The following is a 57,671-nucleotide window of genomic DNA, read 5'->3' on the forward strand; positions in this document are numbered from 1 at the left end:
TCAGCTATGTGTTTTGATGCAAAGTGAAAAGCCTTTACGCGCAAAGCAAAACTATGTGTCTATGTGTTAAAAACGAATTACGTCATATAATTAAAAATAAAAACTATGAAAAAAATTGTAATGCTGTGCTGTACTTTTCTGCTGATGGGAAATGCAATGGCGCAGGAAATTCCGTTAGTTTCCAATATTTTGTCGAGGAACAATATTACGTTAAACGGAAAATGGAGTTATATTGTAGATCCGCTTGAGAATGGGTATTATGATTATCGTTTAATGCCTTTCAAAAACAACGGATTTTTCGAAAATAAAAAATGGAACACCACAGATTTAACCGAATATAATTTCGCGACTTCTGCCACAATGGACATTCCGTCTGACTGGAATTCGAAAGACCAAAGACTGTTTTTTTACGAAGGAACGGTTTGGTTTCAGAAAGACTTTAATTATAAAAAAGATTCTAAAACCAAAGGGATTCTGCATTTTGGAGCAGTCAATTACGATGCGAAAGTCTATGTAAACGGAAAAATGGCAGGAACGCACGTTGGAGGTTACACGCCTTTCAATTTTGATGTAACCGATTTATTAGTCGACGGAAATAATTTCGTAGTCGTAAAAGTCGACAACAAACGCCACAAAGACAATGTGCCAACAGTAAACATGGATTGGTGGAACTATGGCGGAATCACAAGAGACATAACGCTGGCTTCTGTTCCAAACACATATATCGAAGATTATCTGGTTCAATTAGACAAAAAAGAAAAAGGAAAAATTACAGGTTTTATAAAACTAAACAGCGAAACTGCCAATCAATCCGTTTCAGTTTCTATTCCCGAATTGAAAATCAAAAAGAATGTTACGACGGACGCTAAAGGAATAGCATATTTCGAAATAAAAGCCAATCCCGTTTTATGGACGCCTGAAAAACCAAAGTTATACGATGTATTAATCAGCAAAGCAGACGAAAATATTGCCGATCAAATTGGTTTTAGAACTATTGAAACCAAAGGAAAAGAAATTCTTTTAAACGGAAAAAAAGTCTTTTTACGCGGAATCAGCATTCACGAAGAAGCGCCTTTCAGATCGGGAAGAGCATGGTCTGAAGACGATGCTAAAACCTTATTGAACTGGGCGAAAGAATTAGGCTGTAATTATGTTCGTCTGGCGCATTATCCGCACAACGAAAACATGGTAAAAGAAGCCGAAAAAATGGGAATCATGATCTGGTCTGAAGTTCCCGTTTATTGGACGATTTCGTGGACCAATCCAGATACGTATGCGAATGCAGAACGCCAATTGCACGATATGATTTACCGAGATAAAAACCGTTGTGGAATTGTAATTTGGTCAATTGCCAACGAAACACCTCATAGCGACGAAAGAGATATTTTCCTGAGCAAACTGGCAAAATACGCGCGTACGCAGGACAATACCCGTTTGATTAGTATGGCGATGGAAGTAACCAAAAGTCCGAACAATGTGAATACCCTTCACGACAATATGAATGAGTTTGTAGATATTGTAAGTTTCAACCAATATTTGGGCTGGTACAGAGGAACGAACGAATCGTGTAAAGACATGCAATGGGTGATTCCGTATAACAAACCCGTTATCATCAGCGAGTTTGGAGGCGAGGCTTTACAAGGTCGTCACGGCGATAAAAAAGAACGCTGGAACGAAGAATATCAGGAAGAATTATACATTCAAAACACGCAGATGTTCAATAGAATTGAAGGTTTAGCCGGAGTTTCTCCGTGGATTTTGGTCGATTTCAGATCACCAAGAAGACAATTGCCGGACATTCAGGATTTCTTTAACCGTAAAGGTTTAATCTCCGATCAGGGAATTAAAAAGAAGGCTTTTTATGTGATGAAAGATTGGTATAAGCAGAAAGAAGAGGAATATAAATAAGAGTTTTAGATAAAGTGAAAAACCTTCAAAGTCAAGTTTTGATTTTGGAGGTTTTTTATTGAATGCTTAATCATTCCTAAAATTTAAACAATTCAATATATTCTATTTGGAGAGCATCACAAACTTTTTCAAGGGTAGAAAGCGTTGCATTTACATTTCCTTTTTCCAATCTGGACATATTACTTTTCTCAAAATTGCATTTGGATGCCAATTCTTGTTGGGAAATTTTTTTTTGATTTCTGATTTCTACAATTCTCTTTCCCACTTTCTGTTGTATGGTTTCGCTCATTTCGAATTATCTTTTATGATAATTCAAAATTTGTTATATATTTGCAATTATAGGTTATCATATATGATAACTAATGAAAATGATTAAAATTAAACTCATGGAAACACAACAAAAAGCCGTAACAGAATTATTAGAAATAATGAATAAAGGAAACTATTTTAATAAGCTCAAACCTAATAATGATTCTTTTTCCGCAACTCTGAATGTATCTTGTTACAATGAATTAAATATTATGATTATTGCTTTATTAAAAGCAAGTGTTACTATGCTCCAAAGCGAAGATTCTACCAAACCTTTCTCTGATGCCATGATTTTAGTTGAAATGGCGTTGCAACTTTTGCCGAATGATGAAATGGAGTTGTTGGATGAGGTTTTTAGAATTGGGCTTGATATTGAAAAATAAGACCTCCATATTACTTTTGAGCTTGAGAATTTTAAAGAGATAGTTAGTTAATTAGATATAAAATAACCTCTAAAAATATGATTTTAGAGGTTATCTAGCTGTATATTTTATTTAAGAATTATAAAATAAGTTTCAATGAAATTATGTGTTTAATTAATTTCGTATTCTGAGTATGGTTTATTTATAGATATCTAAAATTCCAAATTTCATCAGTTATTTCTTGTAATGTATCTTCTCGATGCTCTAAAAATTCAAATGGATCGATAGAATTAATATTGTTTAATTCTGGCAAATAAAAATTATTAAATAAGAATTGAATTTTTTCTGATGTACTTAATTTAATAAATTCCAAATGGTTATTACGATGAATCAACACGTGATTTGCTACCGAATAGAGGCGAGGATAATAAAAAGGATCTTGATTAAATTCATGAAAATCTTTTTCATCAAATATTGAAACTAATATATAAGATCTTTGCTTTCTACTTCTTAATAAAATTTGAAAATCTTCATCATTATCTCTTGTAAAATGATAAATTATCCTTGCGAAATAATAATGATAGTATCCCCAATTATTCATCAAATGAAATTTAGTCAAAGATGGAATATTATTAATTTTTAGCTCTTCAATCTTATTATTTAATATATTGTGCAAACTGTCTATTTCTAAATTTCTTACATCTTTAATTAATTCGTAAAAATAATTTCGTATGGTACTTTGAGTAATTGTTCTGTTTTGTAATAATCTAATGTTTGTATATATATCAATAAATTTTCCAATAATCTTAATTTTTCCATCAATTGTTATGTCGTCATCAGATTTCGAAATTGGAGATAGAAATAAAGGATACGAAAGAGAATCCGCAATTGTGTAAAAATTATTTATATAAAGATTTTCAAAGTAATAATTATTATGGTTTTTATAACTAAATATTTTTAAGTATTGAGTTGAAAAGAAATCAAAATCTGAACGAATAAAATAATAAAAGTCGCCGGACTTTTTTAAATATAATCTATTAGAGTTGTTTTTTACCCAAGAATGAAATTGTGAGCCAATTTGCTCAAAATCTTCGTTTTCAGCACCTTTTATATTTGCTCTTTTAGTTTCAGCATATTTAGCTCTTAACCAATTCTTAAAAAAATCTAGATCACTATCGATCCCTATAATCGCCTTTATATCAAAAATCCTCTCTTTCCAAAACTTATTCATTTCCTCGCTCTTATCATCATCTTCTATCATTGATAATAAAAATCCTTTTAATATTTCTGTTGGATTTAGACTCATACCCCTATCATTCATTGTTTCAAATATAGTGTATGCGCTTTCCATGCTAAAAGCTTTTATTTCTACTAGGACCACATTTTTTAATAGCCATTCGATAAAAATTTCTAGTTTTTCAGAATTTTTTAAATCTTCAGGAAATAACTTAGTAATATCTTCATATCTCTGAATTATATTAGGTATTGATTCATCTTTTAATTTTTTTGTATCAATATTTTCTAACTCTTCTATTTCATAATAATCTTCATCGTGATGTCTTATAAGATGATCGATTACTTGAATTCTTGATTCGACATTTAGTACTAGTGTTTTTTTTCCACCTGTTTTGACAAATAGATATTTTTCTAGATCTAATCTAGAATTTTCGTCTAATATTTTTATTTGAAGATGAGACAGATAAATTAGTAATAGAGTAAATGAAGTTAATCTCTGTTGCCCATCAACTATAGATAATTCTTTGCTGTCATCACATAAAACTATAGGCCCCATGTAATAACTACCATAATCTCTGTAAGACTCAATAGTATCTTCTTCTTTGTAGTATTTGTCAAAATTTGTTGCTAAATCACTAATTAACGCTTCAATATGTTTTCTTTGCCAACGATATTCGCGTTGAAAAGCATCAATTCTAAATCTATTATCTACTAAAATTTGAGATAAACTTCTGTCTTTTGCTTCTAAGAATTTCATTTTTATATAAGTTCTTTAATTAGTATATTTTGAATTTGGTAAGCATATTTATAAATACCTAAATTAGCTGATATAGGGTGAAGTTCTCCATGGAATAATTTACATCTCAATTCATATAATATTTCAATTATGACTTTACTAACAAGTTCATAATTATTTATAAAATATAAATTTTTATTTTTATTTATTTCGATTGATGAACTTGGTGGAACGTATGCTCCTTGAGGAGTAACGGACGGATTTAAGATAATTATTTCAGGTTTTTTTGGATTCATTTCAGCGAAACAAGCATCTAAATATTGTTTTTTGTCATTTGGAATACTAATATAATCAGGATTTTCATGAAATTCTTTTAAAGACCAATTAAATAGATCTACATAGTGTATAGTATTTGCACCTCTTCTAGAAATAATTTGACAAATCCACCTTTTAGAAGTTCTTGGCTGAGTACTTCTAAACTCTACTTTATAATCATAATGCCCAAAAGGGATTACATGTGATGGGGTGTTATTTCTGCTTAAATTGGTATTATGAAATGAAATTCGTTCTTCTTCATTAGGGATTGGATGTCTTTCTAATTCGAAATGAAGCTTACTTAAGAGAATTTTAAATTCATGCGATTGTTCATCAGTTGATCTAAGTAAAGAAATTATTTTATCTCTATATCTATTAGAATTATCTTTTACATAATCAATAATTTCTCTATCTCGAGTTCTTGGGATCGTTTCGTCATAAAAATTATCCATATACCATGCATTATATGGTATCCAAGCTTTAACAAACATTGTATAATAATCTAATTCAGACTTGTTAATCCACTCCTGCAAATAAATATTAGCCATTTTGTAACTTTTTATTAATAAACTCCATTGCTTTTTTCTCGTTATCCTCAATTGCAATTTCTACAGCTCGTTTTGCCACATCTAATAAATGCTCGCTATGTTTTTTTAGGGAGAAACTTTCTTTTACTAAGGTTTCTATTCGTCGTTGTATTTTGTAGTCAATAATGGGAACAATAACATTATTTATTTCACCTACTCTCCAGTGCAAAATAATGGAACCCCCAGCATCTCTTTCAGCTTGCATTTGTACTAAATCTGAATTTAAAACTAGAGTTAAATATTCAGGAACAACTTGCTTTTCGTTTTTAACATTTAAGTTTAATATTGCACCTGAAGTTACACCTTCAAAATCTTCTTGTAATTGGAAAGCCATTCCAACAGTTCCATCTTTGGAAAATAAAATTGATCCTTTTTTTGGTTTAAGGTCATTAATTTTTTCATGATTATCTTTTATAAAATCAAAATTTAATTTTTTGTTGGGTTCAGATAAACCAAATTTATTAAAATCTGCAACTCGCATAAATGGCAAACCTACGTTGCCATCTGAATAATATTTTGAACCAGGCTCAATAGATTTTACTATAGTTGCAATATTTTTTAAGATATCATATTTTTGAGTTTTTATTTTTTTTACTATTTTCTCATATTTTTTTTGATAATACTCAGCGTCTAATCTTCCAGTAATGCCAAAACTTTCTTTGAAACTTTTTATGTTGTAATTTAAAATATCCTCAGAATTCGAATTTGTTAAATGTTCATCCAGACCAATTTCATGTAGTAATTCCTTTTCGGCTTGTTTATATAAAATTTGCGATTTTCTTTTTATACTGATTGAAAGTTTATAAATTTCCTCTATTTTATTTTCAATTAAAGAGCTGTATTTAGGAAGTTTTAGATCTTTTATCGATGGTAATGTTAAGTGTGGCTGTCCAGTTTGGCTGGCAGTTCTCCAAAGTAAATCTTGTCCATAGTCAGAATGCAAAAATACCCATAAAAAGTACTTATTATATTTGACTAAATTATTAGTTCTTAGTAAAATTATATCTCTGCTTAATGCATAATTTTTATATTCGTCAGTAATTAATCCAACTTTAGCTAAAGTATTACCTCCTTTAGCAATAATTAAATCTCCTGGATAACCGATTGCTATTGTCGATTTATTAGAGTCAAGTAATTTTTGAGGTAAAAAAGTTGTATTGTCAGTAATAGTAACCAACCCGTTTTTTATTTCGTTAACTCTTAAAAAAGGTATTCCTTCCCTACTGAAGTTATAAAATTCAACAATTGATGGATAAAATGCGCTACAATCAATTTTTACTTCGATATCTGGCAAAGTGATTTCTCCGATTTTTTTTATTCTCTTTGAAAGACTTAAATATTTTTTCATATAATATTCAGAATCAATTCTATTTTTTATATGATCAATTTCAGAATATTTAATGATTGAAATTTCAAGCCGTTCCAACAAATCCAAATATTTGGTTTCGTCGAAACGGCTAATTACTTTCCCACAAATGAAAGTTTTTCTTTTTTAGCAAATTCTAAGAATGCTTCGGCTATGCCATCTTTAGTAAGTCCGTCGTGGTTGTACAAATCGTGCTTTACATATTTGTGTTTGTGTTTATCTAATGCATCAACACCAAATTCGTCCTTTACATATATTTTGTCACCGCTATTGTCTTTACTTGGCTCCTGCATGGTGGCAAAAAATATGGGATAGTCTTTTGATTTGGGACATAATTGATCGTCCCATTTTTGAACTAAGAGAACCGATGTTTTAGTCCCTGTATGCGGTTTAAAAAAATTACCGTGAAAGCCAACTACCGCCAATATGCGACAGTGTTCAGCTATGAAGTCACGGATATTTTTGTCACTACTATTATTAAAACGCCCTTGCGGTAATACAATTGCCATTCTTCCACCTGCTTTTAAAAAATCAAGGTTGCGTTCGATAAAGAGAATATCTCTTCCAACAGAGGTTTGATATTTACCAGTAGACTTTTTACCTAATTCATATTTTGCAAGTATTCTACTTTCTTTAATATCTCCAGCGAACGGTGGGTTAGCCATAAGTATATCAAACTCAAAATCACGATTAATATAGCTCTCATTTTCTTTAGTTTCTATTTTGATTTTACGGATTTTCTTTATGTTTTTCCATCCAGTACCATATGTGTCAATCCATTCTTCATCTTTTGTTTTTTCGCTCCAACGTTCATAGTCTAAAGTATTCAAATGTAAAACATTCGTTTGTCCATCACCAGCTATTAGATTTAGACATCTGGCAACACGTACTGCCTTTTCATCAAAGTCAATAGCAAATACATTATTTTGAACATAATCAAGAACTCTTGGAATTGGTGGCTTTGTAGTCATCATTTCATCATCGGCAATTCCTTCTTCTTTGTGTATTTGATTTTTAACGTAGAAGAAGGCATGTACAGGGAAACCACAACTTCCGGCAGCTGTGTCTATAACCGTTTCGTGTTCCTGTGGATTTAGCATTCGGACGCACATATCAATACCATAGCGAGGGGTAAAATATTGTCCTTTCTCACCTTTGCTGCTTTTATTTATTAAATATTCAAAGGCCTCGTCAACTACGTCAAGATTACTGTTAAACAGCTTTACTTTTTCTAGAGAGCTAACACAGATTGCTAAGTGTGAAGGCGTAAGCATAAGTTTGGATTCAGCTGGAAATACACCTTCCCATTTTTTATTAGCTTTATTAAATAAGTCTTGTATTTTTTCTTTTAATTCTATTTCAGTGTCACCATTATTTCTAAATCCTAAATGGCGTTTGCTATTACGGCCACTTTCCATTTCGTCATATAATTTGGTGAATATTAATTTAAAAAGTTCTTCGAAAACATCTACTCCCGCATTAGCAAGTACCTCATCCTCCATTTCGAGAATCAAATCTTTTAATGATTTTTTCTCGGTTACCAGTTTGTCCTTTTTAATTAAATCTGCTAAGGTCCACGGTTCGTTTAAAATATCGGATAGTTTTTCAGATGCTTTTGGAATGGCAGGTATATCTTCAAAATAATTGGGATCTTTTCTATGATAGTAAGAAATACTGTCACCATTACTCCAAATTCCGATTGTTGCGCCAGTAGCATTACAATAAGAATGTAATTGTTCCTTCCCGTCTTTAAGTTTTGGTTTTTTAACTTCTATAATAATATTTACGGCTCTAGAATCCGCTTTATCAAAAATAACTATATCGGCACGTTTTTTTTCTCTACCAAAACTAACTGCATATTCCAATTCCATTTTTTCAAAAGAATAACCATAATCCTCATTTAAAACCATTAAATATAATTGACGTATAGCTTCTTCAGGAACGAGTTTAATTTTTTTTCTCCTAACTAGACAATCAATATATGGGATTTCGATGCCTTTTTTATCAGCCTCCGTGAAAATAGATTCTTCTAGTTTTAAAATTTTATTTACAGAGAATTGAGTTAATTTATAATTAGAATCTCGAAGAATATCAGTTAATTTCATTAGTAATTTTATAGAATTAAAGTTTTTCAAACCTACCAAAAATAAACCATTATAACAATAATGTTTTGACTTGTTTTAAATTGTAAATATTACCAGAAAGTAAACAACTTTTAAAAACTGTTTAGTCAAAATATTATTATGTTAGTATATTAAAAAAGAAAGAATGTTTTTAGTTTCCGTATACGATGGTTCCGCTGAAAATTTTTCAAATAAACTGTAGATAAAGCATTTTTATCACATTATTAAAAATAGAGGTTTTAGAAAAAGTGTACTTCGATTCAAGATGTCCAGAAACCAACAGCAAGCAAAATGTAGTTTGTTTATGAAAGATTTGTACGCGAAGGAACAAAAAATATAAACAAGACTTTCTTAGAAACCTCATTTCCTAACCCGAGGCATCTCCATTAACACAAAAAAAAAAAAAGAAGTACTAAAAGCCGAAAGACTTTTTGTACCCAACCAAATGCACAATCTGGCTCGAAGTATATTCCTAACTGTCCAAAAAATCAATAAAGTAAAACCTCCAAAGGCAGTTTAGATTTTAGAGGTTTTTTTATGTTTTTTCCTTAATTTTAAAATCGAAAAAAAGCAGTTTATGACTTTAAATCTACAGCCCGTTTTAGAAAACGATCTTTGTATTCTATCTCCTTTAGAAGAAAAAGATTTTGATACTTTATACAAAGCAGCTTCTGATCCTAAAATTTGGGAACAGCATCCCAACAAAGACCGATGGAAGAAAGAAGTGTTTGAGAATTTTTTTGAAGGAGCTATTAAAAGCAAAGGCGCTTTTAAAATTATAAATAAAGCAACTGGAGAAGTTGTAGGAAGTACAAGATTTTACGATTTTAACCAAGAAGAAGACTGTATTTTTATCGGATATACTTTTTATACCGTTTCCTGTTGGGGAAAAGGGTTTAATCTAAGCGTAAAAAAAATGATGCTGGATTATCTTTTTGAATATGTTTCAAAAGTTAGATTTCATATTGGTTCAGAAAATATTCGATCTCAAATTGCAATCTCAAGAGTGGGAGCCGAAAAAATTGCCGAAGAAGAAGTAGCTTACTTCGGAGAAAAACCGAAATTAAATTTTGTGTATCAGATTGACAAAGCAAATTGGATAAAAGAAAAGCCTTAAAAATTACGTTTTAAGGCTTTTGTGTTTTTTAAATAAACGGCTTTTTATTGTACCAAATAAGGAACCTGATCGGCTTCGCAAAGTCTAAAATAACCGAATGCAAAATTATTGGCATCAGTACTATTGACAATGTTTCCTCTAATGGTTCCAGGAGGAACAGAAAACGGATTTGAATTTGAAGCTTCCAAAATTAATTTCCAATAATTAAAGAAATTTTTAGAAACGCCTCTGTGCGTAATGGTTACGGTGTTTCCGGGTTTCATTTTGTCTTCATCAGAAAATCTCGTGCTGATTTCGTTTCCGTTATAGAACTCATCATTTGTGATTTCGTATTCTGGGTAAATCAAAAATTCGCTTTGATAATCGGTTACATAAAAATTAGTCTGATCTGCTGGGTCGTTGTAATAAAAAGTCAGTTCGATGATATCTTTCCCATCAAAATCTGGAACAATTTTCTGTTCTACTTTATTGATTGGAGTTACAGAAGTTAGTTTTTCAGTCGCCGTGAAACTTTGTCCTTCAACATCTACAAACAATTTATAATCGGCATCAATTACAGGAACAAAATTGGTGCATTTGTAAACTCCGGCTTCGGTTTCATTAAAAGTAAAAACATCACCATTGCTGTTTTCTATTCGTACTTGCGCACCCGAAACTTTTGGTGTAGAACCGCTGTAATAAGGAGCAGTTTTACTGATTTTTATCGTTTGCTCTTTCCCGTCAGTTCCTTTTTTCCAGATAATTTCAGCGTCAATGACCAGTTTGGTTTCGCCGGTTGGCAAATCAAGATTTACCACGTCTTCGCATGAAGCGAAAGAAAAAACAAAAAGAAGAGTTATTAATGCCAGTGCTCTGTTCATTACCGTATATTTTTTCAATTTATTCATAGCATTAAAATTTAAAATTATAAGAAACTCCAGGAACAATTCCGAAAATCGAAAGTCTTCTGGTTTCATTTGCTCCCGTATCTTCATTGGTTGTAAAACTCATAGAAGCCGCATTTTTTCTGTTGTACACATTGTATAAGCTAAATACCCAATAGCTTTGCCATCCTTTCTTTTTGTCTGGTTTTGGCGTATAAGTCGCCGCAAGATCCAAGTGGTGGAAAAGAGGCAATCTGTTTTCGTTTCTTAAAGAATAATTTGGAACGTGAATACCGCCCATTTCATAATAACCATTTGCATACGTTACTGGCTGACCCGACTGTAAAGTGAAATTTCCATTAAAAGACCATTTCGGGTTTAGTTCATAACTTCCCACAATGCTCAAATTATGCATTTTGTCATAACCCGATAAATACCAGTCACCATTTGCAATTCCCGGTTCTTCAGGAGTTCTTCCCGGTGTTTTTTGTTCCGCGCGAGATAAGGTATAAGAAACCCATCCGGTGAAAACGCCTCTATTTTTTCTTAACAGTAATTCCATTCCGTAAGATCTGGCTTTTCCGGTTAAAATAACCTGCTCAATGTTGTTGTTAGCCAAAACATCAGCGCCGTCAATATAGTCAATACGATTTTGAACATTTTTGTAGAATAATTCGGTTTCTAAAGAGTAATCGCCGTCTTTGAAATTTCTGAAATAACCCATCGCATACTGATCCAAAAGCTGAGGTTTTGTAAAAGGGCCGCTTGGAGTCCAGATGCTCATTGGCAACGGAGACTGCGTGTTGGATAAAATATGAATGTACTGCGCCATTCTGTTGTAACTTGCTTTTACCGAAGTTTCGTCGTTAAAAGCATAAGACAAGGCGGCACGCGGCTCAAAATTGTCGAATTTGCTGATGGTTTTTCCTTTTCCGTAAGAGATGCTTCCTGTTGGTGTTCCTTCTTCGTAAATATTGTATAACGGATTATAAACTACAGCCTGACCATTTTCGTAAGTGCTGATTGCTTCATCTCCTAAACGGTAAAACATGCTGTAGCGAAGTCCGTAACGGAAATTCAGTTTCTCTGTAATCTGATTTTCAAAATCAACAAAAGCAGAAGCTTCTAAAGCATATTTTTTATCCAGTTGCATATAATTAAACTGCGAATCTGAAGAAGTTGGTTTTACAACTCCAGGATTGAAATTATAATACAAACCATCTATACCATAGTTGATTTTAAATTTCTCCGACTGCTGAAAGTTCCAGTTGTATTTCAAACCATAACTCTGAATATTGCTGTCCCATTGAAAACTTTCAATCGGAATTTCTAGGTTAAATCTGTAATCACTGTAGAAAGTAGATAAATTACTGTTTAAGCGATCAGAAAATTTATGTTTCCAGTTTAAAATTCCCATTGTACTTCCGTACGTACTCGCAAAACGATCGTTAATGTCGAATAAATCGTTTCCGAAATAACCAGAAAAAGACAGCGTATTCTTCGCATTAAAACGATAATTTAATTTCGCATTCAAATCATAAAACATGGCAGAGTTATTATTGTCAGCCAATTTCATAAATAAATGCGCATAAGAAGCACGGCCAGAAAGAATAAAAGAACCTTTTTCTTTTTCCAGCGGACCTTGAACCAAAAGTCGGCTCGAGATAATCCCAATTCCACCATTTACTTTATATTCTTCAAAATCTCCAGTTTGTTGCGTAACATCTAGAACAGAAGAAACGCGCCCTCCAAATCTTGACGGAATTCCACCTTTGTATAAATCTAAACCGCTAACTACATCAGCGTTGAAAATAGAAAAGAAACCAAACATGTGCGAGTCTGCATAAACAGGAGCGCCATCCAAAAGAATCAAATTCTGATCTGCAGCACCACCGCGGACATTAAAACCTGAAGAAGCTTCTCCCGCATTGGTAACACCTGGCAAAGTCAAAATCGATTTTAAAGGATCGGCTTCGCCCATTGCAACCGGAATTTTCTTGATTTCCTGCATCGAAAGTCTGTTCACACTCATTTGTGTGGTTTTGATGTCGACCGCTTTATTGGCTACCACAATAACTTCTCCCAATTGCTGGCTGTCAGAATCGATGTTGAAATTAACTCTGTTATCATCCGAAACAGAAACACGTTTTTCTTCATTTTTAAAACCTACGTAACTCACCTGAACGGTATAGTTTCCGTTTGGAACTTCAATACTGTATTTTCCGTTTGCATCTGTTACAACGCCAGTTTCCAGTTCTTTAACGTAAATATTAGCACCAATTACAGGCTGTCTTTCATCATCATAAACGGTTCCGCTTAGCTTGCTTTTTTTTTTGGCAGGCTTTTGTGTTTGAGCTTTCTGCTTCACAAAAATATTATTGCCCACTATAGAAAATTGAACAGACGAAATCTGGTTTAATTCGGTAATAAGCTTGCTGATTTCGATACTTTTAAAAGTTTTATTTTGTGTAAAGTACTTTTTATTGGTATCGATCTGATCTGTAAAAGCAAATTTAAAGTCGGTTTGGCTTTCAATCTGTTTGAAGAATTCTTTTAAAGTTACATTTTGATCTACAGTTACCGTAATGCCTTGAGCAGACATACCTAAGCTGAATAAAAAAAAGCATGCTGAAATTATATGCTTCATGAAATTTTGTATTTTTGAATATTATTAAATGGAATAACCTCGTGTTATCCTGAATATTAGGAGGATGTGGAGTTTCGCGGCTTACATCCTTTTTGTTTTTATTGAAAATTAATCTGCTTTAAATCTTCATTTATTTCAAAGTTTAGGTTATACATTTCTGATATTAGTTGGACAATTGTTTTTAAATCTTCTTTTTTATTGATTCGAATGGTAATTTTCTGATTTAGATTTTCTTTCGGAATATTGACTTTATAACCGTAGTTTTCTTCAATATATTGACTGATAACAGAGAGTTTTTCGTCATCAAAATCTACAAATCGGCTGAATTCTGTTACCGAAGCAATTTCGTTTCCGTAAGTGAATTTATCTCCAGGTTTCAAGATCCATTTTTGATCTTTGCCTTTTACGCTCATTTCTACGCTTCCTTCAAAAAGTTCGACAGTTATTTCTTCATTTTCAGATTCTTTAACGGTAAAAGAAGTTCCTAAAACTGTTGTGGTAGTTTCGTCGCAGAAAACCTGAAACGGATGCTGTTTGTCTTTTTTGACTTTAAAATAAGCCTGACCGTCAATTTCGATTTTTCTATTTGAAGCAAAATTTTGTCCGTACTTAATTTTTGAATTTGGACTCAGTTCCACTTTTGAGCCGTCTGGCAAGACAACATATTTTATTGTTGAAGTTGTATTTTCGATTACAGTTTCAGCTAGAACGGCATTTTCGGTAGAAGATTCTCCGTTAAAATAAATTCCAGTTCCAATTAAAACAAAAAGTAAAACAGCGGCAGCGGAACAGTAGTGCCATGGTCTTAAGGAACGTTTCTTTTGAGTAAAAGTTTTGGCGCGAAATTCTTCCCACGAAGTTTCTTTTTCTTCATTTGAATGCGAATGGGAAGTTTCGTTCCAAAGCTTTTCGAATTCCTTGTCAAATTTTTCGTTATCCATTTTTTAGATTTTTAAATAAGTTGACATTGAAATCCATGTTTAGTAAAAACGCCGTAAACCATTTCGTGAATTTCTCTATTGGTTTCGATTTTGAGAATATTATCGCGTCCCTGCTTATCAAAATTTATGATGCAGTCGGAAATAACGAACTGTAAAAGAGCAATGAGTAGAGTTGCATCTTTTTTGGTTCTAACATTAGTTTTATACGCTTCGATATGCATTTTTAGTTCTTTGTTTTTTAGTATAACAAACGAGAACTAAAAAGTTCCTAATGGTTTTCGATTTTTTTTCGAATAAATTTACTGGCGAGATAAATATGATTGGCAATGGTCTTTTCAGAAAGATCCGTTATTTCTGCAATCTCCTTATAGCTAAGGTTTTCCAGTTTATGTAAAGTGAATATTTTTTGTTGCTGTTCTGGCAGCTGATTGATGAAGTTTTGTAATTTTTCTTGTCTTTCTTCAAAAACTCCTGATTCTGATTCTTCTTGAGGAACATCAATTTGAACGGGATCCAACGGAATTACTTTGTTTTCTCTATTAACATGATTGATGATAATGTTCTTGCAGATCACAAATATTTGTTTGTCGAACAAAACTTCTTCGTTTAGCAATTCTCTTTTGTTGTAAAGTCTGATGAAAGTTTCCTGAACGAAGTCTTCGGGAGTAAAGACAGAAGAATTAAATCGTTTGGCAATATTGATAAGTTTGTCGTAGTAGCTGAAGTATACTTCTTTGAAAGCTGCTTCATTACCTTTTTTTAAACTTAAAATAAATTTTTTATTGTCCATAACGAAAATATCGTGACTAGCTTCCTAGTCTAAACTCATTGGTGTCAATATTATTGTATTCGGAAATTGAGTAATCTCAAAATGTAATTAGTTACAAAGAACCGTAATTTAATTTAAGATTGGACGCTTTTATTGGAGAAATGTTACAGTTGATTTCAAATAAAAACCCTTAAACATTTGTCTAAGGGTTTGTTTTTATTGTTCATTTGAAATTTTAACTTTTATAAGCAGCGGTAAGTTTATCTAGAAACTGAAAAAGTTTTTCATTCATTTCACTAAAATCGTGCGAAAGAATTTCTTCTGGATTTTGAACGAATTGGTGTTTTTTGCTTTTCGCTAATAAATCAGTTTCACTTTCAATTAAAAGAGAAACAACCTCAACGTTTAATTCCATGTGGCACTGAAAACCGTACACAAGATTAGAATACGAAACAATCTGAATAGGGCAGCCTTCGCTAAAAGCCAGCACTTTACTTTCTTTTGTTAAACCCGGCATATCGTTGTGCCAGTGCCCGACATTTAGAACAGAACCAAAATGATTTATCTTTTCATCTTTAATTCCGTCTTCGGTTAAAGTGATTGGGAAAACTCCAATTTCTTTTTCTGGACTATGGCCGACTTTTGCGCCTAAAGCTTCACCAATTAATTGCGAACCCAAGCAAACTCCAACAACTGCTTTTCCTGCAGCAATGCATTTCTGAATTAAGGATATTTCAGCTTTAGCATTAAAATGCGGACATTCTTCCAGAGTCGTATTGGGACTTTGAGGTCCGCCCATTACAATCAGCATATCTATTAAGTCAACAGAATTTGGCAATGCATCATTTTTATAAACTTTAGAAAAAGAAATTTTGTGCTTTCTGCTTTCTGCCCAATTTAGATAAGCGCCCGGAGCTTCGTATGTTTCGTGTTGTACAAAGTGTATGTTCATCTTCTTTAGAATTTAAAGCAAATTTATTTTGAAAAAGAACAATACCAATAGTCCACTTTTTCTTTTACTAAAATAGTCCAGCTTTAAGAATTCAGTAAGAGCATCATCTGGATATCTACTCTGTCATAGGTTGAAGAAATTCCAGTTATTTCTTTAAATCCTAATTTCTCATACAATTTAATGGCGGGCTGCAGTTTGGTGTTGCTTTCCAGATAAAGTCGAGTTGCACCTTTTTCTTTAGCCCATTTTATAGCTGTTTCTGCCAATAATAATCCAACGCCTTTTCCTTGTGCTTTCGGACTTACCGCCATTTTTGCCAATTCGTAATCGTAATCTTTTCCGTCACTTTTAATTAAAGCGCAAACGCCTAAAACTTCATCATTTAAAATAGCAGAAAAAATTTCGCCGCCTTTATTTATAATATATTCTTCGGCGTGGTCAAGCGCTTTTACATCATTTGGTTCCACTACAAAATACTTTGAAATCCATTCTATATTTAAATCCTTAAAACTCTTTTTATATTCTGGTTTATAGGTAACTATTTCTATTTGTTCTTTATTTTTCATACTAAAATTAAATACTGTTTTTTATTATACTGCCTAATTTTTCCAAATCAGATTCGACACGTTCATTCCATTCCAAAGCATACGTAAGCCTCATGCAATTGTTGTATTGATTGTATTGCGAAAAGATTCTTCCGGGCGCAAAATTGATTTTTTGAGCAAGAGCCGTATTATACAATTCGGTTGTCGAAATTCTTTCGTCCAATTCCAGCCATAACATAAAACCTCCTTTTGGCTGTGCAATTTTGGTATTGTCTGGAAAATAAGATTCTACCGCACGATTGATTTGCAAATAATTAGTGTAAAGTTTATTTCTAAATGTTCTCAGGTGATGATCATAACGGCCGTGTTCTAAAAAATCTGTAATCACATCAGAATACAAAGGAGAGTTACAAACTGTTTGAATTAGTTTTTGCCTTATAATTTGATCTTTAAATTTCCCAGGCGCAATCCATCCCACGCGATAGCCTGGCGCAAGAGTTTTAGAAACAGAACCAATCCATAAAACTAAACCAGCTTCATCGTAAAATTTGCAAGGTTTAGGACGTTCAGATCCAAAATAAAGATTGCCATACAGATCATCTTCAATTAAAGGAACATTGTATTCGGTTATCAGTCTAACCAATTCTTTTTTATTTTCGTCAGGCATTTGAAACCCCATCGGATTATTAAAATTGGTGATGAAACAGCAGGCTTTTATTTCGGGAAGCACTTTTTTGAAAGCATCCAAATCTAAACCATATAAAGGATGCGTCGGAATTTCGACTGCCTTTAAACCCAAAGCTTTAATCGCCTGTAATATTCCAAAATAAGCCGGACTTTCTACGGCAACGCTATCTCCCGGAGACGTGACTGCCATAAGCGCATTATAAATGGCATGCATAGCGCCAGATGTAATGACAAGATCGTCTTCGGTAATTTTTCCTTCCATGACCAGCGCCCACTTTGCAATGGCACGACGAAGTTCCTCAGAACCTTGAACGGGTTCGTATGGAGTTCCAGCATCGTTTCTGTTGCGAACAGCATTGATAATTCCCTTATTAAGTTTGGCAATCGGCAGAAAATTTTTCCCAGGCAAACCAAGCGCAAACTGGGTAATGTCTGGCTTATTGAGCGTACCGAAAACTTTGTCAATAAGATCTTCGGGAGTATTTTCTGTTTCGTGATTGTCTATATTGGCAATTGTTGGAAGTGCTGTTGTGCGCTGCGAACTTTTACTAACGTAATATCCTGTTTTTGGTCGGGATTCAATTAAGGAACGGCTTTCCAGTTCAAGATAAGCTTGTTTGACGGTATTGAGACTAACATTATACAATTTTTGTGCACTGCGAACAGAAGGCAGTTTGTCGCCAAGTATCAGGGTTTCGTTATGAATCTGATCTTCTATAATTTTGGCTATTTTTAGATATAATGTTTCGTTATTCTTCATTTTGCTAATTTGCTGTATCTAAAATCTTAGACATTGAAAAATTTGTTCGGCACTTTGTTTTAACTGTTCAGGATTGTTAAAGTTATCACTCTTTTTTTTCTTTAGAAAATTTGAGATAGAATCCTGATACGCAGTTTTATTTTCTGCGGTTAAACTGCCATCATTATAGATCTGATAATCGATTAAATTGTTTTGATCTACAACCAAGCTCGCGAAAGCTATAATTTTTCCTGCCTTTTCTGCAAGCAAAAACGGAATTCCAAAAGATGTTTCATTTTCATCATTAAGAGGTGTATTTTGATAGAAGATATTTTGCAAAATCTCCATGTCAAAGATGTAAACTTCTCTAAATGTTATGCTGTCTTTTTTTGATACCTGCGATTCCATATTCTTTTTTAGCAAAATTAAAGCTATTCAAGATTTGGGTACAGATACAGAAAATAGTTTTTTTAAGGATACAGATTGAAATTGGAAAAAAGAGATTAAATAGAACGAAGCGCGTTCATAGCACGTTCTGTATCTTTTTCGTCAATAAAAACATGATCGTGATAATAAGCGGCAACAACATTACAGCTAATGTTTGCGTCGCCTAATACTTTTGAAAATGCAGCGGTCATTCCAACGGCTTCTAGTGAAGAATGAACTTTAAAAGTAATCCAAGCCGCAACATAAGAATAATCGAGATTGAATTCGTCGGCATCTTCTTTTTTTAGAATTACGGTAATTCCTTCACTTTCTTTAAATAGGAACAAAATTTTAGAAAAAGGAATATTGTCAATAGTGTTTAAAGAGCAATAAACATATCGCCCTTCATTTAAAACAGGATTTAGGTTTTTTAAGAGGATATCGAGATTTTTTTCTCCAGACATTTTAATTGTTTTTTAAGAAAATAAATTTAAGAAGGCTAATAAACAAAATGGAATTATTTTTCAGATTCCAAATTATCGGTAGCTGCAGAAATCTGATCTAATATATTAGTCTGATTTGGCGAAATGTAGTTTTTGTTTTCGCTAATCTGCTCTTTCTTAAAAAGAAGATCTAACGCATTGTATAGTTTTAATAAAACATCTCGGTCTGCTTTTTCGATTTCTAAAGCAGAATTAAAATTAAAAACATAATTATTCGAATTGCGCACTTCGACTTTTATCGTTTTTGATGTGATCTTAAATTTGACTATATCCATGTTGTAAAATTATCTCTTCTGCAAAATAACTATTTTAATAGAAGTTATGGAATCTTCTGTTAAAGATTTTTTCTAAAATATTCTTCACTTAGAATCGATAGGTCCTAAAAGTTAAAAATAAGAAACCAGAATTTTTTTATCGGAATTTTTTTAGATAATTTATTTTTTTATGAGAAATCAGTATAAAAATATATTCTGTAGACTATTTTATCCCCAAAAACGGATTTTATTTTTCCTTCCTAAAGTCACTATTAATCAAATTTGCATCCCAGATTACGAACTGATTTGATGTGAATCGATCTGGAGTAATTTTTTCAAAACTAACTATTTAATTAACCAAATTACCAATCAAATGACAAATTTTATTAGGATTAAAAAAAGTCCTAATGGCGTGTCTAAATTTAATTTGAAGAAGAAAATGATAATGCTCTGCGCGTTGTTTTCTTTATCTCAAATTGATGGCTACGCGATTAGTTCCACGACAGCACTGTCACAAAATGCGAAACTCCAAAAAAGCATTAAAGGGCAGGTAAATGATGAAAACGGCATGCCGATGCCGGGTGTTTCAGTTTTAGAAAAAGGAAGTAAAAATGCAACAACAACAGATTTTGACGGAAAATTTACTTTAAACTTAGGCAACGATAATTCTGTATTAGTCGTGTCTTATTTGGGCTACGTAACAACAGAAGTTGCTGTAAAAGGCCAAACTTCAATAACCATAAAAATGCAAAAGACGACTACTTCATTAGAAGAAGTTGTGGTTGTAGGTTATGGTAAAATGAAGAAAAAGGATTTAACGGGAGCAGTCGTTCAGGTAACGCCTGATAGGCTGGTGAACCAGAATCCGCAGACGGTTCAGGATATCTTGAGAGGTACTCCTGGAGTGCGAGTAGGGTATGATCCTTCTGCAAAAGGAGGTGGTAACATACAGATTCGCGGACAGACTTCTGTGTATACGGGGAGTTCAGATAAGAATCAGAAAACGGGAGGACCGCATAATTCGCCGCTTATTATTTTAGACGGAATGCAGTTTTACGGTGAGCTTTCAGAAATCAATCCTGATGATATCGCACAGCTTGATATTTTAAAAGATGCATCGGCAGCATCTGTATACGGATCGAGAGCGGCAGCAGGAGTTATTTTGATTTCGACCAAAAAAGGTAAAACGGGCAAACCGATGATCAGTTTTACTACGAATACGACCATTAGTAATAAGAGCGCTTATCGCGGTGTGTATTCTCCTGAAGGATACTTAAAATATCGTGAAGATTGGGAAACTGCCCAAACTTATGGTGTGAATACAGCAACGGGACAATACGAAGCATTTATATCAGGAACAGTTGCGCCTAACAAACCGGGGTATTTCTCCAACCCGAATGATTTAGGAAAATGGGGAATTACAGAAGCGCAATGGCTAGCGTATCAGCCCGCAGCGCAAACAACAGGAAAAAGTTCCAAAGAAGTGTGGGGAGCACGTTTAGGTTTGAATTTTGATCCTTCGCTTATGGCTAATTTCTTGGCAGATAAAACGCACGATTGGAGTGACAGTTCTTTTAGAACGGGAATTAATCATGACAATAACTTGAGTATTTCGGGTGCAAGCGACAAAGTAAATTATTATATGTCTTTTGGCTATTTAACTTCTGAAGGAGCTATTGTGGGTAATGATTATAAAGCGGCGCGTTCTAATATGAAAGTGGATGCAAAAATTACCGACTGGCTGGATTTTGGAGCAAACGTTAATTTTCAAGACCGTTCTGATGGAGATGTAACGCCTTCTTTAGGTACCAATGCGGGAGACAATAATATGATGAGAACCAGTCCGTTTGGAACTTTCATTGATGCAAATGGTAAATATGAGAGACAGCCGATGGGGAAAAATGTTTCTGGACAGAATTACAACTATTACTACGAGCGTCAGTTTATTGAAAAAGAGACAGGATATACAACATTGAATACTATTTTCAATACAAAAATTACTTTGCCTTTGGGTATTACGTATACGTTTAATATTGCGCCTCGCTACCAGTTTTTTAACGATCGTTATTTCAGATCGACACAGAATCCGAACTGGCCTGCTGCGACCACAGGTGTAACAAGAAAAAATTCGAAAAGATTTGACTATAACTTGAATAATACCATAACATGGGATTATACCATTGCTGAAAAACATCACTTTATTGCCACTTTTGTTCAAGAAGCTGAAGAACGACAATATTGGTCAGATGAAATGGATGCCTTTAATATTCAGCCTTCAGATGCGTTAGGATTTCATCTTGTGAATACGGCAACAATGGCAAATAGCGCACTTCGATCAAATGACACGCATGAAACTGCAGACGCCTTAATGGCGAGACTTTTCTATTCGTTTGATAATCGTTATATGCTGACAGCGACTGTTCGTCGTGACGGATATTCGGCATTTGGAGCTTCAAATCCGTATGCAACTTTCCCTTCTTTTGGTGTAGCGTGGAGCTTTAAAAACGAAAGCTGGTTCAATTGGGAGGCCATGTCTACAGGTAAATTGCGTTTGTCTTGGGGTAAAAACGGAAACAGGTCGCTTGAAGATCCGTACGTTTCTTTGGCAAACTTAGTAAATACGGGAACTATGGGGTATTTAGATCCTTCTGGAAAAGCGCTTGAAATAAAGTATTTGTCGCTAGACCGAATGGCAAACCCGAATCTGGTATGGGAAAAAACTACCTCAACCAATATTGGTCTTGATTTAGGTTTCTTGCGCGATCGCATTACGGCTACTTTAGATCTTTATAGAGCCTCTACTAATGATATGATTATGAGTCAGTCTCTGCCTGGTTTTACTGGTTTTTCAGCCATTGCCACCAATCTGGGAGAGATTCAAAATCAGGGTGTTGAATTGAGTATTAATACACTTAATTTTAAAAAGCCAAATTTTGAATGGCGTACTTCATTGGGAATTTCTTATAACGAAAATAAAATCATTTCGCTATATGGAAATATGGTTGATATTAAAGATCCTAGCGGAAATGTTATTGGGAAAAAAGAAGGAGATGATTCTGCTAACGGATGGTTTATAGGAAGACCAATTACTCAAATTTGGGATTATAAAATAACTGGAATCTGGCAAAAAGACGAATGGAAAGAGGCTCAAAAATATGGGCAGCGTCCTGGAGATCCAAAAGTAGCCAATAGCTACACAGCAGACGATGTAGATGCAGTGGACTCAGACGGGAATTCATATAAAAAAGCAGTTTATAATGAAAAGGATAAGCAGTTTTTAGGAAACAGCAATTCTCCTGTACAGTGGTCGATGCGTAATGATTTTAAAATATTTAGAAATTGGGATTTAGGAATTAGCATGTATTCTAATGTGGGAGGAAAATCACTTAATTCCAACTACATGAATACGTTCAACGATGCCAGTTTATACAAATTCAACTTTAATCCTTATGTAAATCCATATTGGACATTGGACAACCCAACCAATAAATGGGCGCGTCTGGACGCGAAAGGTCCTGCTGGAACTCCAGTTGCACCAGGAAGATTGTACGACCGCAGCTTTGTTCGTTTAGACAACATTTCATTGGCTTATACACTTCCTAAAGATCTTTTAGACCGATTGAATATTAAAACCATAAAAATTTATGCTTCGGTTCAGAACGTAACCACGTGGGCTGCTTCTAAAGAATGGAAATATTACGGAGATCCAGAAACAGGCGGATTGGCTACACGACAGTTTAATTTAGGTTTTAATTTCCAACTTTAAAAAATATTCAAAAATGAAAAGATATATAAAAAATAAAATTTTAAGACTGGCACCTGTCGTAGCATTTGCTGCGCTGGCTAGTTCTTGCTCAAAAGATTTTCTCGAAGCAGACCCGCTTTCGTTTTACGAACCAGAAACAACCTTTTCTACAGAAGCTGGATTACAGGCTACTTTGGCATTGTGCGATAAACAGCTGCGTAATAATTATATCCACTTTGGTTATTCTGGTGTAAGTGTGCCAATAGGTACAGAATATTTATTTTCTGATATGGCACAATATGGAAAAACAGATACCGGCAGTAATATTGCTGATTATGCGGCTAATATCGTTCCGACTGGAGATTTTAGAAGAGATGCAGGTGGTGAAGCGCTTTATCTTGGATTCATGTGGACAGAAGCTTATACGGGAATTAAAAATGCTAATACCGTATTAACTTATATTGGTAATGTGACAAGTTTATCTCCAGAGGTAAAAAATAAATATATCGGTCAGGCTTATTTTCATAGAGCATACCGTTACCTGAATTTAGTGTATCAATTTGGAAATATACCATTGATTACCAAAATTTTGGAGGTTCCAAAGCAGAGTTATTATTCTACTAAAAAAGAAGCCATTATCGAAATGATTACGGCAGATATGGAAAAAGCTGTGGAGTGGGTGCCAGAACAATCTAAAATTGGATATGTTGGTATGATAAGCAAAGGAGCGTGTCGTCAGCTTTTGATAAAATGTTACTTGGCATCTGGCAGATTTGCTGATGCTGAAGCACAGGCTAATATTCTAATTAACCAATCAGGTTACTCTTTGGTACAAGGGAATTTAGGAATTTTTGATCCAGGAGGAAATCCGACGGCATGGCCAATAACTAGAAATGTAATCTGGGATTTGCACCGACCAGAAAATAAAGTAATTGCTAATAATACAGAAGCAATTTTGGTCGCACCAAATGGAGGAGCACAATCCTTTTTAGCCTTTTCTTCAATGAGAATTTTTGGACCAAACTGGAACGACGCCAATTTAATTACGCCTGACGGAAAAACAGCAGCACCACGTTTTCCATTGACAGATAAAACCAATTATAATGCAAAATATGATTATCAAAGAGCATTAGGACGTGGAATTGGTACAATTAGCGGTTCCTACTATTCACAACATCCTATGTGGAAAGTAAATGGTATCGAGGATAAGGTAGATCTTAGACACAATAGCACTGTTGGGAACTGGGTAAATATGGAAGATCTTAAATATGCTCCCGGAGCGGGCGGAAGCGCAACATGGGCAGGGCAAAATTTCAGAATGAAGGATGCAACTGGAAAATTATTAGCGCAAGATTCTATTCGTGATTGGTATGATTTTCCGCATTATAAAATCTATTATCACGATGTTGTAGCAGAAGGTAATCCAGCGGCAAATGATTTTCAGGGAGCTACTGCGGGAGCTAGTGCGCACATGTACATCTATCGTTTGGCAGAGACCTATCTATTGCGTGCAGAAGCGCGTTTTTATCAAGGAAACGTTTCTGGAGCTGCTCAAGATGTGAATGTAGTGAGAGCTAGAGCAAAAGCATCGCAAATGTATACAACCGTAACGATTGGTGATATTTGTGCAGAAAGAGGAAGAGAGCTTTATATGGAAGAATGGAGAAACGTAGAACTGAAGCGCATCTCGCACTGTTTGGCTTTAAGCGGAAAAGCAGATGAATGGGGAAATACGTATAGTAAAGACAATTGGGATAAGCAATCTGGGAAAGATGCAACTGGAGGAAGTTATTGGTGGCAGCGTATTGTGCATTATACGCTTTACAACAAATATCCAGCGGGTATTTCTTTAAAACCAGGCGTGAAGTTTTATACTATGGACAAACGTAATAATTACTGGCCAATTCCATTTAGGCTTGCTATCGAACCAAATATTAAAGGACAATTAAGTCAGAACTTTGGTTATGATGGTTACGATGCAGGTGTCAAAATGTGGGACAAATGGCAAGATGCTGTTGAAGACGAAAGCAAAATTTAAATCAGAATAAAGTTAAAGCAAAAACGAGTTAATTAATTTTAACTCGTTTTTTATATTTTATAATAAATCTATTCCAGATTATCAGCATCAGAAATCTGATCTAAAATATTGGTTTGATTTGGCGAAATGTAGTTTTTGTTTTCAATATTCTGCTCTTTCTTAAAAAGAAGATCGAGTGCATGATATAGTTTTAATAAAACATCTTTGTCTTCTTTTTTTATATCTAAAGCAGTATTAAAATTGAAAACATAATTGTTCGAATTGCGCACTTCGACTTTTATCGTTTTAGATGTGATCTTAAATTTGACTATATCCATGTTGTTAATGAATTACTTGTTGCAACTTGCTTTTTTAAAGTTGAATTCCTTTTTGGAAGCTCTTTACAAGAGTTCTAAGATAACAATTTTAAAGATTCCTCTTTTGGAATTTTCATTCGATGAGGTATAATTTAAACAAAAAACCCTTAAACATTTCTGTTTAAGGGTTTTACTTTTCTAGTAGCGAGGACGGGAGTTGAACCCGTGACCTCAGGGTTATGAATCCTGCGCTCTAACCAACTGAGCTACCTCGCCTGGACTGCTATCATGAATTCCTGATTGCGGGTGCAAAGATATAAATAATATTAAAGCATACAAGCATAAAATGAAGAAAAAAAAATATTTTTAAAAATGCTTTGTTTTTGGACATATATTCTTATATTTCGAAAAAAATTAAAGTAGCACATGGATTCAAAAATACGTTACGAAATCGAGTTTCCGATCAATTCTTCGCCGCAATTATTGTATCAATATATATCAACGCCGTCAGGTTTACAAGAATGGTTTGCTGACAATGTTAATTCAAGAGGGGAGTTTTTTACATTCATCTGGAATGACTCACAAGAAAAAGCACGTCTAGCTTCAAAAAAATCTGGCGAAAAAGTAAAATTTAAATGGGTTGACGAAAGCAGTAAAGATACTGAGTACTTTTTTGAACTTCATATTTTAGTAGACGAACTGACGAAAGACGTTTCGCTTATGGTGGTCGATTTTGCTGATAAGGAAGAAATAGGCGAGGCTAAACAATTGTGGGAGAATCAAATATCAGACCTAAAACATCTTATCGGATCTGTTTAGAAAAGTCTTTAAATATACCGTATATTTGCCCTGAACAAAATTCAGGGTTTTTTTATGATTAATTTTAACGGAAACATAGCGCAGGAAGAAATTATTTTAACTCAAAATCGCGCTTTTTTATATGGAGATGGTATTTTTGAGACAGTAAAAATTAGTAACGGAAAAATTTTGTTTCTTGAGGATCATTATTTTAGACTAATGGCATCTATGCGAGTAGTGCGAATGATGATTCCGATGAACTTTACAATGGAATATTTTGAAGAGCAGATTCTTAATTTGGTGAAAGAACAAGGAATTGCATCTTCGGCAAGAGCAAGAATTACCGTTTTTAGGAATGATGGCGGTTTATATCTTCCAAAAACTAATGATATTTCATTTTTAATTAAAGCAACTCCGCTTGAAAACGCTTCTTATAGCGTAAATCTAGACGAATACGAAGTAGATTTGTATAAAGACTTCTACGTTACAAAACAATTATTATCGTCTCTTAAAACGACTAATAAGATGATTCATATCACAGGAAGTATTTATGCGCACGAAAATGACTTAGCCAACTGTATTTTGCTAAACGACAGTAAGAATGTTGTAGAGGCGCTTCAGGGAAATATTTTTATGGTAATGGGCAAAAAGCTTATTACACCTCCAGTTTCAGAAGGTGCTTTAAACGGAATTATGCGTAAGCAAATTTTAGCGATGGCTAAAAAAGTTGAGGGCATAGAAGTAGTAGAAGAAATAATATCGCCTTTTGATCTTCAAAAAGCTGACGAATTATTTCTGACTAATGTAATCACGGGAATACAGCCTATAACTAAATATCGAAAAAAGGAGTTTACAACAAATTTGGCGCATTTATTAGTGCAGAAACTAAATGAATCCATTTCTGAAAATTAATTCAGATATGGATTTTCGGGTGCATTAGACCAAATAAGATAATCACCGCCAAGCTCAATAATCTGCTCTTTCCAAAAATGGGTAGTAGATTTTCCGATAATTTTATTTTTATAATTATTATCAGCAATAATCCAAGAGTTTCCTTGCATCTCATTCTCGAGCTGATTTTCTTCCCAACCAGTGTATCCTAAGAAAAAACGAATGTTATTTTTGCTAATAGATCCGTTGTTTATTAGGTCTTTGGTGGACTCAAAATCGCCTCCCCAATAAATTCCATTTGAAATTTCCACACTATTTGGGATTAACTCAGGAATATTGTGAATAAAATAAAGGTTGTCTTGTTCTACAGGGCCTCCGTTATATATCTTAAAGTTAGCATCAATCTCAGGTATCAAGTCATTAATAGTATATTTTAATGGCTTATTGATAATAAAACCTATTGATCCTTCTTTGTTATGGTCTGCTAATAAAATTACCGATCTGTTAAATGATAAATCTCCAATTATTGAAGGCTCGGCAATAAGCAGGTGTCCTTTTTTTAATTTTTCTGAAATCATACGGTTACAATTTTTATTAAATTTAATCATAAAAAAATTAAAATCACAAAAAAAATCGATAAACCGTATAAAAAAACCTTCCATGAGGAAGGTTTTAATTATATTATAAGTTTAGAGAACTTTCTTACTTAGTTCACTGCACCTTCTAATTCAGCTCCAGCTTTGAATTTTACAACGTTTTTAGCTGCGATTTTGATTGTTTTTCCTGTTTGAGGGTTTCTACCGTCTCTAGCAGCTCTAGAAGAAACTGACCATGATCCAAAACCTACTAATGAAACTCTTCCACCTTTTTTCAAAGTAGTTCCTACATTACCTAAAAAAGACTCTAAAGCTAATTTTGCCGCAGCTTTTGTAATTCCTGCATCAGCAGCGATAGCATCGATTAATTCTGATTTGTTCATAATAATTAGTTATTAATTGTTGGTTAAAAAAAATTGTTAATACACAAATTTAGTAGGAAATCCGTTGCGTGCAAGTGTTTTCTTTATTTTTAGCAAAAATTGTTGATAACTTGCTTTTTTTGTTCATAAACGATGTTGTTTATCGATAAAAAACAGGTACAAACCCTTGTTTTACTGACCTTAATACACTTTTGCAACGTCAGAAAAACTTACTCCATTTAATAATTCAGAAGCAAGCATTCTCTTTTTTCCTGGAAATTGTAGACTTAATAACTGAATAAAGCCGTCTTTTATTGCAATCTTGATTTCTTTTTTATTGCTAATTAGCTTTCCAATCTCATAAGGGTGTGATTCTGAGATCAGTTTTGCTTCATAAATTTTGATGTTTAATTCTTCATTTTGGTCTTTCAAAAAGCACCAAGAAGCTGGATACGGGCTTAAACCGCGAATAAGATTATTGATTTCTGTGCCAGATTTTGTCCAGTCAATTTTACAGTTTTCTTTATTTAGTTTGTAAGCCGTTTTAATGTCGTCGTTATCTTCTTGAATTGTTGTAGTAACATTTCCGCTTTCAATAACCTTCAAAGTTTCAATTACAGTTTCGCTTCCTAAGTGCATCAATCGATCGTGCAATTGCCCTGCAGTCTCTTCTGGTTCGATATTGATTTCAGAATTTAAAATCATCGCACCAGTATCAATTTTATCATCAATAAAGAAAGTAGTAACTCCAGTTTTGGTTTCTCCATTAATAATAGCCCAGTTAATAGGAGCGGCGCCACGGTAATTTGGCAATAATGAAGCATGAAGATTAAAAGTTCCTAATGAAGGCATTTCCCAAACCACTTTTGGCAACATTCTAAAAGCAACAACAATTTGTAAATTGGCATTTAAAGCTTTTAATTCGGCTAAGAAACTTTCGTCTTTTAAATTGGTTGGCTGTAATAAAGTAAGATTGTTTGCTAAAGCATATTCTTTTACTGCCGAATATTTTATTTTTTGTCCGCGTCCAGCCGGTTTATCAGCAGCTGTAATTACGCCGACAACCTCGTAGTTATTTTTAATAATGGTGTCCAAAATGCCAACAGCAAATTCTGGCGTTCCCATAAATATAATTCTCAATTTCTCCATTATGATTTTAAAGTGTATTTATTATTCGCTTGTATGATAATATGATTGTTTTCGAGTAATTCCTGAAGAACCGATAAAATATCTTTGGTGTCCATTTTTATCTGACTTTCTATTTCTCTCGAAGTCAGTGAAGCGGTTTTGAGTAAAGATAAAATCTTATCTGCAATCGAATCAGCTTCAGTAATTTTTCCTTTTAGAGTAATGCAGTACGAACAAATGCCGCAGTTTTCTTTTGTTTCTTCTCCAAAATAATCCAAAACCAATCTGTTTTTGCAGGTTTTGTTGTCTTTTATATAATATAAAACAGATAAAAGCTGTTCTTTTTTAACTTCATTTTGTTTTTCTAAATATTTCGAAACCCTATTTATAGTAAGATCGTCTTCGCGAATTTCATTAAATAATATAGTGGAGTCGTTATTTTTAGATTTGTATTCTATAATTTCCTTTTCTTTCAGTTTTTCCAAAAGAGCAATAATTTGTTCTTCTGTTCGATTTGATTTTTTTGCAAGCAAAGCTAAATTAAGATTGGCTTTTACGTCATAAATGCCAGGATAAGTTCTCAAAATCGCCAGCAAAATTTCTTCGTCATTCGGATTTAGACTCATGTATCGAATCACTTCTTTGGATTCTATCAAAAATTGAACGCTGATTTTTTCTGAGAATTCCTGAGACATGGTAATAATTCCCTGCTGATTCAAAAACTGCAAAGCATTGTATGTTTTCAAAGTCGGAAAGTCGTATTTATTGCAAAAATGATTCAATTTAAATGAAAAAGTTTCATCCATACCTTCTCCGTAAGCAATCTGAAAATAATTACACAACTTAATATACATTGTTTTTAGAAACTTCTTATCGGGAAGAATATTCAAAAATTGCTGTTCTGTCTGAATTGCATCAGAATTATTATAAAGTAAAACTGAAAACGCTTTTGCGCCATTTCGTCCCGCTCGTCCAGATTCCTGATAATAATTTTCTAAGTTTTCTGGAAGCTGGGTATGAATAACCGTTTTTACATTGTCCTTGTCAATTCCCATTCCGAAGGCATTCGTGGCGACAATAACTTGTGCCTGTTCGGACATCCAGAGCTGCATATTTTTGTCTTTTTCTTTGGTCGAAAGTCCGCCATGATAATAGGTTGACGTAAAGCCTAACGATTGTAATTGAGAAGACATGTTCAAACACGCTTTTCGATTTCGTACATATAGTATAGAAGGCTGTGGATTTTTTTTCAAGATTTGCTCTACACGATACAGTTTATCCTCCACTTCAAAAACCATGTAAGCAATATTTTTTCGCTCAAACGATTGCTGAAAATGATTCGGATTTTTTAATTCCAATTGCGTTCTAATATCTTCAATAACTCTCGGAGTTGCCGTTGCCGTTAAAGCCAAAAACGGAATTTTTGGAAAAAACTTTTTCAGTTCCGAAATTTTGAGATACGCAGGTCTAAAATCGTGACCCCATTGCGAAACGCAGTGTGCTTCGTCGACAGCAATTAAATTGATGGGTAAATTTTTGATACGCTCAAGAATCCAATCTGATTGTAGACGTTCTGGCGAAAGATATAAGAATTTGTAATTTCCGTACTGGCAGTTGTCCAATAAATCGATAATTTCTTCGGTATGAATTCCTCCAGTAAGAGCAATTGCTTTGATATCTCTTTTCTGAAGATTCATCACCTGATCTTTCATCAAGGCAATTAAAGGAGAAATTACTAAACAAATGCCTTCTTGCATCATCGCGGGGACCTGAAAGCAAATCGATTTTCCGCCACCCGTAGGAAGTACGGCAAAAGTATCCTGTCCTTCCAGAACAGAATCGACAATTTCTTTTTGCAACGGTCTAAAACTGTCGTGTTTCCAGTATTTTAGAAGAATATCCTGCGCTCCGAGCATTGCGTTTGTTTTAAAGTTAAAAATTTAGAAAAACAGTTTCTAGTTTTGCAACTTTAAACCATGCTGCTAAATTTTGTCTAAGATATAAAGAATTCTGTTTTCAACTGTATCTTTTGGAACCTCAATCAGTTCGTAACCATATTTTTTATAAGTCTCAACAAGATGCTCCTGAATTTTTACTGCCTGATCAAAATTTTCATAACGCTCAGCATCACTTTGGTAAATCTCTTCCCAAGGCGGTAAAATAAAGGTTTTAGAATATTTGAAATCTTCGCAAGCTTTCGTAAAATGCTCCGGATATTCATCGCCAATATAATCCATATAAGCTACAACATCAGGAATTCCACGGTCGATAAAAACCACTTGATCAGGTTCTTCAAGAGCATTTTTGTATTGTTCAATACGTCCTTCCAACAACATTTCGCTAAACAAAAGAGGCTGTTTCAGAAACAGCTGCTCAATGCCTTGTTCTTGCGCTTTCATGGTAACCTGTCTGGAGATTTCAGGATAGCAGCAAAAGCCACGAGCTACCAATTCGTTAATAAGAGTCGATTTTCCAGTACCAGGTCCGCCAAGCAAGACAATAATTTCTTTTTGCACTATTCTAAAAATAAAGCGCAAATTTACCTAAACTTATTAATATATAAAAAATAATATTTGCCTTGAGCGAACGATTTCGCATTTTTTGTAGACATGGGTTCCTGCTGTCCGCTACAATCTTTTGCTTTTTAAAGGAAAAAGCAAAAGGATTTCCGCTCCCATCAGGGCTAAAGAGGAGAAATGGTTTTTTTTTTTTTTTGGGAAATATTTTGCTTGTAGTACGCTCCTGCAAGGTTTCCAAAACCTTGTAGGTGTTTTTTGCAGATTTAGGTGAAGTTTAAAATTATACCTACAAGGTTTCGGAAACCTTGCAGGAAAGCCGACAATATTTAACTGTTCCTTTTAAAAAACGGTAATGTCAAAAAATCCTAGAGTGATTAAATATTTATAGAAAATTATAATTCACAAAGATTGGAAAAACCCCAGCAGGGTGACATATTTATAGAAAGATTGAACGCAATAATAAAAGCTCCAGCGGAGCGACATATAGATTTCTTCGAAATATGTCGCTCCGCTGGAGCTTTTGATAGTTGCTAAATTTATTAGCTATAAATATTTTGCTACGCTGGAGTAATTTTGTTTTCGTAATTTACAATTACTCACAAAACAAATATTTCCCAGAAGAAACTTCTTTTTTACCAGTCGGAACAATCAAATGCGACTGAAATTTTTTTTCTTTCAAAACATCATTTACAAAATCCAAAACATATTGTTTTCCATCATGAAAAAGATAACCTGAAAACTCGTGTCCGCCACCACAGAAAGTAATCAGTTCAATATCTTTATGAAGGTCGTTCATTTGATTGTAAACGGCATAAGAACCAAAAAGAATTAGCCAGCCAGAAGCATTAGTCGGGCAGGAGCGGTGCGAACCAGCCGCGTACGGAACCGTATCGTCATTGCTTCCGTGCGCCAACAACATCGGAATCGCTTTTTCTTTCGTAATCAAATTAATATCCTGAATTGCGCCAGAACCTCCAATGAAACCTTTGTATTTAAAGTTTTCTGGCAGATTGCTTTTGTATAAATTCATCAGTTTATAGTCCCAGAAACTGGCATGAAAACCAATTTCTGCTCCAGCGCTAATTCCAGAAATAAAGAATTTTGAAATGTCTAAATTGTATTTATTAGCATTTTCAATTAAAAATCCTGTTGCTTGCCACATATCGCTAACGCCGATTTGGATCGCTTTTATTTTTTCGGTTAAAGTTCCTTTACAGCCAAAATCTTTTCCTTTCATGTACAAACTGTACGAAATGCTTGCCACTGCGTAACCGTTCTGCGCCATAAATTTTCCGAAATCTTTTTCGCTTGTACGTTCTCCACCAGAAAATCCACCACCGAAAGCAAAGAGAATCAACGGAATTTTTTCGCCGGCTTTTACTTTTGGCAAGTATAAATCTAAATCTAGTTTTAAGGTGTCATTTTGGAAATAGGTAAGCGTTTTGACTTCTTGCGCTTGAATAGTGTTGATTGTTAGTGCAATAAGTAGGGTAAGGATTTTTTTCATTGGAATTGTTTTAATCTCGCAGAGACGCAAAGGCGCAGAGTTTTATAGCCACGAATTCACGAATTTTTTAATTGTATTGATTAGGCAAGGTAATTAAAATTCGTGAAATTGATTTTCAAATAAAATAATTAGTGCAATTCGTGAAATTCGTGGCGAAAAACCTTCTCTTTTTTCAAAATAAAAAATCTAAAAAATCTGAAATCAAAACCGTATATTTGCGTTTATTTTTAATTACGAATGGAGAACGATAAAGAAAAAAATACAGCCGAATTTTACGAAAGATTAAAATTAGAGCTAGATAACGCAAATACTTGGCCAGCAGAATACTTGTACAAATTTATTGTGCCTTCTGTAGCAGACAATGTAGAGCGTGTTGAAAAAGCTTTTGACAGAATGGGAGCTGTTATTAAAACAACAAAATCTAAAACAGGTAAATTTACCAGTGTTTCTGTAGATGTTACTATGCACAGCTCAGACGACGTAATCAGTAAATACAAAGAAGTTTCTACAATAGAAGGTATAGTCTCATTATAAACTTATGATCGAAAAATATAAAAGAGAAGCCGCAAGCGATGTTGTCTACAATTTAGAATACAATTCTGAAAGACAGCGTTTAATTATCCCAGAATATGGTCGTCATTTGCAAAAACTGATTGACCAAGCCACTGCTATTGAGGATGATGAAACGCGTAACAAAGCCGCAAAATATATCATTCAAGTTATGGGAAGTCTGAATCCGCATTTGCGAGATGTTCCAGATTTTCAGCATAAACTTTGGGATCAGCTTTTTATTATGTCTGATTTTAAACTGAATGTAGAATCGCCATATCCGATTCCGTCTAAAGAGGTTTTAGAGTTAAAACCAGACGTTTTGCAGTATCCGCAGAATTTCCCGAAATACAGATTTTACGGCAACAACATCAAATATATGATTGATGTTGCGAATAAATGGGAAGAAGGCGAGATGAAAAATGCGCTGATAATGGTCATTGCCAATCACATGAAAAAATCGTTCTTAAGCTGGAACAAAGACACCGTAAAAGACGATGTGATTTTTGAGCATTTATATGAATTGTCTGGTGGAAAAATCAATTTACTGCACAGCACAGAAGAACTTTTGAATACGACAGATTTAATGCGTACAAACAAACGCATGTCTAACAAAACAGCTTCTGGCGCACAGCCAAAAATTCAGAATAACAAAAACAATAACAATAAAGGAGGTCAGAAAAAGACATTTCAAAAAAACAATAATCAGAAATAAAAAGCTGCTAAGTGTCTAAGCTACTAAGATGCTAAGCTTTTTTTGCAAAAAGAAAAAACTTAGAACCTTAGAACCTCAGTAACTCAGAACCTAAACAAGATCTATGGGAATTTTTAAAATCGAAGGAGGAACTCCTTTAAAAGGAGAAATCACTCCGCAAGGAGCAAAAAATGAGGCGTTACAAATTTTATGTGCCGTGCTTCTAACAGGAGAGAAAGTAAAAATTAATAACATTCCTGATATTATAGACATCAATAAATTAATCACTTTGTTGGGTAATTTAGGGGTGAAAATTCAACGTAATGAACCAGGTTCTATTACATTTCAAGCTGACGAAGTTAATGTTGGCTATTTAGAAACTGAAGCTTTCAAAAAAGAAGGTGGAGCGCTTCGTGGTTCTATTATGATTGTTGGTCCGCTTTTGGCTCGTTTCGGAAAAGGATATATTCCAAAACCAGGAGGAGACAAAATTGGACGTCGTAGATTAGATACGCACTTTGAAGGTTTTATTAACCTTGGAGCAAAATTTAGATATAACAGAGAAGATCATTTCTACGGAGTAGAATCTCCAGAAGAAGGACTTCAAGGTACAGATATGCTTCTTGATGAGGCTTCTGTAACGGGAACTGCAAACATTGTAATGGCTGCCGTTTTAGCAAAAGGAAAAACTACAGTTTACAATGCTGCTTGTGAGCCTTACTTACAGCAGTTATGTAAAATGTTAAACTCTATGGGAGCAAAAATCACTGGAGTTGGTTCGAACTTATTGACTATTGAAGGAGTTGAAAGTCTTGGCGGATGCGAGCACAGAATTCTTCCAGATATGATCGAAATCGGTTCTTGGATTGGTCTTGCGGCTATGACAAAAAGCGAAATCACAATCAAAAATGTTAGCTGGGAAAATTTAGGATTGATTCCGAATACTTTCAGAAAATTAGGTATTACAATCGAAAAACGTAACGACGATATTTATATTCCGGCTCACAAAGACGGATATGAAGTGAAAACGGATATCGACGGTTCTATCTTAACTATTGCAGACGCACCTTGGCCAGGCTTTACGCCTGACTTATTAAGTATCGTTTTAGTTGTGGCAACACAAGCAAAAGGAGATGTGTTGATTCACCAAAAAATGTTCGAAAGCCGTTTATTCTTCGTGGATAAATTGATCGACATGGGAGCAAAAATTATGTTATGTGACCCGCACAGAGCTGTAGTTATGGGACATAATTTCGAATCTCAATTGAAAGCAACTACAATGTCTTCTCCAGATATTCGTGCGGGAATCTCATTGTTGATTGCAGCGCTTTCTGCAAAAGGAACTAGTACAATCCAAAATATTGAGCAAATCGACCGTGGATATGAGCGTATCGACGAGCGTTTGAGAGCAATTGGAGCAAAAATCGTGAGAGCGTAATGAAAAGATAGCCACGAATTCACGAATTTTAATCTCAAAGATGAGCAAAAATAATTCGTGAATTCGTGGCGAAAAAAAATATAGTCGTAAATGACAAACGAACAAAAAGCTGTAAAAGCTACTATTTTTAGTATAGCCGGAAACACCTGCTTAGCCTTGACAAAAGGTTTAGCGGGTTTTTTTGGCAATTCTTATGCCTTGATTGCCGATGCGATCGAATCGACGACGGATATATTTTCGTCTTGTTTGGTTTTGTTCGGAATCAAGTATTCTAATAAACCTGCAGACGAAAACCATCCATACGGACATGGTCGCGCAGAACCTTTAATTACTTTTTTGGTTGTTGGTTTTTTAATTACTTCAGCAACTATTATTGGCTACGAAAGTATCGCAAACATTAACACTTCACACGATTTGCCTAAATCTTGGACTTTGTATGTTTTAGGTGCGATTATTATTTGGAAAGAATATTCTTTTCGTGTGGTAATGAAACGTAGTAAGCAAACCAACAGTTCGTCTTTAGCAGCTGATGCCTGGCATCATCGCAGTGATGCAATAACTTCTGTAGCTGCATTTATCGGAATTTCTTTTGCGCTTATTATGGGTAAAGGATATGAATCTGCAGATGATTGGGCGGCGCTTTTTGCAGCTTGTTTTATTCTTTACAATAGTTATAAAATCTTCAGACCCGCGCTAGGCGAAATCATGGATGAAAATCTTAATGATGATTTGGTAGAAGAAATTCGCGTAGTTTCTTTAACTGTAACGGGAATATTAGGAACTGAAAAATGTTATATAAGAAAAGCTGGAATGCGCTATCATGTGGATCTTCATGCCATTGTCTCGGCTAAAATTTCTGTAAAAGAAGGCCACGATTTATCGCATAAACTTCAAGATACCTTAAAAGAAGAAATTCCGCAATTGGGGAATGTTTTGATTCATATTGAGCCAGATGATTATCACTGCTGAAAAAAAGCTACTAAGGTTCTGAGATGCTGAGCTTCTAAGGTTTTTAGTCTTTGTCAGGCTGAGCGAAGTCGAAGCCCACGCAAAGTTTAACTAATTGATATATTGAAAATCCGCTTAAATTGTAGTCTGGTTTCACGCAGATTTTACAGATTTAAGCGGATTTTTTAATATTCAAGATTATCAGATTCTATGAGAAAACTTAGCATCTTAGTTCCTCAGTACCTTAGCACCTTTAATCCAATACATTCAAAATCTTCAATCCAAACACAACACCGTTTTGTTGGATTCCGCTTTGGTAAGAATGCACATAATCGATTCTGAATAATTTGAATTTTCCGAAACCAAGATTATCTAAACCAACTGTAAATTCAGTATACGGATTCCTGTCAGGAAGTGCCAAGGCATGAAAACCAAGATTCATTGTTGATTTTAAAAGATTCAATAACGGAATTTTATTCATAATAAATCCCGTGTCATTGTATTCATTGTGCATTTCAAAATAACTGTCGTTTGTGCTGTTTGAATAGTATGGCATCATGTTGAAAACATTCAAATAACGTTCACTTGTTCCGAAATGAGTTTGGTTTCCGTTAAAATGTCTGTAATCGACAAATGATATATTTTTAGCATTAAAGAATTTTCCGGCTCTAAAATTAGTTCCCAAAACACCTTTGTTTCCAAGCGATAAATCGTATTGAACAGAAGCGCCGATTCGTTCATATTCGTATTTTTTTTCGCTTGCCGCGAATGCCTTTTCGAATGCTAAATAAATCGTCGGATATTTATCATCTTTAAAATTAAATCGTCCGTCTGGGCGTGAAATATATTTGTTCCCAAAATTTATTCTCGTTGTTACCAAAGCCTTAAACAAATGATGCTCATCAAAAGCAGGAGTAATAAAATCATTTGGAGCCAACGGATTATTTGACGAATAAAGATCATCTTTCTTAAAGAAGGAATAATCAGTCGTGTTGAAAAGCGGTTTGCGTTGTTCGTAGCCTATTTTTCCAGTAAGATTAATTCCGTTTGCAATATCCTGACCGTAATTTATTTCAGCAAATTCCAAATTATACAGTTTCATATAATTGTCTTTAAAGAACAGAGAACTTATAGAATTGACAAATTTAGAAATCGGTTCAGCACTATTAAATTGAGCTGTTTTTACTCCTCCAGAACCCCAAATTGTAGCATAATTGATTGTATTAAATCTATGGCTGAATTGTCCAATAGCACGAAAACGCTCATCTGAAAAACCGTAATTAAAAGTGGTGCTTATCGAAGTACTTTTTCCTTCCTCTTCATTCCATTTTTTAAAAGAAAAACCAGAATCCAGATTAAAACCCTGAACGGTATTAAAACTCAAAGAAGCAATATTGAGCAAGCCTTTATAATCGAAAGAATATTTTTTATACGTGTTTTTATAATCGTACCCCATTAAAATATCCCAAACCTTAAATTTATTGTTTTTTGCATCAATAGAATCGGTGTATTTTTTAGATTTTCTAATGGTTTGCAGGCTGTCTTTTTTGGCGTAATCACTGCTTTCCTCAATTGTTAATGGAATCGGACGAATTTCATTCCAAAAGGCATCATCTTTTTTATTGGCATTAAGCTCAAAAGCCACAAGTTCGTTTCCGAAAGTTTTCTTTTCAAATGAAGCAGGAAATTCATAATTCGAATAGACGTAATTGAAATTTCCAGAGAATTTTACACCAAAAATGCCCGCATTAAAAGAAAGTGTCTGTGCGTTTTTTGACCAGATTTTGTTCTTTGTGTTGTAGCTGAAACTCTGTTTCAATTTCATTATTTCTGTAAACTCATTTTTCATTCTGTAGCCTTTAATTTCGAGATCAATGGCATAAATAGCAAAACTGTCGTCTACAATATAAATATAGCCTTCAAAAACAGGCTCCTTATCACGTTTCGGAATTACTTTAATTTTGTTAATCTGTTGATTGTTATCGTCATAAAAAGTGCTTTCCAATTTATATTTGTAATAATTGAAAGCATTGTCAGCGATTGGTGAAATCAGCTTGACGTCAAAATCTAAAGCATTGTCGTAAAAGTCATAATTGGATAATGCGGCTGTGTTGTAGCTGTAACCGCGGTTGTTTCCAGAAACTTTGGAGGCAATAATGTTTTCTTTAAAGTTGTTTGGTTTCTCATAACTAACTTTAGAAATGGTTTCAGATAAATATAAAATCCCAGTTCCGGTAGAATCTAAGTTGGAAGACATATCGTCACCCAATTCTACTTTTTTGCCTAGAATTTTTTTAGGAAGATCTTTAACCTTAAACATTCCTTTCGAATAAAAATCGACGGTGTATCTTTCGGTTTTATCTGAGTTTTCCTTTTTGTTTGCGATAGCACTTCTTATAATTGCATTGGCTGGATTGTTTTTAGGATCTATTACAACTTCATTCAATGCAAAACTTTCTTCCTGAAGCTTAACATCCAAAGTAACCATTTTTGTTCCTGATGCAACGCTTATTTTTTGAGTTTTAAAACCTAAATATTGAAAAGTAATTTTGTTCTTTCCAATTTCTTTTACATTCAGCTGATATTTTCCCTGTTCATTTGAAGTAGTTCCCGCATACGTATTTTCTTCAAAAACGGATACAAACGGAAGCGGATTTCCTTTGTCATCTGTAATTGTTCCTTTAATTTGAGAAAAAGCTGTAATTGAAAAAAATAGAAAGGCAAATAAAGTAATGTTTCTCATGTAGTGTGGCTTATCTTACAAAAATATAACAAGTTAAATCTGAGCTTATTAATAATTTGTTAAATTCCAAAAACTACAAAAGATACTTGGTCAGGCTGAGCGAAGTCGAAGCCTTATAAAAATGATTGGATTGCCAGTTCGTAACTTTTTAGTCCGAAACCTAAAATAACTCCTTTTGCATTTCCTGATAAATAAGACTGGTGCCTAAAACTTTCTCTAGCGTAAGTATTAGAAATATGAACTTCAATTACGGGAGTTGTGACCGCTTTCATAGCATCTCCTAAACCAATTGAAGTATGCGTGTACGCACCGGCATTCAAAATAATTCCGTCATAAGTAAAGCCGCATTCTTGAATTTTACCAATCAATTCGCCTTCAATATTGCTTTGGTAATACGAAAGTTCAATGTTTGGAAATTTTTGTTTCAACGTTTCAAAATAATCTTCAAAAGTTTGGCTACCGTAAACTTCTGGTTCTCTTTTTCCTAAAAGATTCAAATTAGGTCCGTTGATGATGCAGATTTTCATAAAATAAAAAATTTAATAGTGATGCAAAGGCATTTTATAAGTAAGCGTAAAAATAAAAAAACCGCACTAATAAATAGAGCGGTTTTTGTAAAAGTATGTGATATTCTTTTAGAACATGTATCCAGCAGAAAGTTGGAATACAGAGTTTTTAAAGTCAGCTTCTTCTGAAATTTCTGTTAGACCAATTCCGTAACGAGCCTGAACAAAAAGACCTCCAACTACTTTTAATCCTAGACCCGCATTAAGAGAGAAGTCAAATGTATTTGGATCTGCTGCATCAAATTCTTTTTTATTGCTAACAAGGAATGATGCCTGTGGACCAAGTTCTAAGCTAAGAGATTTAGTCATGTAGATTTTTGCCATTACCGGAATAGCAATATAACCCATTTCGTTTTTAAATTCTGAAATAGCATTTTTATACGTTGCTCCTTGAGTAGTATACAAAAGCTCTGGCTGAATTGAGAATTTTTCTAATAATTTAAGTTCTGCTACAAGACCTGCGTGGTAGCTTGTAATACCTTCTTTGTCAACAGAAATTCCTTCAAAGTCAGAACCTCCTGTTTGGTTAGCAAAGTTAACCCCTGCTTTAACCCCGATTTGTACAAATTGTGCGTTTACTGCTGCTGATGTTGCAAGGAACATAACAGCTACTAAAAGTATTTTTTTCATAAAAAGGTTTTTAAAAATTGGTATTTTAAATGTTATTTATAGATCAAAACTACATATTTAGCGTTTTATTGCATTATATTTTAGATTAAATAATTACTAAAATTCCCACCGAAATTTAAAATATGGCTTGCAAGAAGCTGTAAATTTCTTTTATTTCCTTGAATATCAGGTGCTGTTTAAGGAAGTTTTTTCTGTCTTATTCTATTATTTTTTTAACTTATGGTGGAGTTGGTCTTGTGCGTATAATCTTATTTTTGCCGTATTAAATCACAAATAAGAAAAAAAAAAAATTATGAAAAAAATTGTTTTAGCTACTATTGCATTGCTAAGTTTTGGTTTCGCACAGGCACAAGATGGAAGTTTTAAAGTAGGAGCTCATGTAGGTTTTCCAATGGGCGATGCCAAAGATTTCTACTCTCTTAATCTAGGAATTGATGCGGCCTATCTATGGAAAATAACAGACAAAATTAATGTAGGGGCTACAACAGGCTTTTCTACGTATTTAGCAAAAGATTATACGTGTATGACAGTTGTTACGAACCCTTTCCCTGTTTTAACAGAAGTTAAACAGAAAGGAAAAAATGCTAGTTATATTCCAGTAGCGGGTACAGCACAATATTCTTTAACTGATAAATTATTTGTTGGTGCTGATCTAGGGTATGCTATTAGTGTGGGTGAAGGAGATGGTGGATTTTTATATCAGCCAAAATTTGGTTACCAAACAGAAAAAATTGAATTATATGCTTCATATAAAGGAATCTCAAATGATGGATCAATTTCTTCTATCAATTTAGGATTTAATTATAAACTATAATTGGTTAAATAGTAAATTATTTTTTTTGAAGAACCTTTCTCGATTTGGGAAAGGTTTTTTTATATTATAAACGAAAAATTAGCTTTTCTTATAATGTTTTTGGAATAAATTTTAGGCAGTATTTTAAAAAGTCTGTTAGTTGTATTTAATGTATAATAAACATTAGCTTATTATTATACTTTTTTATTTGTTAAATTCCTAATATGTATTTATGAAGAATATTTTTATATTTGATCTATTAATTTAACCCAAAACAAATTAGAATGAAAAAAATAATTTTATCTGCCATTGCAATAATGGCTTTTGCATTTACAAATGCTCAGTCAACAAGATTTGGAATAAAAGGAGGTCTTAACATTTCAAATGTAGTTGGAGGAGATGTAGAAGATAATAAATCACTAGTAGGATTCCATGTTGGTGGTTTTGCAGAAATTCATGTAGTTGAAAAGTTTTTTATTCAGCCAGAGCTATTGTACTCTGCTCAAGGAGCTAAATTTGATGGCCCTTTTGGAGCTGATGGAGACTTAAAATTAAATTATTTGAACATTCCTGTATTAGCGAAATATTACGTTGTTGATAATAAATTTAGTGTAGAAGCTGGTCCTCAACTGGGTATTTTATTATCAGCTAAGGCAGAAGGTGAAGACGTTAAGGACTTTACAAGATCAACAGATTTTGGATTTAATTTAGGAGCTGGATATAATTTTACAGAAAACTTTTCTGTAGGTCTTCGTTACACTATTGGTTTATCGCCTATTACTGATAATGATATTGATGATTCAGAAGAATATTACGACAGCGCAAAAAACAGCAACTTACAGCTTTCTTTAGCTTATAAATTCTAATCTGAGTTTTAAAGTATTTGTAAAACCTTCCTTTTTAGGAAGGTTTTTTTGTGCCAAAAAATCATTTACTTTGTAGATATGAATTGGAGCAGATATATAAAAGATTATCAGTCATATTTGAGGATTGAAAGGGGTTTGTCTAAAAATACGATCGAAAACTACGGCTTTGATATTGAACGTTTATGTCTTTTTTTAGAAACTAACCAGATTGATGTTTCGCCTATAAAAATTTCAGATGAAACGTTGCAACAATTTATTTATACAGTAGCAAAAGAAGTTAATCCGAGGTCGCAGGCAAGGATTATTTCTGGACTTAAAAGTTTTTTTAATTATCTGGTTTTCGAAGATTATAGAAACGATAATCCTTTAGAATTAATAGAAGCTCCAAAAACTGGCCGAAAATTACCCGATACTTTATCGCTTCAGGAAATCGATGCTTTAATAGAAACAATCGACTTAAGCACCAATGAAGGCGAGCGAAACAGGGCAATGCTGGAAACTTTATACGGCTGCGGATTGCGTGTCTCTGAATTGATTTCGCTTAAAATTTCAGATCTTTTTTTTGATGAAGGCTTTATTAAAATTACAGGTAAAGGAAACAAAGAAAGATTTGTTCCGATTGGGCCGTTAACTCAAAAATATATTGATATTTATAGAAATGCGGTGCGATGTAATCTCACGATTAAAAAAGGAGCCGAAGATACCTTATTTTTAAACAGAAGAGGAAATCAGCTAACTCGCGCCATGGTTTTTACAATTATCAAAGATCTTGCGCAAAAAATGGGGCTGAAGAAAAGTATAAGTCCGCATACCTTACGCCATTCTTTTGCAACTCATCTATTAGAAAATGGAGCAGATTTGAGATCTATTCAATTAATGCTTGGCCACGAATCTATCACAACTACAGAAATTTATGTGCATTTAGATCGCAGTTTTTTAAAAGAAGTAATGCATAGTTTTCATCCTAGGAAATAATTTTTTGCAGTATTGTGTGTTTTTGTTTTGAAAATTTATATATTGTGTTAAAATTTTAATTTAATAGGAATAAAAAGCATTAAAACGAGTTGGTTTGTTTGCTTTTTCCGAGTAAGTTCTGAATATCTTATTTACATAAAGAAGTAGTATATGGTTTTTGATTTATATGGAAATGACGATTGCTTAGAGCTAAATAATTTTTACAAAAAATTGTTGGCCGAAATGCCCGACCTGCTTTTTCAATTTGTTATTGATTTCGATAATAATTACACTTTTCCCCTTGTCAGTAAATCGGCAGACGAAATATTTGAACTTTCTGCAACCGATTTTAAAAATGATATAAAGTATATAATCTACGATCGAATTTTACCTCAAGATCGCGATCATTTTTTTCAATCGTTAGTTGCGGCTAGAAAAGAAATAAAGCCGTGGGAAATTGAGTTCAGAGCCACGCTTCCTAAAAAAGGAATCCGCTGGTTTAAGATTTCTTCCAAAACAGAATCTTCAACAAATGGGAATGTGATTTTTTACGGTCATGTTTCAGATATTACCGAATTAAAAGATAAAGAAGAAAAACTTAGAATTTCAGAAGAACGCTTTCAGTTTGCTCTTGATGCTTCTACCGTAGGAATCTGGGATTGGGACATGGTTACCAACAGGGTTTTTTATTCTTCATTATCTCTTAAAATTTTAGAATTAGAATCAACTGATGTTTTTGATGATCCAGAGCGTTGGGATAAAATTGTGCATCCAGACGATCTTCCAAAATATTACTCTGATATTCATGAACATTTTGATAACAAGATTCCGTTTTACGAAAATTACCATCGTGTAATGACTTCCAGCGGTAATTACAAGTGGATTTTAGACCGTGGAAAAGTGATCAAGCGTGATGAAAACGGTAGGCCTCTACGTGTAATTGGAACTCATACCGATGTTTCTGCTCAAAAAGAAAAAGAGCTGGAACTTATAAAAACGATGAAATTATACAGCGATCAAAATAGCCGATTGTTGAACTTTTCGCATATTGTTTCGCATAATTTAAATACACAAGCTGGGAATATAAAATCGATTTTAGATTTTATTGATGCCGATGTCAATAAACAGACCGTGGCTGAAATGCTGGAACATTTGCGTACGGTTTCTAATGATTTGAATGAAACGATTTCTAATCTTACTCAAATTGTAAAAACGCAGAGTAATATTAATATTGCGGTAGTGCCCTTAAAACTTTGTGAGTATGTCGAAAAGACAATTTCGACGATTAAAGGGTATGATAAACAGCGCAACGTAACGATTATAAACAACGTTCCGAAGTATTTAACGATTAATTTTAATCCAGCCTATATGGAAAGTGTTTTGTTGAATTTTACAACAAATGCGATTAAATATGCGCATCCAGATCGAGATCCGGTAATTACTTTTGATTTTGCAATAGAGCCTGAAGGTTTTAAATCGCTTAAGATTACAGATAATGGCCTCGGAATCGATTTGAAAGTTTATGGCGATTTATTGTTCGGAATGTATAAAACTTTTCATAAGCACGAAGAGGCCCGCGGAATTGGATTGTATATTACCAGAAATCAAATTGAAGCGATGAAAGGAACGGTTGAAGTAGAAAGTGAAGTAGGAGTAGGGACAAGCTTTAAAATTGTTTTTAATGATATGTAGGGTTTGAGACTTCTTTTGATGAAGAATGTTTTAGAAAATAGAAAATAGAATAAAGAGATAGAATAAAGAAAATAGATTGTATAAAAAAAAACAAAGGCTGTCAATTGACAGCCTTTGTTTTTTTTTTTATTTTATATTACTTGGATTATTTAGCAATGTTTACAGCTCTAGTTTCTCTAATAACTGTAACTTTTACCTGTCCAGGATAAGTCATTTCTGTTTGGATTTTTTGTGAAATTTCGAAAGATAAGTTTGCTGCGTTATCATCAGAAACTTTTTCGCTTTCTACAATTACACGAAGTTCTCTACCAGCTTGAATTGCATAGGCGTTTTTCACACCACTGAATCCGTAAGCTACATCTTCAAGATCTTTCAGACGCTGAATGTAAGAATCTAAAACCTGACGTCTTGCACCTGGTCTAGCTCCAGAAATAGCATCACAAACCTGAATAATTGGAGAAAGTAAAGATTTCATTTCAATCTCGTCGTGGTGTGCTCCAATTGCGTTGCAAACCTCTTCTTTTTCACCATATTTCTCAGCCCACTGCATACCTAAAAGTGCGTGTGGTAAATCACTTTCTGTATCAGGCACTTTTCCGATATCGTGTAATAAACCAGCTCTTTTTGCCAATTTCACGTTTAGTCCTAATTCCGCAGCCATAATACCGCAAAGTTTAGAAACCTCTCTCGAGTGCTGTAATAAGTTTTGTCCGTACGAAGAACGGTATTTCATTCTACCCACAACTTTAATTAATTCTGGGTGTAAACCATGAATTCCTAAGTCGATAACAGTACGTTTTCCTACTTCGATAATTTCGTCATCAATCTGTTTTGCTGTTTTAGCAACAACTTCTTCGATTCTTGCAGGGTGAATACGTCCGTCAGTTACTAATTTGTGTAAAGATAAACGGGCAATCTCTCTACGAACAGGATCAAAACAAGAAAGAATAATTGCCTCTGGCGTATCATCAACAATGATTTCAACTCCAGTAGCCGCTTCAAGAGCTCTAATATTACGACCTTCACGACCGATAATTCTACCTTTTACATCGTCAGATTCAATATTAAAAACAGATACACAGTTTTCAACCGCTTCTTCCGTTCCAACTCTTTGAATAGTGTTGATGATGATTTTTTTAGCTTCTTGCTGTGCTGTAAGCTTAGCCTCTTCAATAGTTTCCTGAATGTGAGACATTGCTTTCGTTTTAGCTTCAGCTTTTAAACCTTCAACCAATTGTTCTTTTGCTTCTTCAGCAGAAAGACCAGAAATTACTTCTAATTGCTGTAATTGACTTTTGTGAAGTTTGTCAACTTCAGCTTGTTTTTTGTCTAAAACTTCAATTTTATTATTGAATTCAGCTGTTTTAGCTTCAAATTCGTCATTTACTTTTTTAGCTTTAGAAAGTTCATTAGAAACTTGAGATTCTTTATCACGTACACGTTTTTCTACTTCAGCCACTTTTTTATCGCGTGCTAAAATAACTTGTTCGTGTTCTGATTTTAATTCGATAAAACGCTCTTTTGCTTGAAGGATTTTATCTTTTTTAATGTTTTCTGCTTCTAAATTAGCGTCTTTTAAGATAGAAGCAGCTTCTTTTTTAGCGTTTTTGATTAGGTTTGAAATATTACTTTTCTCGATAATTTTAGCTATTGCAAATCCTGCTGCAATACCTACAATACCAATAATGATCGTTATGATGTCCATGTTTGTTAGGGTTTATATATAAAAAAAGCCTACATTAATTGCTTGTATAAACTCGTAAAGACAAGTTTTGAGCTAACTCACTGTTCAAGTTTCCCAGCCAAAAGGAGGGCATACTATAGTAGCGACGATTTGCTCATTCTAAATTGTTAGTGTTGAGTTTACCAATTGTGAACTAATGTAGGCAGTATCTTAGTTTCTGTAAAGAACGTTTATTTTTCGAGATATTGATCTAAAAGCGTGTTTAATCTTTTAATTCTTTCGATGGTTTCTTCTCCGTCGATTGCATTATCAATCTGTTTTTGTTCTACTTGCGATGCAAATTGTAATGCACACATGGCTAGAACGTCTTGTTTGTCACGAACCGCGTAATTTTCTTCGAACTGCTTTATCATAGCATCAATTTTTTTAGAAGCACTTCTAAGTCCTTCTTCCTGAGCGGGTTCAACCGTAAGTGGGTAAACGCGGTCGGCAATTGATATTTTAATTCTAAGCTTTCCGTCCATACTGTTAATCTGATAGTTGCGCTATGCAGTAATCAATTTCGCGAATTAATGAATTTATTTTAAGCTTTGTCTCTCTCTTGTTATTGTCGCTGCCAAGCAACGAATTGGCTATCTTAAGTGTTTCATTTTGCTTCTTCAAAGCTTCCATTTCCTCAGATTGTTTCTGGATAATTTGCGCAGCTTTGGCTAGTTCTAATCGTAATACTTGATTGTTTTGTTCGAAAGCTTTTGATTTTTCAAAAAGCTTTTCGACTTTATATTCAAGAGTATCAATTATTTCTGCAATTACACTCATTATACATCCTATTCATTACTTAATCATACAAAGTTAGTATTCCTTTTTATTAATGCAATTTTTTCTCGATTTTTTTGCGTTAAAATTAATCAAATTAATGAATTTCAGTTAATTGTATTTTTTGTGGTCTTTTTCTTTCTTTTATTGGTTAATTTTTCGCTATCTTAGCAAAAATGTTGCTTATGAGATTTCCTGTACTTGCCCTTTTGATTTGTAATTCTATATTTGCTCAAACGCAATATCCTAAAGACTATTTCCGCCCTCCGCTAGATATTCCAATGCAACTTTCTGGTAATTTTGGAGAGTTAAGACCCAATCATTTTCACGCTGGTTTTGATTTGAAAACCAATCAAAGAGAAGGGCTGACTGTGCATGCCATTGCTGATGGTTACGTTTCTAGAATCAAAATTTCAACTTATGGAAACGGAAAATGTATTTACATAACACATCCAAACGGATATACGTCTGTTTATGGGCATTTGCAAACGCCAACCGGAGCTATTCTTGATTATGTAAAGAATACGCATTACAAAGAAAAGGCGTATGAAATCGAAATGTTTCCAAAACCAGATGAACTTCCTGTTGCAAAAGGAGATATAATTGGTCTTTCTGGAAATACAGGTTCTTCTGAAGGACCGCATCTTCATTTTGAAATTAGAGATACAAAAACAGAATTTGTTATCAATCCGATTTTCTTTGGCTTTGACCAAAATATAAAAGATACCAAAAAACCTACTTTGTCTAGTTTGTATGTTTATCCGCTAGATAATGCAACGGTAAATCAGTCAAAACAGCCTTTGCTGGTTAATATGACACTTCAAAAAGATGGAAATTATCTGGCTTCTAAAGTTAAAGCTAATGGTAAAATTGGTTTCGGAATCAATGCCATTGATACTGATGATGTTTCTTATAATAAAAATGGGGTTTTTAATGTTTCAACTTTTTTAAACGGAAATCCGAATTATAACTATCAGTTTGATACGTATTCTTTTGACGAAATGCGCTATATCAATGCTTTTATCGATTATCAGCGATATAAAAAAAGCGGACAGCGTGTGCAGAAACTTTTTATGAAAACGCCTTTTGCTTTAAGCATTATTAATACAGATGCACTTAGAGGTGTAATTACGGCAGAAGCCAATTTGGAATCAAATTACAGAATTGAGGTTTCCGATTATTTTGGAAACCAAAGAACGGTTACGGTTCCTATCGAATACGATACTGCAACTCCACTTGTTGAAGCTGAACCTATAATTTCTAGATACTTTGTAAAATATGACAAAGATGCAATTTTCGAGAAAGATAATATGTCTGTTTTCTTTCCCGCAGGTACATTTTACGAAGATTTTAATATGAATTTTGATGTGAGAAATAACAAAGTTTATATTCACGATGACACGGTTCCAGCGCATTCAAATTTTACGATTACGATAAAAGATGCCTCTTATCCAGAATCTTTGAGAGATAAATTGTATATCGGTAAAGGAACTAGTTTTAACGGAACGATTAGAAAAGACGATATTTTTACTGCCAAAGCAAAAGTCTTAGGGGCATACGGTTTGGTTCTGGATACAATTCCGCCGGTTATTAAAATTGCCAAACCAGTTGAAGGAAAATGGATTAGCGATCAAAAGAAAATTGATTTTACGATAAGCGATTCTTTGTCGGGAATAAAATCTTATAATGGTTATTTAAATGGAACTTGGGTATTGTTTGAATACGAAAATAAAGCTAGAAGAATTACGCATACTTTTGATGAGCAATATTTGGCAGATGGAGAAAACGTTTTAAAGATTGAGGTAGTTGATAATGTAGGAAATACTACTATCTTTGAAACACGTTTTCTTAGAAGTCAAAAAAAATAAAACCCAAAATCTTTGAGTAACAACAGGTTTACATTCGCTTTTCTTTTTCTCTTTTTTAGCTGTATCGCATTAGCTCAAAACGCTCGTATTAAAGGGCTGATTTTAGATACAGAAAAACATCCTGTTTCTGGTGTAAATGTTTCTTCGCAGGATCTTGCTGTGCAGTCTGATGCAAATGGGTTTTATGAAATTGTGATTCCGTCAAACAAAAAAGTTTCTTTGATCTTTACTCACGTTTCCTTAAAAATGATGAGTCTGACGGTTAGTTTAAAAACAAATGAAGTTTTTGTTTTTAATCCGATCATGAATAATTCTGAAGAACAAATGGGCGAAGTCTTTGTTTCTTCTGGAAATAGAAAACGAGTTCAGGGAATTACATCAGTTGATACTGAAACCATAAAGAAAATTCCAGGCGCCAATGCGGGAATCGAAAATATTCTGAAAACACTTCCTGGGGTTAATTCAAATAACGAATTGAGCACACAATATATGGTTCGAGGTGGAAATTACGACGAAAATCTAGTTTATGTAAATGAAGTAGAAGTATACCGTCCGTTTTTAATTCGCTCGGGACAGCAAGAAGGACTTAGTTTTACCAATACGGATTTGGTGCAAAATGTTGAATTTTCTGCAGGTGGATTTCAAGCTAAATTTGGAGATAAATTGTCTTCTGTTTTAGATATTACGTATCGAAAACCAACTGAGTTTGGAGCGGCTTTTGAAGCTAGTTTTTTGGGAGGAAGCGCTGCAGTTGATTTGGTTTCAAAAAATAAAAAATGGTCTGCCGTAACTGGAGTTCGCTATAGAAATAATAGCCTTTTGGTTAATAGTCAAGATACAGATACCAATTACAAACCCACTTTTGCCGATATTCAAACCAATGTAAATTATGATATTTCTGAAAAATGGCAAATGAGCTTTTTAGGAAATATTTCTCAGAATAAATATTCGTACGAGCCTTTGGTACGCCAAACTAATTTCGGAACTGCAGACCAGCCAATGGCACTTGCGGTTTATTATGACGGACAAGAAAAAGATCAGTACGATACCTATTTCGGAGCTTTAAAAACGACTTATAAAGCTTCGTCCACGCTTACTTTAAAATTAATTGGATCTTTATTTCATACGACAGAAAAAGAACATTTTGATATTTTGGCTCAATATCGTTTAGGAAATGTAAATGCTGAAGATCCAGAAAATGCTTCTGGAGTAGATTTTACACGCGGAATTGGTTCTCAACTCAATCACGCTCGAAATGATTTGGATGCTTTGATTGCCAATATCGAATTGAAGGGAATTAAAAACTGGAAGGAAAGCCAATTGGAATTTGGAGTAAAATACACCAGAGAATCTATTCGAGATCGAGTAGTAGAGTGGGAAGTAATCGATTCTGCAGGGTTTTCTATAAATCCACCAGTGGCAATTTTACCAGAAAACAATCAACCTTATGCCTCTTATTTGGGTCCGCTTTTACCTTATAAGAATATACGAGCGACGAATTTTAATACTGTAAACCGTTTTTCTGGTTATGCACAATGGAACAAACAATCAGAATTAGGATCAAGTCAGATTTGGTATCATTTGGGAGCGCGTTTCCAAGGATGGAATGTTGAAGGCGCTTTAGAAGAAGGAAAAACGCAGTTTGTGGTAAGTCCGCGTGCGCAATTTGCCATAAAACCAGATTGGGATCGCGATATGGTTTTCAGAATTTCTGGAGGGTTGTATCATCAGCCACCATTTTATAGGGAATTGCGTGATCTGGATGGAGTGGTGAATCCGAATGTGAAAGCGCAGGAAGCGGTTCATGTCGTTTTGGGTAACGATTATCATTTTAAAATGTGGAATCGTCCTTTTAAATGGGTAACGGAATTGTATTATAAATCACTTTCAGATGTAAATGTATATTCGATTGATAATGTCCGAATTCGTTATGTGGCGAATAACGATGCCAAGGCATACGCTCAAGGATTAGATTTTAGATTAAATGGCGAATTTGTGCCTGGAACAGAATCTTGGGTAAGTTTTGGCTATATGAAAACCGAAGAGAATTATGAAAACAAAGGTTATATCGCTCGTCCTACAGATCAGCGTTTAAAATTTGCAATGCTGTTTCAGGATTATATGCCTAATATTCCAAGTGTAAAAGTATATTTAAATTTGGTTTATAATACGGGATTGCCAGGAGGCGCACCAGCCTACACAGATCCGTATTTGTATCAAAATAGATTGAATGATTACCGAAGAGCCGATATTGGTTTTGCAAAAGTGTTTGTTGACAGCAGTACGCAGAATACTAAAAAAGGCTGGCTGAAAAACTTTAAAGAGCTGTCTCTTGGACTAGAAATTTTTAATCTCTTCAATAATCAAAATGCGATTACAAATACTTGGGTTCGCGATGTGTATTCAAAAAATCAATATGCGATTCCAAATTATATGGCTTCTAGGGTTTTTAACGTTAAGTTAAATGCGAGGTTATGAGAAATGTAATTGCAAAATAAGGATAATCTTACTTTTTTGATGTATAATGTTTATATTTGATTTTTTATTTATTGCGGTGGGAAATGGTAATGAATTTTTATAAGCATGGATTATTCTAAACTGTATCAATTTTTAAATAAACAAACTGGGAAATTCTTTAATGACCAATCTCCTAATTATTGGATTGAAAAAGATTTAGGAATTTATGGAGATGAAGCAGTGGACTTTTTGGTTCAGTTTTCTAGTGGTTTTGATGTAAACATATCAGATTTTAATTTTGCAGAACATTTTAATTCTGAGTCAGATAAAATCAGTCTCTTTGTATCTAATTTTTTTAAAAGAAAAAACAAAAAAGATTTAACAATACAAGATTTAAAGGATGCTTTAATTAAAAGAAGATTGGAATAAGAAGATAATTTAGTGTCATCTTTATTGGTAAAATCCAAAAATACAATCAAAAATAGTATATTTGATAATCGTATATAACCATTATAGATGAAAAAGTATTTTAAATATATCGCCCTAATCCTTGTCGGAACAGTAATTAGCTGTCGAGAAGAAGTTCAAAAGCCAAAAGTAAGTTATGGCGCTTCAAACAAAGTAAGCGTTGCCAAAACAGATTCTACACAAATTGAAATTGCCGATCTTCCTATCCAAATGGAAGGAACAAATTATTTAATTCATCCCGTAGGTGATTTAAGATTGTATGAAAGAGGTTCTAAAGCAAGATTTGGTTCGTCGAGCGTAAACGATGTGAGTTTTACGATTTCGAATTTAGGCGAATATGAAATTACAGGTTACCTGCAGAATTTAAAATTTCAAAAAGTAGATTCAGATTCTATCCGACCATTATCAGATAAACCAGTTTTAATTTTAACGGCGACTTATCTGAAAACTGTTGCAGACAGAACGCATAATAATGTTATGGTTTATACCCTGACAGATTCAGATACTAATAAAGACGGAAAAATTGATACCAGCGATATCAAAACGTTATACCTAAGTGACATCAGCGGAGAAAACTTCACAAAAGTCTCAGCAGATTTGGAAGAATTAGTAGATTGGAGTTTAATTGAGTCTAAAAATCGTTTGTATTTTAGAACTATAGAAGACACCAATCAAAACGGTCAGTTTGATAAGAACGATGTGCTGCACTACAATTATATTGATTTAGCTTCTAAGAAGTGGGAGGTTAAGGCATATAAGCCTATTTAAGCTACTAAGGTTCTGAGGTTTTGAAAAGAGTCAAAGAGAAATAGAAAAAGCGGATGGAAAATTTTTTGAAAAATTTCCATCCGCTTTTTTTTATTTAATGAAAGTAAAAAATCATTCTAATCTTTTAATCTGTGGCTAAAAACCTTTGAATCTTAGCGCCTCAGAACCTTAAATCAAAATATCACTTTCTAGATCAGACTTCTCAATTTCAAAACCAAAGTCCAGTCGCTCAACCAATTCTATTACCAGCTTTTTATACCAATTTTCAGATTTTGGATGAATGTAAATCTTTTCGATTAATTGATTAATATCGACATTAATTTTTAATCCGTCATTTAGCTTGATGTCACTTTTAGAAGTGTCAGTTAAAATGCGGACTTCGCGTTCGTATTGAAAGCTTTTTCTTTTGAACAAAAAAGGAAAAAACAAATCGTCAAACGGAATATATTCTTTTCTGTAGTCGATATAATTGACTTCACCGATGAATTGATCAAAATTGTTTTCGGGTTTTAGCGCTTTCTGCAATCGCCCTATTGTAGATTGAATGGCTAAACCTTCACTGTTTTGGGTAAAAATCTGCCACATGGCAAAAGATTCGTATTCATTAATATGCCAGCTGCTTATGGCAACTTGTTCGCGATGTGTTTTATAGTATTTTAAAAAATCAGGATTGCCAGTAGCGAGCTTTTTAATCTCCTCGTAAGTAGGTTCGCTAAAAGTGCCTTCATACTGATCTTCAAATTTGTCTGAACGAGACATGAAAAGCTTTTTTGAAAGCAGTAAATCTAGAAATTTAGATAAGTCCAGATATTTCCAAACTATAGTGTTCGGATCTTCAGGAAGTGTAATGTTTGGGTTGTTAAGATACATTTTCGTGAGATTAACGATTTATTCTTTAACTCACCTAAAGTTATAAAATAAAACACAGATTAAAGAAATTAAACTGAGTTTTAATATTTCCTTAATCTGTGTAAAATAATTGGGCTATGCTGTTTTCTTAAGATTCGAAAGACTGCATGGTTACCAATTTATTGTAAGTTCCGTTGAGTGCAATTAACTCTTCGTGAGTTCCTTGTTCAACGATTTTTCCTTTTTGCATTACGACAATCACATCTGCTTTTTGAATAGTAGAAAGACGGTGCGCAATTACAATCGAAGTTCTATTCTGCATCATGTTTTCAAGCGCCACCTGAACAAATTTTTCGCTTTCGGTATCCAATGCTGATGTTGCTTCGTCCAAAATCATAATCGGCGGATTTTTCAATACGGCACGAGCAATTGATAAACGCTGTTTTTGTCCGCCAGAAAGTTTGTTTCCGCTGTCTCCGATATTAGTATAAATTCCATGCTGCAGCTCTTTTACAAATTCGTAAGCATTAGCAATTTTTAGTGCTTCGATAATCTCGTCATCAGTTGCATCTAATTTTCCTAAAGAAATATTTGCTTTAATGGTGTCATTAAATAATATGCTGTCTTGTGTAACCAAGCCCATCAAACTGCGAAGTGAATGCAGATTCATGTCTTTAATGTTGATTCCGTCAATCGAAATTGCTCCATCATTAACATCATAAAAACGCGTCAATAAGTTTGCAATTGTACTTTTTCCACTTCCAGACTGTCCGACCAAAGCAACAGTTTGTCCTTTTTTAATTTGAAGAGAAAAGTCTTTTAAAACCGTTTCTTCTTCATATTTAAAATTTACATTCTGAACGCTGATAGTGTCATCGAAAGTTGTTTTTTCAATAGCTTTTTCTTTAGAAGTAATAGGGTTTTCCTGTTCTAGAATTTCAAGAACGCGTTCTGCAGCAGCGTTTCCTCTTTTTACTCCATAAGAAGCTTTAGAAATTGCTTTTGCTGGCGTCAAAATGTTATAAGCCAATCCCATATAAGCAATGAAAGAAGCGCCATCTAGCGTTTTGTCAATTAAAACCATTTGGCCTCCGTACCATAGTAAAATAGCGATTACGGTAATTCCCATAAATTCGCTTGCAGGTGAAGCTAGATTCTGGCGATTTCCAATACTGTTTGATAATTTGAAAAATCTTTCAGTTGAATTTTGAAAAACAGTATTAAAGTAATTTTCAGAATTATATCCTTTAACCACTTTTAAACCTCCGATAGTTTCTTCGATAGTAGAAAGAAAATGACCTTGTTCCTGTTGCGCTTTCGAAGATTGTTTTTTAAGCTGTTTTCCAATTAAAGAAATAATGTAGCCAGAAACGGGGATAAAAATAAATACAAACAAAGTTAGCTTTGGGCTTATGAAAAGCATGGCTGCAATTGTAAAAAGAATCGTTAGAGGTTCTTTTACGATAAGCTCCAAAATGGCTAAAAATGAAGTTTGAACTTCGTTAACGTCTGCAGAAATTCTAGAAATCACGTCACCTTTTCTTTTTTCAGAATAAAAAGACAAAGGCAGTTCCAGCGTTTTTTTGTACATCGCATTTCGCATGTCTCTTAAAACTCCATTTCTTAAAAAGTTAATGAAGAACATAGCCAGATAATCAACTAGGTTTTTTAGTAAAAAGATACTAATAATTCCGGCTACCATAATCGATAAGGTACGGCCAACGCCATATTGATCGGTAGTAGTCGTTACGTAATAGCTTAAATAATTTTCTGCGTATGTTTTAATGTGCAAAATTCCTTCATAAACTGGTTCAACAGTCTTTCTTTTGGTTTGGTCAAATAAAACTTGAATCATCGGGATCAACGACATAAAAGAAAGTGTGCTGAAAAGCGCGTATAAAACATTAAAGAAGATGTTTAAATAGGCATATCTTTTATATGGATATATAAAAGGAACTATTTTTTTGAAAGTACTCATTTATTTTTTTTGGTGTTATTTTTTGGTGCTTTAGGATCTCTCACAAAGTTTTGAGATTTTCGGTGTTTATTTTTGTAGGGACAAAATTAATCCAATTGAGGTGTTTTCAATTTCTTTTTAGTTTTTTTTATAAAAAAAACTCTGATCTATATTATAAAATACAAATCAGAGTTCTAGAATTTCAAAGTATGTCAAGAATGAACGTACTTATTTTATTAGTTTAACTGCATATCAGCAATAATATTCTTGATTTTTCCGTCTAAGAATTTTTCGGCTTCATCAAAATCTGAAACTGATTCTAATTCTGCATTTACACTAATGTAGAATTTAATTTTAGGTTCAGTTCCACTTGGTCTTGCGCAGATTTTAGATCCGTCAGCCGTATAATAAATCAACACATTAGATTTTGGAATATCCATTGTAGATTCTTCGCCTGTCAATAAATTTAAAGCAATAGACGATTGATAATCCTCAACCATAATTACTCTTTCACCGTTAATTTCTTTTAGAGGATTCTCACGCAAATCAATCATCATTTGGTTGATTTCCTGTAAGCCTTCCATTCCTTTTTTAGTCAGAGAAACTAAAAATTCTTTGTAGAAACCATTTTCAACATAAAGCTGTAAAAGTTCTTTATAAACAGAACTTCCGGCTGCTTTAGCTTGAGCGGCAACTTCGCAGATTAATAGGGTTGCGGCAACTGCATCTTTATCTCTTACTGCATCGCCAACCATAAATCCGAAACTTTCTTCACCGCCTCCGATAAATTCTAGTTCAGGAAAATCTTTGATCATTTTAGCGATCCATTTAAAGCCAGTTAATCCAACTTTGCACTCAACGCCATAGCTTGTAGCCAATTCCATCATCATTGGAGTGGAAACAATTGTAGATCCAACAAATTGTTTTCCGTTCAGTTTACCTGCTTTCTTCCATTGTTTCAATAAGAAAGAAGTCATTAAAACCATAGTTTGGTTTCCGTTCAATAAAATCATTTTGCCTTCATTGTTACGAACGGCAACTCCCAAACGGTCACAGTCAGGATCTGTACCTACCACGATATCAGAATTTGTTTTATCTGCCAAAGCCAAAGCCATTGTTAGAGCTTCTGGTTCTTCTGGATTTGGAGATTTTACAGTTGGGAAATTTCCGTCTGGAACAGCTTGTTCTGGAACAATATGAACATTTTTATATCCAGCTTGCGATAAAGTATCTGGAATTGATTTTATAGAAGTTCCGTGCAAAGAAGTAAATACAATATGAAGATTGTCTTTGGCTTCAGCCGGAGTATTAAAACTTGCGTTTTCGATAGACGATTTTATAAAAGCTTTGTCTATTTCGGTATCAATGTACTGAATTAAACTTTCGTTTGCATTGAATTTGATTTTGTCATAGCTCAAACTTTCAATTACATTGACAATTTCTTTGTCTTGCGGAGGAACAATCTGTCCACCGTCTTGCCAATACACTTTGTAACCGTTGTATTCTGGTGGATTGTGAGAGGCTGTTAAAACAATTCCGCACTGGCATTTTAAATATTTAAGAGCAAAAGACAATTCTGGAGTTGGTCTTAAGTCAGAAAACAAATACACCTGAATTCCGTTTGCAGAGAAAACATCAGCAACCACTTTTGCCAGCGTGTTACTGT

At 33.8% G+C, this 57,671-nt stretch carries 51 protein-coding genes and 1 tRNA gene (1 of these 52 running past the window's edge); 19 read left to right on the forward strand and 33 right to left on the reverse strand.

Translation table 11 applies throughout. The features are described 5' to 3' along the window. Positions 1 to 105 precede the first annotated feature (105 nt). Entirely contained in the window at positions 106 to 1,908 is a 1,803-nt protein-coding gene (locus tag ACWA1F_RS22540) for a glycoside hydrolase family 2 protein (protein ID WP_456897123.1), read from the forward strand. A gap of 76 nt (positions 1,909 to 1,984) precedes the next feature. Here the strand turns inward: ACWA1F_RS22540 and ACWA1F_RS22545 are convergent, their stop codons facing one another. After that, positions 1,985 to 2,197 (reverse strand): helix-turn-helix domain-containing protein, encoded by a 213-nt coding sequence (locus tag ACWA1F_RS22545; protein ID WP_456897125.1) that lies wholly within the window; start codon positions 2,195 to 2,197, stop codon positions 1,985 to 1,987. A 97-nt stretch (positions 2,198 to 2,294) separates the two neighbouring features. On the opposite strand from ACWA1F_RS22545, the gene ACWA1F_RS22550 reads away from it, so the two are divergent. Further along, positions 2,295 to 2,600, forward strand: a complete 306-nt coding sequence (locus ACWA1F_RS22550; protein WP_456897127.1) for a hypothetical protein — start codon at positions 2,295 to 2,297, stop codon at positions 2,598 to 2,600. Between the two features lie 181 nt (positions 2,601 to 2,781). Here the strand turns inward: ACWA1F_RS22550 and ACWA1F_RS22555 are convergent, their stop codons facing one another. From ACWA1F_RS22555 to ACWA1F_RS22570, 4 genes are read right to left on the reverse strand one after another with little or no spacing between them, the layout of a single operon-like run. Then, positions 2,782 to 4,572 carry a DUF262 domain-containing protein gene (locus ACWA1F_RS22555; protein WP_456897129.1) on the reverse strand — a complete coding sequence of 597 codons (1,791 nt, stop codon included), beginning with the start codon at positions 4,570 to 4,572 and terminating at the stop codon, positions 2,782 to 2,784. 2 nt (positions 4,573 to 4,574) lie between these two features. Further along, positions 4,575 to 5,414: a hypothetical protein gene (locus ACWA1F_RS22560; protein WP_456897131.1), complete on the reverse strand. Its 840-nt coding sequence runs from the start codon at positions 5,412 to 5,414 to the stop codon at positions 4,575 to 4,577. Then, positions 5,407 to 6,879: a restriction endonuclease subunit S domain-containing protein gene (locus ACWA1F_RS22565; RefSeq protein ID WP_456897133.1), complete on the reverse strand. Its 1,473-nt coding sequence runs from the start codon at positions 6,877 to 6,879 to the stop codon at positions 5,407 to 5,409. Before ACWA1F_RS22565 ends, ACWA1F_RS22560 begins: the two co-directional genes overlap by 8 nt. Before the next feature lie 35 nt (positions 6,880 to 6,914). Further along, a complete protein-coding gene (locus tag ACWA1F_RS22570) occupies positions 6,915 to 8,924 on the reverse strand; it encodes an N-6 DNA methylase (protein ID WP_456897135.1) in 2,010 nt (669 codons plus the stop codon). Positions 8,925 to 9,519: 595 nt separating this feature from the next. On the opposite strand from ACWA1F_RS22570, the gene ACWA1F_RS22575 reads away from it, so the two are divergent. Beyond that, entirely contained in the window at positions 9,520 to 10,059 is a 540-nt protein-coding gene (locus tag ACWA1F_RS22575) for a GNAT family N-acetyltransferase (protein ID WP_456897137.1), read from the forward strand. A 44-nt stretch (positions 10,060 to 10,103) separates the two neighbouring features. On the opposite strand, the gene ACWA1F_RS22580 is transcribed toward ACWA1F_RS22575, so the two are convergent. From ACWA1F_RS22580 to ACWA1F_RS22630, 11 genes are all read right to left on the reverse strand, one after another. Continuing rightward, entirely contained in the window at positions 10,104 to 10,946 is an 843-nt protein-coding gene (locus ACWA1F_RS22580) for a DUF4249 domain-containing protein (protein WP_456897139.1), read from the reverse strand. A 4-nt stretch (positions 10,947 to 10,950) separates the two neighbouring features. Beyond that, positions 10,951 to 13,569 (reverse strand): TonB-dependent receptor, encoded by a 2,619-nt coding sequence (locus ACWA1F_RS22585; RefSeq protein WP_456897141.1) that lies wholly within the window; start codon positions 13,567 to 13,569, stop codon positions 10,951 to 10,953. A 98-nt stretch (positions 13,570 to 13,667) separates the two neighbouring features. Then, a complete protein-coding gene (locus ACWA1F_RS22590) occupies positions 13,668 to 14,510 on the reverse strand; it encodes a FecR family protein (protein ID WP_456897143.1) in 843 nt (280 codons plus the stop codon). Positions 14,511 to 14,521: 11 nt separating this feature from the next. Then, on the reverse strand, positions 14,522 to 14,731 hold the full coding sequence (locus ACWA1F_RS22595) for a hypothetical protein (protein ID WP_456897145.1): 210 nt from the start codon (positions 14,729 to 14,731) through the stop codon (positions 14,522 to 14,524). A gap of 47 nt (positions 14,732 to 14,778) precedes the next feature. Continuing rightward, positions 14,779 to 15,300, reverse strand: coding sequence for an RNA polymerase sigma factor (locus ACWA1F_RS22600; RefSeq protein ID WP_456897147.1), 522 nt, complete (start codon positions 15,298 to 15,300; stop codon positions 14,779 to 14,781). A gap of 214 nt (positions 15,301 to 15,514) precedes the next feature. Further along, positions 15,515 to 16,231, reverse strand: a complete 717-nt coding sequence (locus ACWA1F_RS22605) for a type 1 glutamine amidotransferase (protein ID WP_456897149.1) — start codon at positions 16,229 to 16,231, stop codon at positions 15,515 to 15,517. A gap of 83 nt (positions 16,232 to 16,314) precedes the next feature. After that, the gene (locus ACWA1F_RS22610) at positions 16,315 to 16,797 is read right to left on the reverse strand and encodes a GNAT family N-acetyltransferase (RefSeq protein ID WP_306159116.1); all 483 of its coding nucleotides are present in this window, start codon (positions 16,795 to 16,797) and stop codon (positions 16,315 to 16,317) included. A 7-nt stretch (positions 16,798 to 16,804) separates the two neighbouring features. Beyond that, positions 16,805 to 18,223: an aminotransferase-like domain-containing protein gene (locus ACWA1F_RS22615; RefSeq protein WP_456897151.1), complete on the reverse strand. Its 1,419-nt coding sequence runs from the start codon at positions 18,221 to 18,223 to the stop codon at positions 16,805 to 16,807. 18 nt (positions 18,224 to 18,241) lie between these two features. Beyond that, positions 18,242 to 18,610 (reverse strand): hypothetical protein, encoded by a 369-nt coding sequence (locus ACWA1F_RS22620; protein WP_456897153.1) that lies wholly within the window; start codon positions 18,608 to 18,610, stop codon positions 18,242 to 18,244. Between the two features lie 95 nt (positions 18,611 to 18,705). Continuing rightward, a complete protein-coding gene (locus tag ACWA1F_RS22625) occupies positions 18,706 to 19,092 on the reverse strand; it encodes an ACT domain-containing protein (RefSeq protein WP_456897155.1) in 387 nt (128 codons plus the stop codon). Between the two features lie 53 nt (positions 19,093 to 19,145). Next, positions 19,146 to 19,406 carry a hypothetical protein gene (locus tag ACWA1F_RS22630; protein ID WP_456897157.1) on the reverse strand — a complete coding sequence of 87 codons (261 nt, stop codon included), beginning with the start codon at positions 19,404 to 19,406 and terminating at the stop codon, positions 19,146 to 19,148. Positions 19,407 to 19,758: 352 nt separating this feature from the next. On the opposite strand from ACWA1F_RS22630, the gene ACWA1F_RS22635 reads away from it, so the two are divergent. After that, positions 19,759 to 23,151 carry a SusC/RagA family TonB-linked outer membrane protein gene (locus tag ACWA1F_RS22635; RefSeq protein ID WP_456897159.1) on the forward strand — a complete coding sequence of 1,131 codons (3,393 nt, stop codon included), beginning with the start codon at positions 19,759 to 19,761 and terminating at the stop codon, positions 23,149 to 23,151. Between the two features lie 13 nt (positions 23,152 to 23,164). Further along, on the forward strand, positions 23,165 to 25,168 hold the full coding sequence (locus tag ACWA1F_RS22640; RefSeq protein WP_456897161.1) for a RagB/SusD family nutrient uptake outer membrane protein: 2,004 nt from the start codon (positions 23,165 to 23,167) through the stop codon (positions 25,166 to 25,168). A 68-nt stretch (positions 25,169 to 25,236) separates the two neighbouring features. Here ACWA1F_RS22640 and ACWA1F_RS22645 read toward each other — a convergent pair whose 3' ends face one another. Both ACWA1F_RS22645 and ACWA1F_RS22650 read right to left on the reverse strand, forming a co-directional pair. Beyond that, entirely contained in the window at positions 25,237 to 25,485 is a 249-nt protein-coding gene (locus ACWA1F_RS22645) for a hypothetical protein (RefSeq protein WP_306159103.1), read from the reverse strand. A gap of 181 nt (positions 25,486 to 25,666) precedes the next feature. Further along, a tRNA-Met gene (locus tag ACWA1F_RS22650) sits at positions 25,667 to 25,740 on the reverse strand. A gap of 150 nt (positions 25,741 to 25,890) precedes the next feature. Between ACWA1F_RS22650 and ACWA1F_RS22655 the strand changes: the two genes are divergently transcribed. Further along, positions 25,891 to 26,283, forward strand: coding sequence for an START-like domain-containing protein (locus ACWA1F_RS22655; RefSeq protein ID WP_125722604.1), 393 nt, complete (start codon positions 25,891 to 25,893; stop codon positions 26,281 to 26,283). A gap of 54 nt (positions 26,284 to 26,337) precedes the next feature. Continuing rightward, entirely contained in the window at positions 26,338 to 27,174 is an 837-nt protein-coding gene (locus ACWA1F_RS22660; protein ID WP_456897164.1) for an aminotransferase class IV, read from the forward strand. Here the strand turns inward: ACWA1F_RS22660 and ACWA1F_RS22665 are convergent. The 6 genes from ACWA1F_RS22665 to ACWA1F_RS22690 form a co-directional block, all read right to left on the reverse strand. Beyond that, complete coding sequence (locus ACWA1F_RS22665; RefSeq protein ID WP_008464759.1) at positions 27,171 to 27,731, reverse strand: YqgE/AlgH family protein; 561 nt, start codon at positions 27,729 to 27,731, stop codon at positions 27,171 to 27,173. The two genes, ACWA1F_RS22660 and ACWA1F_RS22665, sit on opposite strands and share 4 nt — an antisense overlap. Before the next feature lie 128 nt (positions 27,732 to 27,859). Beyond that, the gene (locus ACWA1F_RS22670; protein WP_008464760.1) at positions 27,860 to 28,132 is read right to left on the reverse strand and encodes an HU family DNA-binding protein; all 273 of its coding nucleotides are present in this window, start codon (positions 28,130 to 28,132) and stop codon (positions 27,860 to 27,862) included. A 180-nt stretch (positions 28,133 to 28,312) separates the two neighbouring features. Then, the gene (gene fmt / locus ACWA1F_RS22675; RefSeq protein WP_456897167.1) at positions 28,313 to 29,260 is read right to left on the reverse strand and encodes a methionyl-tRNA formyltransferase; all 948 of its coding nucleotides are present in this window, start codon (positions 29,258 to 29,260) and stop codon (positions 28,313 to 28,315) included. After that, positions 29,260 to 31,155, reverse strand: coding sequence for a RecQ family ATP-dependent DNA helicase (locus ACWA1F_RS22680; RefSeq protein WP_456897169.1), 1,896 nt, complete (start codon positions 31,153 to 31,155; stop codon positions 29,260 to 29,262). The genes fmt and ACWA1F_RS22680 overlap by 1 nt, the downstream gene beginning before the upstream one ends. A gap of 66 nt (positions 31,156 to 31,221) precedes the next feature. Beyond that, positions 31,222 to 31,755 (reverse strand): AAA family ATPase, encoded by a 534-nt coding sequence (locus ACWA1F_RS22685; RefSeq protein WP_456897171.1) that lies wholly within the window; start codon positions 31,753 to 31,755, stop codon positions 31,222 to 31,224. Between the two features lie 595 nt (positions 31,756 to 32,350). Next, the gene (locus ACWA1F_RS22690; RefSeq protein ID WP_456897173.1) at positions 32,351 to 33,265 is read right to left on the reverse strand and encodes an alpha/beta hydrolase family protein; all 915 of its coding nucleotides are present in this window, start codon (positions 33,263 to 33,265) and stop codon (positions 32,351 to 32,353) included. A gap of 237 nt (positions 33,266 to 33,502) precedes the next feature. On the opposite strand from ACWA1F_RS22690, the gene ACWA1F_RS22695 reads away from it, so the two are divergent. The 4 genes from ACWA1F_RS22695 (at position 33,503) to ACWA1F_RS22710 (ending at position 36,915) form a co-directional block, all read left to right on the forward strand. Continuing rightward, on the forward strand, positions 33,503 to 33,799 hold the full coding sequence (locus tag ACWA1F_RS22695) for a DUF493 family protein (RefSeq protein WP_035649758.1): 297 nt from the start codon (positions 33,503 to 33,505) through the stop codon (positions 33,797 to 33,799). Between the two features lie 4 nt (positions 33,800 to 33,803). Then, positions 33,804 to 34,529 (forward strand): DUF4290 domain-containing protein, encoded by a 726-nt coding sequence (locus ACWA1F_RS22700; RefSeq protein ID WP_306159091.1) that lies wholly within the window; start codon positions 33,804 to 33,806, stop codon positions 34,527 to 34,529. A 103-nt stretch (positions 34,530 to 34,632) separates the two neighbouring features. Next, the gene (murA, locus tag ACWA1F_RS22705; RefSeq protein WP_091497287.1) at positions 34,633 to 35,946 is read left to right on the forward strand and encodes a UDP-N-acetylglucosamine 1-carboxyvinyltransferase; all 1,314 of its coding nucleotides are present in this window, start codon (positions 34,633 to 34,635) and stop codon (positions 35,944 to 35,946) included. A gap of 90 nt (positions 35,947 to 36,036) precedes the next feature. Next, a complete protein-coding gene (locus ACWA1F_RS22710) occupies positions 36,037 to 36,915 on the forward strand; it encodes a cation diffusion facilitator family transporter (RefSeq protein ID WP_306159088.1) in 879 nt (292 codons plus the stop codon). A 232-nt stretch (positions 36,916 to 37,147) separates the two neighbouring features. Here ACWA1F_RS22710 and ACWA1F_RS22715 read toward each other — a convergent pair whose 3' ends face one another. The 3 genes from ACWA1F_RS22715 to ACWA1F_RS22725 form a co-directional block, all read right to left on the reverse strand. Next, entirely contained in the window at positions 37,148 to 39,637 is a 2,490-nt protein-coding gene (locus ACWA1F_RS22715; protein WP_456897176.1) for a DUF5686 and carboxypeptidase regulatory-like domain-containing protein, read from the reverse strand. A 113-nt stretch (positions 39,638 to 39,750) separates the two neighbouring features. Continuing rightward, positions 39,751 to 40,164, reverse strand: a complete 414-nt coding sequence (gene aroQ / locus ACWA1F_RS22720; protein WP_456897178.1) for a type II 3-dehydroquinate dehydratase — start codon at positions 40,162 to 40,164, stop codon at positions 39,751 to 39,753. A gap of 108 nt (positions 40,165 to 40,272) precedes the next feature. Next, positions 40,273 to 40,833, reverse strand: a complete 561-nt coding sequence (locus ACWA1F_RS22725) for a porin family protein (RefSeq protein ID WP_306159083.1) — start codon at positions 40,831 to 40,833, stop codon at positions 40,273 to 40,275. 292 nt (positions 40,834 to 41,125) lie between these two features. On the opposite strand from ACWA1F_RS22725, the gene ACWA1F_RS22730 reads away from it, so the two are divergent. The 4 genes from ACWA1F_RS22730 (at position 41,126) to ACWA1F_RS22745 (ending at position 45,138) form a co-directional block, all read left to right on the forward strand. Continuing rightward, positions 41,126 to 41,647 (forward strand): hypothetical protein, encoded by a 522-nt coding sequence (locus ACWA1F_RS22730; protein WP_456897180.1) that lies wholly within the window; start codon positions 41,126 to 41,128, stop codon positions 41,645 to 41,647. A gap of 263 nt (positions 41,648 to 41,910) precedes the next feature. After that, positions 41,911 to 42,492, forward strand: coding sequence for a porin family protein (locus tag ACWA1F_RS22735; RefSeq protein WP_306159081.1), 582 nt, complete (start codon positions 41,911 to 41,913; stop codon positions 42,490 to 42,492). A 78-nt stretch (positions 42,493 to 42,570) separates the two neighbouring features. Further along, complete coding sequence (xerD, locus tag ACWA1F_RS22740) at positions 42,571 to 43,467, forward strand: site-specific tyrosine recombinase XerD (protein ID WP_456897182.1); 897 nt, start codon at positions 42,571 to 42,573, stop codon at positions 43,465 to 43,467. A gap of 150 nt (positions 43,468 to 43,617) precedes the next feature. Further along, complete coding sequence (locus ACWA1F_RS22745) at positions 43,618 to 45,138, forward strand: PAS domain-containing sensor histidine kinase (protein WP_456897184.1); 1,521 nt, start codon at positions 43,618 to 43,620, stop codon at positions 45,136 to 45,138. Between the two features lie 145 nt (positions 45,139 to 45,283). Here the strand turns inward: ACWA1F_RS22745 and rny are convergent, their stop codons facing one another. The 3 genes from rny to ACWA1F_RS22760 all read right to left on the reverse strand — a co-directional run bounded on the left by rny (position 45,284) and on the right by ACWA1F_RS22760 (position 47,641). Next, positions 45,284 to 46,843 carry a ribonuclease Y gene (gene rny, locus ACWA1F_RS22750; protein WP_306159073.1) on the reverse strand — a complete coding sequence of 520 codons (1,560 nt, stop codon included), beginning with the start codon at positions 46,841 to 46,843 and terminating at the stop codon, positions 45,284 to 45,286. Between the two features lie 209 nt (positions 46,844 to 47,052). After that, positions 47,053 to 47,346, reverse strand: a complete 294-nt coding sequence (locus tag ACWA1F_RS22755) for a cell division protein ZapA (RefSeq protein WP_202006050.1) — start codon at positions 47,344 to 47,346, stop codon at positions 47,053 to 47,055. Positions 47,347 to 47,350: 4 nt separating this feature from the next. Continuing rightward, positions 47,351 to 47,641: a hypothetical protein gene (locus tag ACWA1F_RS22760; protein ID WP_008464802.1), complete on the reverse strand. Its 291-nt coding sequence runs from the start codon at positions 47,639 to 47,641 to the stop codon at positions 47,351 to 47,353. Between the two features lie 182 nt (positions 47,642 to 47,823). Between ACWA1F_RS22760 and ACWA1F_RS22765 the strand changes: the two genes are divergently transcribed. The 4 genes from ACWA1F_RS22765 (at position 47,824) to ACWA1F_RS22780 (ending at position 53,199) form a co-directional block, all read left to right on the forward strand. Further along, positions 47,824 to 49,506, forward strand: a complete 1,683-nt coding sequence (locus ACWA1F_RS22765) for a M23 family metallopeptidase (RefSeq protein ID WP_456897187.1) — start codon at positions 47,824 to 47,826, stop codon at positions 49,504 to 49,506. Positions 49,507 to 49,518: 12 nt separating this feature from the next. Beyond that, the gene (locus tag ACWA1F_RS22770; protein WP_456897189.1) at positions 49,519 to 51,984 is read left to right on the forward strand and encodes a TonB-dependent receptor plug domain-containing protein; all 2,466 of its coding nucleotides are present in this window, start codon (positions 49,519 to 49,521) and stop codon (positions 51,982 to 51,984) included. 105 nt (positions 51,985 to 52,089) lie between these two features. Further along, the gene (locus ACWA1F_RS22775) at positions 52,090 to 52,392 is read left to right on the forward strand and encodes a hypothetical protein (protein WP_456897191.1); all 303 of its coding nucleotides are present in this window, start codon (positions 52,090 to 52,092) and stop codon (positions 52,390 to 52,392) included. A gap of 87 nt (positions 52,393 to 52,479) precedes the next feature. Continuing rightward, entirely contained in the window at positions 52,480 to 53,199 is a 720-nt protein-coding gene (locus ACWA1F_RS22780) for a CREC-EF hand family protein (RefSeq protein ID WP_456897193.1), read from the forward strand. A gap of 168 nt (positions 53,200 to 53,367) precedes the next feature. Here ACWA1F_RS22780 and ACWA1F_RS22785 read toward each other — a convergent pair whose 3' ends face one another. The 3 genes from ACWA1F_RS22785 to ACWA1F_RS22795 form a co-directional block, all read right to left on the reverse strand. Further along, positions 53,368 to 54,069, reverse strand: a complete 702-nt coding sequence (locus ACWA1F_RS22785) for a DUF2971 domain-containing protein (RefSeq protein WP_456897195.1) — start codon at positions 54,067 to 54,069, stop codon at positions 53,368 to 53,370. Between the two features lie 127 nt (positions 54,070 to 54,196). Next, complete coding sequence (locus ACWA1F_RS22790; protein ID WP_456897197.1) at positions 54,197 to 56,026, reverse strand: ABC transporter ATP-binding protein; 1,830 nt, start codon at positions 56,024 to 56,026, stop codon at positions 54,197 to 54,199. Between the two features lie 215 nt (positions 56,027 to 56,241). Further along, positions 56,242 to 57,671, reverse strand: partial view of a phospho-sugar mutase gene (locus tag ACWA1F_RS22795; protein ID WP_456897199.1) — the 3' portion only. It continues 298 nt past the right edge of the window; 1,430 of the gene's 1,728 nt are visible here — the last part of the coding sequence; its start codon lies beyond the right edge, outside the window; it ends in the stop codon at positions 56,242 to 56,244.

The organism is Flavobacterium erigeronis (assembly GCF_054075165.1).

Bases quoted from the DNA above. Each gene is read 5' to 3' on its own strand.
- ACWA1F_RS22645 (WP_306159103.1), bottom strand. From the start codon at position 25,485: ATGGATATAGTCAAATTTAAGATCACATCTAAAACGATAAAAGTCGAA.
- ACWA1F_RS22575 (WP_456897137.1), top strand. From the start codon at position 9,520: ATGACTTTAAATCTACAGCCCGTTTTAGAAAACGATCTTTGTATTCTA.
- ACWA1F_RS22755 (WP_202006050.1), bottom strand. From the start codon at position 47,346: ATGGACGGAAAGCTTAGAATTAAAATATCAATTGCCGACCGCGTTTAC.
- ACWA1F_RS22620 (WP_456897153.1), bottom strand. From the start codon at position 18,610: ATGGAATCGCAGGTATCAAAAAAAGACAGCATAACATTTAGAGAAGTT.
- ACWA1F_RS22725 (WP_306159083.1), bottom strand. From the start codon at position 40,833: ATGAAAAAAATACTTTTAGTAGCTGTTATGTTCCTTGCAACATCAGCA.
- ACWA1F_RS22580 (WP_456897139.1), bottom strand. From the start codon at position 10,946: ATGAATAAATTGAAAAAATATACGGTAATGAACAGAGCACTGGCATTA.
- ACWA1F_RS22660 (WP_456897164.1), top strand. From the start codon at position 26,338: ATGATTAATTTTAACGGAAACATAGCGCAGGAAGAAATTATTTTAACT.
- ACWA1F_RS22600 (WP_456897147.1), bottom strand. From the start codon at position 15,300: ATGGACAATAAAAAATTTATTTTAAGTTTAAAAAAAGGTAATGAAGCA.
- ACWA1F_RS22570 (WP_456897135.1), bottom strand. From the start codon at position 8,924: ATGAAATTAACTGATATTCTTCGAGATTCTAATTATAAATTAACTCAA.
- ACWA1F_RS22715 (WP_456897176.1), bottom strand. From the start codon at position 39,637: ATGAGAAACATTACTTTATTTGCCTTTCTATTTTTTTCAATTACAGCT.
- fmt (WP_456897167.1), bottom strand. From the start codon at position 29,260: ATGGAGAAATTGAGAATTATATTTATGGGAACGCCAGAATTTGCTGTT.
- ACWA1F_RS22775 (WP_456897191.1), top strand. From the start codon at position 52,090: ATGGATTATTCTAAACTGTATCAATTTTTAAATAAACAAACTGGGAAA.
- ACWA1F_RS22640 (WP_456897161.1), top strand. From the start codon at position 23,165: ATGAAAAGATATATAAAAAATAAAATTTTAAGACTGGCACCTGTCGTA.
- ACWA1F_RS22615 (WP_456897151.1), bottom strand. From the start codon at position 18,223: ATGAAGAATAACGAAACATTATATCTAAAAATAGCCAAAATTATAGAA.
- aroQ (WP_456897178.1), bottom strand. From the start codon at position 40,164: ATGAAAATCTGCATCATCAACGGACCTAATTTGAATCTTTTAGGAAAA.
- ACWA1F_RS22760 (WP_008464802.1), bottom strand. From the start codon at position 47,641: ATGAGTGTAATTGCAGAAATAATTGATACTCTTGAATATAAAGTCGAA.
- ACWA1F_RS22700 (WP_306159091.1), top strand. From the start codon at position 33,804: ATGATCGAAAAATATAAAAGAGAAGCCGCAAGCGATGTTGTCTACAAT.
- ACWA1F_RS22710 (WP_306159088.1), top strand. From the start codon at position 36,037: ATGACAAACGAACAAAAAGCTGTAAAAGCTACTATTTTTAGTATAGCC.
- ACWA1F_RS22610 (WP_306159116.1), bottom strand. From the start codon at position 16,797: ATGAAAAATAAAGAACAAATAGAAATAGTTACCTATAAACCAGAATAT.
- ACWA1F_RS22690 (WP_456897173.1), bottom strand. From the start codon at position 33,265: ATGAAAAAAATCCTTACCCTACTTATTGCACTAACAATCAACACTATT.
- ACWA1F_RS22550 (WP_456897127.1), top strand. From the start codon at position 2,295: ATGGAAACACAACAAAAAGCCGTAACAGAATTATTAGAAATAATGAAT.
- ACWA1F_RS22670 (WP_008464760.1), bottom strand. From the start codon at position 28,132: ATGAACAAATCAGAATTAATCGATGCTATCGCTGCTGATGCAGGAATT.
- ACWA1F_RS22730 (WP_456897180.1), top strand. From the start codon at position 41,126: ATGAAAAAAATTGTTTTAGCTACTATTGCATTGCTAAGTTTTGGTTTC.
- rny (WP_306159073.1), bottom strand. From the start codon at position 46,843: ATGGACATCATAACGATCATTATTGGTATTGTAGGTATTGCAGCAGGA.
- ACWA1F_RS22665 (WP_008464759.1), bottom strand. From the start codon at position 27,731: ATGATTTCAGAAAAATTAAAAAAAGGACACCTGCTTATTGCCGAGCCT.
- ACWA1F_RS22555 (WP_456897129.1), bottom strand. From the start codon at position 4,572: ATGAAATTCTTAGAAGCAAAAGACAGAAGTTTATCTCAAATTTTAGTA.
- ACWA1F_RS22585 (WP_456897141.1), bottom strand. From the start codon at position 13,569: ATGAAGCATATAATTTCAGCATGCTTTTTTTTATTCAGCTTAGGTATG.
- ACWA1F_RS22595 (WP_456897145.1), bottom strand. From the start codon at position 14,731: ATGCATATCGAAGCGTATAAAACTAATGTTAGAACCAAAAAAGATGCA.
- ACWA1F_RS22680 (WP_456897169.1), bottom strand. From the start codon at position 31,155: ATGCTCGGAGCGCAGGATATTCTTCTAAAATACTGGAAACACGACAGT.
- ACWA1F_RS22560 (WP_456897131.1), bottom strand. From the start codon at position 5,414: ATGGCTAATATTTATTTGCAGGAGTGGATTAACAAGTCTGAATTAGAT.
- xerD (WP_456897182.1), top strand. From the start codon at position 42,571: ATGAATTGGAGCAGATATATAAAAGATTATCAGTCATATTTGAGGATT.
- ACWA1F_RS22590 (WP_456897143.1), bottom strand. From the start codon at position 14,510: ATGGATAACGAAAAATTTGACAAGGAATTCGAAAAGCTTTGGAACGAA.
- ACWA1F_RS22695 (WP_035649758.1), top strand. From the start codon at position 33,503: ATGGAGAACGATAAAGAAAAAAATACAGCCGAATTTTACGAAAGATTA.
- ACWA1F_RS22605 (WP_456897149.1), bottom strand. From the start codon at position 16,231: ATGAACATACACTTTGTACAACACGAAACATACGAAGCTCCGGGCGCT.
- ACWA1F_RS22785 (WP_456897195.1), bottom strand. From the start codon at position 54,069: ATGTATCTTAACAACCCAAACATTACACTTCCTGAAGATCCGAACACT.
- ACWA1F_RS22545 (WP_456897125.1), bottom strand. From the start codon at position 2,197: ATGAGCGAAACCATACAACAGAAAGTGGGAAAGAGAATTGTAGAAATC.
- ACWA1F_RS22765 (WP_456897187.1), top strand. From the start codon at position 47,824: ATGAGATTTCCTGTACTTGCCCTTTTGATTTGTAATTCTATATTTGCT.
- ACWA1F_RS22540 (WP_456897123.1), top strand. From the start codon at position 106: ATGAAAAAAATTGTAATGCTGTGCTGTACTTTTCTGCTGATGGGAAAT.
- ACWA1F_RS22655 (WP_125722604.1), top strand. From the start codon at position 25,891: ATGGATTCAAAAATACGTTACGAAATCGAGTTTCCGATCAATTCTTCG.
- ACWA1F_RS22635 (WP_456897159.1), top strand. From the start codon at position 19,759: ATGACAAATTTTATTAGGATTAAAAAAAGTCCTAATGGCGTGTCTAAA.
- ACWA1F_RS22630 (WP_456897157.1), bottom strand. From the start codon at position 19,406: ATGGATATAGTCAAATTTAAGATCACATCAAAAACGATAAAAGTCGAA.
- ACWA1F_RS22735 (WP_306159081.1), top strand. From the start codon at position 41,911: ATGAAAAAAATAATTTTATCTGCCATTGCAATAATGGCTTTTGCATTT.
- ACWA1F_RS22745 (WP_456897184.1), top strand. From the start codon at position 43,618: ATGGTTTTTGATTTATATGGAAATGACGATTGCTTAGAGCTAAATAAT.
- ACWA1F_RS22790 (WP_456897197.1), bottom strand. From the start codon at position 56,026: ATGAGTACTTTCAAAAAAATAGTTCCTTTTATATATCCATATAAAAGA.
- ACWA1F_RS22780 (WP_456897193.1), top strand. From the start codon at position 52,480: ATGAAAAAGTATTTTAAATATATCGCCCTAATCCTTGTCGGAACAGTA.
- ACWA1F_RS22625 (WP_456897155.1), bottom strand. From the start codon at position 19,092: ATGTCTGGAGAAAAAAATCTCGATATCCTCTTAAAAAACCTAAATCCT.
- murA (WP_091497287.1), top strand. From the start codon at position 34,633: ATGGGAATTTTTAAAATCGAAGGAGGAACTCCTTTAAAAGGAGAAATC.